Below are 57,671 nucleotides of genomic sequence, written 5' to 3'. Positions count from 1 at the left end.
GACCCGCGATTCGCTGACCCCCAGGACCTCACCGATTTCCTTGAGATTCAACTCTTCGTCGTAGTACAGCGCCAACACCAGTCGCTCACGCTCCGGCAAATTGGCAATCGCGTCCGCCAGCGCCGCCTGGAAGCGTTCATCTTCCAGATCGCGTGACGGCTCGAGATGAGCACTGGCGCCATCCTCATGCAGCCCTTCGTGTTCGCCGTCCTGCAACAGATCGTCGAAACTGAATAACCGGCTGCCCAGGGTGTCGTTCAAAATCCCGTAATAATCATCGAGACTCAATTGGAGTTCGGCCGCAACTTCGTGATCTTTAGCGTCACGGCCGGTTTTAGCTTCAATCGAGCGAATCGCGTCGCTGACCATGCGGGTATTGCGGTGAACCGAACGTGGCGCCCAGTCCCCCTTGCGCACTTCATCGAGCATCGCGCCGCGGATTCGAATGCCCGCGTACGTCTCGAAACTCGCGCCTTTGCTGGCGTCGTATTTGGTTGATACTTCAAGCAGGCCGATCATCCCGGCCTGGATCAGGTCTTCGACCTGGACACTGGCCGGCAAACGCGCCAGCAGGTGGTAGGCAATGCGTTTGACCAGTGGCGCGTAACGCTCGATCAGCTCGTACTGCGCGTCACGTGCCGATTTCTTGTAGAGGTTGTAGCCACTGGCTGTCATAGGACGGGTCCTGCGGTCTGTTGCACGAGGCGCTCGACGAAAAACTCCAGATGCCCACGCGGGTTGGCCGGCAGCGGCCAGGTATCGACCTTCTGCGCAATGGCCTTGAACGCCAGGGCGCACTTGGAACGCGGGAAGGCTTCGTAGACGGCACGCTGCTTCTGCACAGCCTTGCGCACGCTTTCGTCGTAAGGCACCGCGCCGACGTATTGCAAGGCGACGTCGAGGAAACGATCCGTGACCTTGGTCAACTTGGCGAACAGGTTGCGGCCTTCCTGCGGGCTCTGCGCCATGTTGGCCAGGACGCGGAAACGATTCATGCCGTAGTCGCGGTTAAGCAGTTTGATCAGCGCGTAGGCGTCAGTGATCGAGGTCGGCTCGTCGCACACCACCAGCAATACTTCTTGGGCGGCGCGCACGAAACTGACTACCGAGTCACCAATGCCCGCAGCGGTGTCGATCACCAATACGTCGAGATTGTCGCCGATGTCGCTGAAAGCCTGGATCAGGCCGGCATGCTGGGCCGGGCTCAGATGAACCATGCTCTGGGTGCCGGACGCAGCCGGAACGATGCGAATACCGCCGGGCCCTTGCAACAGCACGTCGCGCAGTTCACAGCGGCCTTCGATCACGTCGGCCAGGGTACGTTTGGGTGTCAGCCCCAGCAGGACGTCGACGTTCGCCAGCCCCAGATCGGCATCCAGCAGCATGACGCGCCGGCCGAGCTCTGCTAGAGCCAGGGACAAGTTCACTGACACGTTAGTCTTCCCGACGCCACCTTTGCCGCCGGTCACCGCGATCACCTGTACGGGATGCATGCTGCCCATGTTATTTCTTTACCTTGTCTTACTTAGACGGAGGCCACATTACTGGCTGCGCGTTCACCAACTGAACAATGCATGGCAGACCATCGATGTAGGTACAAAAACCGTTCATTAACACCTCAGCCGACCCGCTTGGTCGGACTGTGGTAAAGGTCAGCGAACATGTCAGCCATGGCTTCTTCGCTGGGTTCTTCCTGCATTTGCACGCTAACGGCGCGACTGACCAACTGATGACGACGCGGCAGATGCAAATCATCCGGGATCCGCGGGCCATCGGTCAGGTAAGCCACCGGCAGTTCATGACTGATAGCCAGGCTCAACACCTCGCCCAAGCTTGCCGTTTCATCCAGTTTAGTCAGGATGCAGCCGGCAAGGCCGCAACGTTTGTAACTGTGATAAGCGGCGGTTAGAACCTGTTTCTGGCTAGTGGTTGCCAAGACCAGATAATTTTTTGATTTGATGCCCCGTCCGGCCAGGCTTTCCAGTTGCATGCGCAGAGCCGGATCGCTGGCCTGCAGGCCGGCGGTATCGATCAGCACCACGCGTTTGCGCAGCAAAGGCTCCATTGCCTGCACCAGCGATTGGCCCGGGTCGACGTGGGTGACCGACACATTGAGGATGCGGCCCAGCGTCTTGAGCTGTTCCTGAGCTCCGATGCGGTAGCTGTCCATGCTCACCAGCGCGATGTTCTGCGCGCCGTACTTGAGCACATAACGGGCCGCGAGTTTGGCCAGCGTGGTGGTCTTGCCCATGCCGGCCGGGCCGACCATCGCAATCACACCGCCCTCTTCTAGCGGCTCGACTTCCGGGGTAGCGATCATCCGCGCCAGGTGCGCGAGCAACATGCGCCAGGCCTGACGGGGTTCTTCAATATCGGTAATCAATGCCAGCAGATCGCGCGACAACGGGCCGGACAGACCGATGCGTTGCAGGCGACGCCAGAGGTTGGCCTGGGCCGGACGGCTGCCTTGCAGCTGATTCCAGGCCAGCGACCCCAGTTGCACTTCCATCAGTTCACGTAGGCTGTTGAGCTCGAAACGCATCGAGTCGAATGCACGCGGGTCAACGCCACCGGAGGCTGGCGCAGGGGCCGGCGCTGCACGACGAGGTTCGGCGTAGGTCGGCTCGATCAGTGGCTCGGCGGCAGTCAACGGCAGGCCGGCGAACAATTGGCGATTGGTGGTCTTGTCGCTCTCGCCATCGCTACGCAGGCTCAGTTCGGCCTGGGCGGTGACGATCCGCGACTGGGTCTTGCGCAGCTCGTCCTCGAGTTCCATGTTCGGAACACGCGGGGCCAGCGCCGACAATTTGTAATCCAGGGCAGCCGTCAGCTCGACACCGCCGGCGATCCGGCGGTTGCCAATGATGGCGGCATCAGCGCCCAGCTCATCACGAACCAGTTTCATGGCCTGACGCATATCGGCGGCGAAAAAACGCTTAACTTGCATAAACCACTACCTCAGCCGTTGGGCCCTACTGTCGCAACGATGGTCACTTGCTTGTTGTCAGGGATTTCCTGGTAAGCCAACACATGCAAACCCGGGACTGCCAGTCGGCCGAATCGCGAGAGCATCGCGCGAACCGGACCGGCCACCAGCAGAATCACCGGTTGACCTTGCATTTCCTGACGCTGCGCCGCTTCGATCAACGAGCGTTGCAGTTTCTCTGCCATGCTTGGCTCCAACAGAACACCCTCTTCCGAGCCTTGTCCTGCCTTCTGAAGACTATTGAGCAATATTTGTTCCAACCTTGGTTCCAAGGTGATCACAGGCAGCTCCGACTCAGTGCCTACAATGCTTTGCACGATTGCGCGGGATACGCCGACGCGCACCGCGGCCACCAAAGCGGCAGTATCTTGACTCTTGGCGGCGTTGTTCGCGATGGCTTCGGCAATGCTGCGAATGTCCCGGACCGGCACCTGTTCGGCCAACAACGCCTGTAGGACTTTGAGCAGTTGCGACAGCGAAACCACCCCCGGCACCAGCTCTTCGGCCAGTTTCGGTGAGCTTTTGGCCAGCAATTGCATAAGTTGCTGGACTTCTTCGTGGCCAATCAGCTCGCTGGAGTGCTTGTACAAAATCTGGTTCAAGTGAGTCGCTACGACCGTACTGGCATCGACCACGGTGTAGCCGAGGGATTGCGCCTGGGCACGCTGGCTGATTTCAATCCAGACCGCCTCCAGACCAAAAGCCGGATCTTTGGCGGTGATACCGTTGAGCGTACCGTAGACCTGCCCCGGGTTGATCGCCAGTTCGCGATCCGGATAAATCTCGGCCTCGGCCAGGATTACGCCCATCAGGGTCAGGCGGTAGGCGCTTGGCGCCAGGTCGAGGTTGTCACGGATATGCACTGTCGGCATCAAGAAGCCCAGGTCCTGGGAGAGCTTTTTACGCACACCCTTGATCCGCGCCAGCAACTGACCACCCTGGTTGCGATCCACCAGCGGGATCAGGCGGTAGCCGACTTCCAGACCGATCATGTCGATCGGCGTCACGTCATCCCACCCAAGCTCCTTGGTTTCCTGGGCGCGGGCCGGCGATGGCAGCAATTCCTGCTGACGCTTGACCTCTTGCAGGGCATGGACCTTGACCGCGTTCTGCTTCTTCCAGAACAGGTAAGCGCCACCGGCCGCCACAGCTGCCATGCTCAGAAAGGAGAAGTGCGGCATGCCCGGCACCAGGCCCATCACCGCCATCAAGCCAGCGGCCACTGCCAAGGCTTTCGGCGAAGCGAACATCTGACGATTAATCTGCTTGCCCATGTCTTCCGAACCGGAAGCACGGGTCACCATGATCGCAGCGGCAGTCGACAACAGCAGTGATGGCAATTGCGCCACCAAACCGTCACCGATGGTCAACAAGGCGTACACCCGACCGGCATCGCCAAAGGTCATGCCGTGCTGGAAGATACCGACCGCCATGCCGCCGATCAGGTTGATGAACAGAATCAGCAGGCCGGCGATGGCGTCACCGCGCACGAACTTGCTGGCACCGTCCATCGAACCGTAGAACTCGGCTTCCTGAGCCACTTCCATCCGGCGCAGTTTCGCCTGGTTCTGATCGATGAGGCCGGCGTTCAAGTCAGCGTCGATGGCCATCTGTTTGCCGGGCATCGCATCGAGGGTGAAACGCGCGCTGACCTCGGAAATCCGCCCGGCGCCCTTGGTCACTACGACGAAGTTGATGATCATCAGAATCGCGAAGACCACGATACCAACCACGTAGTTACCGCCGATCACCACTTCACCGAAGGCCTGGATCACCTTACCGGCGGCGGCGTGGCCGTCCTGCCCGTGGAGCATCACCACCCGTGTCGAGGCCACGTTCAGCGCCAATCGCAGCAACGTCGCCACCAGCAAAATGGTCGGGAACACCGCAAAATCCAATGGCCGCAAGGCGTATACGCAGACCAGCAGCACGACGATGGACAAGGCAATGTTGAACGTGAAAAACACGTCCAGCAGGAACGGCGGAATCGGCAACATCATCATGGCCAGCATGACCAGCAGCAACAGCGGCACACCCAGATTGCCCCGACTGAGGTCGGCAACGTTTGTGCGAGCAGTGTTGAATAACTGAGAGCGATCCACCGGTTTTCCCCGTTCCTTTAAAGCAAATCTTTGACGCCCGGAACGGGCGCAGGGCGGGTACTGCAAGAAGCCTTCCAACTTTGCAGAGCGGGGGAATAGAGGGCTGTTCCGGGGATTTGTATCGTCTGTACCGACGCCTTCGCGGGCAAGCGCAAGCCTCGCTCCTACAGTCCCGTGTCGCTCGCGACATATGCGAATGACACGGGACTGTAGGAGCGAGGCTTGCCCGCGAAGAGGCCAGCATTACCAACACGCCAATCAGGAATCGCGGCGCAGATCCGGCGGAATCGGCAAATCATTCTGGAGCGGATCCGGGCGCTTGCCCTTGCCGGCACGGTACTGGCGGATTTGATAGACATAGGCCAATACCTGGGCAACCGCCAGATACAGCCCGCCGGGAATTTCCTGCTCCAGTTCCGTGGAGTAGTAGATTGAACGCGCCAGCGCCGGCGATTCGAGCAGCAGCACATTGTTGGCCACGGCGATTTCGCGAATCTTCAAAGCGAGGAAGTCGCTGCCCTTGGCCAACAGCACCGGCGCATTGCCTTTGTCTGGATCGTACTTGAGGGCTACGGCGTAATGAGTCGGGTTGGTGATGACCACGTCGGCCTCGGGAATGGCCGCCATCATCCGCCGCTGCGACATCTCGCGCTGCAACTGGCGAATGCGCTGTTTGACCTCTGGCTTACCTTCCTGATCCTTGTGCTCGTCGCGCACTTCCTGCTTGGTCATCTTCAGTTTTTTCAGGCTTTCCCAAATCTGCACCGGCACATCCACCGCCGCGATGATGATCAGCCCGCACGCCATCCACAAGGTGCTCCAGCCAACCAGTTGCAGGCTGTGAATGATCGCCATGTCCAAGGGTTCGTGAGCGATGCGCAGCAGATCGTCGATATCCGCCGACAAGACCGCCAACGCTACAAACAACACGATGAAAAACTTCGCCAGGGCCTTGAGCAATTCCACCAGCGCCTTGGCCGAGAACATCCGTTTCAACCCCGCCCCCGGATTCATGCGACTGAACTTGGGGGCCATGGAGCCGGCCGCGAATAGCCAGCCCCCCAGGGAAATCGGACCTATCAGCGCAGCCAGCAGCATGGTGATCATCACCGGCTGAATCGCCAACAGGGCGATCTGCCCCGAGTGCAGCAGGTACGTGCCCATGGAGCGCTGATCCAGAATCACTTCCCGCGAGAGCGAGAAGTTCATGCGCATCAGCTCCATCATGTCCTGCGCCAACGCACCACCGAAAATCAGCAGCGCACCGGCGCCAGCGAGCATGACCGCCAAGGTATTGAGCTCCTTGGAGCGCGCAATCTCGCCCTTCTCACGGGAGTCCTTTTTACGTTTCTCCGTGGGGTCTTCTGTTTTGTCCTGACCGCTTTCGCTCTCAGCCATGACTCAGCGCGCCCGTGCCAGTTCGCGTAACAACTGCAAAGCCTCGGAGGCCAGCGGTTGATACTGATTGAGAATGTCCGCCAGACCGACCCAGACGATGAACAGCCCAAGCACCAGGGTCAGCGGGAAGCCGATCGAGAAGATGTTCAACTGCGGCGCCGCCCGAGTCATCACGCCAAACGCAATGTTGACCACCAGCAACGCCGTGATCGCTGGCAAAACCAGCAACAGTGCCGCACCGAGTACCCAGCCGAGTTTGCCGGCCAATTCCCAGAAATGATGGACCATCAACCCGCCACCGACCGGCAGCGTGGTGAAGCTTTCGGTGAGGACTTCGAACACCACCAAGTGGCCATTCATCGACAGGAACAGCAGGGTCACCAGCATGGTGAAAAACTGCCCGATCACCGCCACCGACACACCGTTCGTAGGGTCGACCATCGAGGCGAAGCCCATGCCCATCTGGATCGCGACAATTTGCCCGGCGACCACAAAAGCCTGGAAGAACAGCTGCAAGGAAAAACCCAACACCGCGCCAATGATGATTTGCTCGGCGATCAGCAGCAGTGCGCTCAGGTCGAGTGCATTGACCGGCGGCATCGGCGGCAGGCCGGGGGCAATCACGAGGGTGATCGCCAGAGCGAAGTACAGACGCACACGCATGGGCACCAGGGTCGTGCCGAAAATCGGCATCACCATCAACAACGAGCCGATGCGAAACAGCGGCAACAGGAACGTCGCCACCCAGGTGCTGATCTGGGTATCGGTCAGCTGCAGCAGCGACATGGTTTAGCCGATGACCTGAGGAATGCTGTGGTACAGCTGGAGAATGTATTCCATGAAAGTCTGCACAAGCCACGGGCCAGCAACGATCAGCGTCACCAGCATCACCAGCAGTCGCGGCAGGAAGCTCAGAGTCTGTTCGTTGATCTGGGTGGCGGCCTGGAACATCGCCACCAACAACCCCACCAGCAAGCTCGGAATCACCAGCACGGCAACCATCATGGTGGTCAGCCACAGCGCTTCGCGAAAGATGTCTACGGCAACTTCCGGCGTCATGGTGAAACGCCGCCGAAGCTGCTCGCCAAGGTACCGATGATCAACGCCCAACCATCCACCAGCACGAACAGCATGATCTTGAACGGCAGGGAAATGATCAGTGGCGAGAGCATCATCATACCCATCGCCATCAGCACACTGGCCACGACCAGGTCGATGATCAGGAACGGAATGAAGATCATGAAGCCGATCTGGAACGCGGTTTTCAGCTCGGAAGTGACGAACGCCGGCACTAGAATCGTCAGCGGCGCCTGATCAGGTGTAGCGATGTCGGTGCGCTTGGACAGGCGCATAAACAACTCCAGATCGCTGCTGCGCGTCTGGGCCAGCATGAAGTCCTTGATCGGCACCTGAGCCTTGGTCACGGCATCCTGAGCGGTGAGTTTCTCCGCCAGATAGGGCTGCAAGGCATCCTGATTCACCCGATCGAACACTGGCGCCATGATGAACATAGTCAGGAACAGCGCCATGCCGGTGAGGATCTGGTTCGACGGTGTCTGCTGCAAGCCCAGGGCCTGACGCAGGATCGAGAACACGATTATGATCCGGGTGAAACTGGTCATCAGCATGACGAACGCCGGGATGAAACTCAGCGCAGTCATGATCAGCAGGATTTGCAGGCTGACCGAGTATTCCTGAGCGCCTTCGGCGTTAGTGCCCAAAGTGATTGCCGGGATCGACAACGGATCGGCGGCAAACGCCAGCGGTGCGGCCAGCATCAGGGCCAGGGTCAAGACGATGCGTAACGCACCCATTACTTCTTATCCTTATGATCCTTGCCGAGCATCCTCAACAGATGCTGAGCAAACTCCGGGGTCGCCTTTTCAGGCCCGCTCGGCACTTGCACCGGCTCCTTGAGCACGTGCAACGCGGTGATGGTGCCGGGGCTCAGGCCGAGCAGAATCTGTTCGTTGCCGACCTGCACCAGCATCAAACGGTCACGGGGACCCAGGGCACGCGAACCGATCAGCTCGATCACCTGCCCCTTGCCGGCCGGCCCAGCCTGTTGGACCCGGCGCAGCAGCCAAGCGAGGAAGAAGATCAACCCCAGCACCAGCACCAAGCCGAATACCAATTGCGTCAATTGCCCAGCCACACCGCTGCTGACGGCCGGCGTAGCAGCCGCTGTCGCAGCCGTCGTTACCGGTTCGGCAGCCAACACGCTGAACGGCAAGGCCAGCGCCAACCCAAGCACAAAACCCAGAACCTTTTTCACTCAGCGCAGCTTCTTGATGCGTTCGCTTGGGCTGATCACGTCGGTCAGGCGAATGCCGAACTTTTCATTGACCACCACCACTTCACCGTGGGCGATGAGCGTGCCGTTGACCAGCACGTCCAGCGGCTCGCCGGCCAGACGATCGAGCTCGATCACCGAACCCTGGTTGAGTTGCAGCAGGTTGCGGATGTTGATATCGGTGCTGCCGACTTCCATGGAAATCGACACCGGGATATCGAGGATCACGTCCAGGTTCGGACCGTCCAGCGTCACCGGATCGTTGTTCCTCGGCACGCTGCCGAACTCTTCCATTGGCAAGCGGTTGGACGACGAACCGCTGGCGTCGGCGGCCAGCAAGGCATCGATATCGTCCTGCCCGGCGTCACCGGTTTCTTCCAGGGCCGCAGCCCACTCATCGGCCAGTGCCTGGTCGTCCTGGGCGTTCATATCGTCGTTCATCATTTGTCCTCGGCGGGCACCTGCTCAATCAAGAGCAGTCAATTAAAGGGGGGAGTTGGAGCGCCGGTCAGCGGCGCTCGATCGGCTCGATCACCTGCAACGCGAGGTTGCCTTTGTGCGAGCCCATCTTGACCTTGAAGGCCGGTACGCCATTGGCGCGCATGATCATTTCTTCCGGCATCTCGACCGGAATAATGTCCCCGGGCTGCATGTGCAAGATGTCGCGAAGACGCAGCTGGCGGCGGGCCACGGTGGCACCGATCGGCACGTCGACGTCCAGTACGTCCTGGCGCAAGGCGTTGATCCAGCGCTCGTCCTGATCGTCGAGGTCCGACTGGAAGCCGGCGTCGAGCATTTCGCGCACCGGCTCGATCATCGAGTACGGCATGGTCACGTGCAGGTCGCCGCCACCGCCATCGAGCTCGATGTGGAACGTCGACACCACAACGGCCTCGCTCGGGCCGACGATGTTGGCCATGGCCGGGTTCACTTCCGAGTTGATGTACTCGAAGTTCACTTCCATGATCGCCTGCCAGGCTTCCTTCAAATCGACGAAGGCCTGTTCCAGCACCATGCGCACCACACGCAGTTCGGTGGGGGTGAATTCACGCCCTTCGATCTTCGCGTGACGGCCGTCGCCGCCAAAGAAGTTGTCCACCAGTTTGAACACCAGCTTGGCGTCGAGGATGAACAACGCGGTGCCGCGCAGCGGTTTGATCTTGACCAGGTTGAGACTGGTCGGCACGTACAGCGAGTGCACGTATTCGCCGAACTTCATCACCTGCACGCCACCGACGGCAACGTCCGCCGAGCGGCGCAACATGTTGAACATGCTGATGCGGGTGTAGCGGGCAAAACGCTCGTTGATCATTTCCAGGGTCGGCATGCGTCCACGGACGATGCGATCCTGGCTGGTCAGGTCGTAGCTTTTGACACTGCCGGGTTCGGCAGCGTTATCGGTCTGTACCAGACCATCGTCGACGCCATGCAACAGCGCATCGATCTCATCCTGGGACAGCAGGTCCTGCACGGCCATGTCGTGTTCCTACTGCAGTACGAAATTAGTGAAAAGCAACTGTTCGATCACCACTTTACCCAGCTCTTTCTGCGCCACTTCCTGGACGCTGGCCGTGGCTTTCTGACGCAACATTTCCTGGCCGACAGGCGTCGCCAGCGTGGTGAAATCCTGACCGGAAAACAGCATGACCAGGTTATTGCGGATCACCGGCATGTGGACTTTGAGCGCGTCCAGATCGGCCTGATTGCGGCCCTGCAGGGTGATACTCACCTGCATGTAGCGCTGGCGGCCGTTCTGGTTGTAGTTGGCCACGAAGGCCGGCGCCATGGGCTCGAAGATCGCCGGCTGCTTGCCGACCACAGCGGTTTCAGCCGCGGGGGCAGGTTTGCTCTGGGCGCTGTGCATGAAGAACCAGGTCGCCCCCACGGACAAGCCGATCGCCAGCAACAGGGCCACGACGATTACAATGATCAGCTTGATTTTGCCTTTGGTTGCGGGGTCTTTCACTGGTGCTGCGTCGCTCTTAGCCATGCCAATAATCCGTCACTATTCGGGTTTTCACAGTCGCACGGCAAGGCAAGAGCAAGTGTTATGCCAGAAGTATCCGAGGGAGAGGGGTCAGGTAACTACAGCAATCTGCAGAACGCCATAAACCACTGTGGGAGCGGGCTTGCCCGCGATGAAGGCCTGACAGTCAATATATTCATCGACTGTTATGCCGCCATCGCGGGCAAGCCCGCTCCCACAGGTTTTATGTGAGTTCGATCAGGCGTAGTAGTCGACGGCGCTGGTGCCTATCACGCTGGTGGTGTTGGCGGCTACTTCAGCGACCGTAGCAGGAAGTTCTTCATCACCAGAGTCGAGGCGACCGCCATTGGCATTGGTACGTCCACCCTGCCGCTGTTGAGCCTGTTCCTGACCCTGCCCCTGCCAGCCACGGGACTGATCGGAAACGTTGACGTCCACCTGACCCATGCCCTGCTGCGCGAACATATCGCGCAGGCGATGCATTTGCCCGTCGAGCGCTTCGCGAACGCTGGGGTGGGCGCTCATGAAGGTCACCTGGGTCTGCTGATCCGGCACCATGCTCACCCGAATATCGAGGCGTCCGAGCTCGGCAGGTTGCAACTGGATGTCGGCCGCCTTGAGGTTGGCGCTGGACAGGTACATGACCCGATTGACCACCTCTTCGGTCCAACCGCTCTGATGCATGGCGATTGGCTGGTTCACCGGCAATGCATTGGCAGTCTTGGGCGTTGCCGCCTGGGTCAGTGCCGCCAGACGGTTGGCGAAATCATCGACGCGAGTATCGCTACTGGCGGACGAGAGATCCTTGAGGCCGCCATCGATCAACCCACTGAAGGCCTTCTCGCCACCCTGACTGGTGCTGTCCTGATCAGCTTGTACATCCAGCATGCTCGCCATGCCCGCAGCAAAGTTTTGTGCCGAAGTCGGCTCGCCGTCGACTTGAGCCGAGGTCGGTGCGGCTTTTGGCTGGGCCTGGCTGGCGGCCGAAACGTGCCCGCCCTGCTCCATGGCCATGCGCACGGCTGGCAGGGCATCGAGAGGGTCGGCTTCGGGGTCGAAATCCGGATCAGCGACCGCTACAACTTGCGCGGCAGCCGCAGTAACGGAGGCCGCGGCAGGGACTTCAACGGATGACTGCACAGCGGCCACCACCGGTGGAGTTTCCGGCGCGGGAACCTGTACAACCGGCGCGACGACCTGCATCAAGACTGGATCGAGGCTCGGGTCCACCGGTGCGGCATCGACGACCGGTATTTCGGCAACCACGGACGCATCGTCCGCGACAGCCTTGTCATCCGTTTGCGCCGGTTTATCGGCGGGCAAGGATTTGCCGCTATCGGCAACCGTCGGTTCCGGGGCGGCAGACTTGTCGTTGACCAGATCTTTTTTGCTGGCGCTGTCCGGCGCTTTGTCGCGTGCGGGTTTAGCCGAGCCGTCCGTCATGGCGGAGGGTTTGTTCTGGGCCTGATTAGCATAGACCTGAGCGAAGCTGGAGGCCTTGTCCCCGGGCTCAGCTGTCAGCGCCGGTGTATTGGCGGATGCGGCTTGAGCCTTGGCCGTGGTGGTGGCCTGAAGAAGCGTGTTTGGGGTAACGGGCATAAAACGGTCTCCGCTGCACTGGGATCGTAGGTACAGTTGAGTAAGTTGTTAGCAAGGGTCGAGCCAGCTTTGTTCGCTGACCGCTAAAAGCGCCGGGCGGCAGTTTTATTCAGCAAGGGAGCGCTGGCGCTCAGCTTCGTAGAGGGGCCGGACAATGGCGAATTCGCCGTCAATTTCTCCGACCAGCGCTTCAATGCCCTCAAGGCTTTTTTGCTTGGCTCGCTGCTCCAGCTCATGGCACAGCTCGGCCAGGCGGGTAGCGCCCATATTGCTGCTGCTGCCTTTGAAGCTGTGCGCAGCGGCGCCCAACTGATCGGCATCGCCAGTTTGCCGCAGCAGACTCAAACGCTCTTCGGAATCGGCGAGAAAGGTATCGAGTAATTCTGGATACCCGTCTTCCATAACTTCCTGCAACGCGCTCAGCACGTCACGGTCCAGATGTGTGTCAGCCACTTGTTCGCTCCTTGATCAAGAATGTTGGGATTGAGCCAGAGCCTCCCAGAAGAACTCCACGTGAGCACTTCGACCATTATCGGTCCAGCGCGCATGATGGCTCAACTGACGGATCAAACTGACGCCACGTCCCGACAGACGGACACCATCGGCAGGACGCTCCATCACCCGCGCCACATCGAATCCCCTGCCGCTGTCTTCGACCCGAATCGCCAAACAACCGCCCTCGCCTTTTGGCGTCACCTGCAAATGCACCCGCACATAACCGTCGCGCAATTCGTCCAGGCGCGCATTGCGCTGCTGATAATAACGCGCAAAACCCGAAGCATCGCGCTTCAGACTCGAATCCAGCCCCAACACGCCATGCTCCAGGGCGTTGGAATAAAGCTCTGCCAACACACTGTAGAGCGCGCCACTCTGAGCCCGCAGGCCATGCACCTCAAGCAGCAACTGTAACAAGTACGGCAGCGGATTGAAGCGTTTAAGCGTGGCGGCACGGAACTCGAAACTCACCGACCAGTCCAGCGGGCTGGACTGGCCGCTGTCAGAGTACACTGGCGCTGGCGGACTCAATTGCGCAGCCTCCAGCAGACTGACCTCGACCATGCTCACGTCATCGCGGGCCTCCCCGCGAAAGTCCCGCAGCGCCTGTTCGATCTCTTCGAACAGCGCATCAGGCTGACGATTGGCTGCAAACACCTGCTCCAATCGCTCTACGCCAAACAATTGTTCATTGGCATCGCAGGTATCGATCACCCCGTCAGACAGCAGAAACACCCGATCCCCGACGGCCATCGGGAACACCTCAGTGCGATCATCGAAGGTTTGCGGGCTCAGCACGCCCAGCGGCAAGTGCCGCGCCGTCAGCACTGTACGTTCGCCGCTGGCAATGCTGTGCAGGTAACCGTCCGGCATCCCGCCGTTCCAGACCTCCACCGATCCTCGCTGAAAACTCAGGCACAGCAGGGTCGCACAGCAGAACATGTCCACTGGCAGGATACGTTTGAGCTTGGCGTTCATCTCGCGCAGGGTTTCGGACAAACCGTAGCCCTTGGCCGTCATGCCGTAGAAGACTTCAGCCAGGGGCATCGCGCCGACGGCGGCAGGCAAACCATGGCCAGTGAAATCGCCCAACAGCACATTCATGTCGCCGGCCGGGGTGAATGCGGCCAATAACAAATCGCCATTGAACAGCGCATAGGGCGATTGCAGGTAACGGATGTTCGGCGCGTTCAGGCAACCGGAATGGGCGACCTTGTCGAACACGGCTTTGGCTACCCGTTGCTCGTTGAGCAGGTAATCGTGGTGCCTGGCGATCAGGTCGCGCTGCTCCAGCACCGTGGCTTGCAAACGTCGCAAACGGTCCATGGCCTTTATCTTGGCGGCGAGGATCACCTGGTTGTAAGGCTTTGCCAGAAAATCGTCGCCCCCGGCCTCCAGACAGCGGGCCAGGGCTTCGCTTTCGGTCAGCGACGTCAAAAAGATGATCGGCACCAGGGTTTCACCGGCCAGCGCCTTGATCTGCCGCGCAGCCTCGAAACCGTCCATCACCGGCATCATGGCGTCCATCAGCACCAGGTGTGGTCGCTGCGAACGGAACGCTTCGACCGCCTCGGCGCCGTTGGCGGCCGTCAGCACTTCATGGCCCTGGCGCCGGACGATAGTCGACAGCAGCAAGCGATCGGCCGCGCTGTCTTCAGCGATCAGTATCGTCAGCGGTTCGAGCGATTGCATGACGATCAACTGATGTCGAACAACTTGTCGAAGTTGGAAATGGCGAGGATTTTCTTCACATCGGAGCTGCTGTTCACGACGCGAATATCGGAATTGTCGCCACCGGCGTGATCACGCAGCAAGAGCAGCATGCCCAGCGCAGAGCTATCGAGATACGTGGCTTTCTTCAGGTCCACCACAATGGACTCGGGTTTATTGTTGAGTCGCTCGTAGGACTCGCGAAACTCCTGATGCCGACCGAAATCGAATCGCCCCTCGATCGAAATCGTCAGCTTTTTCCCATCCTGAGATACTTCTGTAACGACTGACATTTCACGGCTTCCTTGTCATTGGCGAACGTACGTGTAGAAGGTTTAGCACCTGATGGGGGCTGGAGCAAGGCTGAAAAATTTGTACGGTTTGTGAAACCGCCTTCGCTTGTAGGAGCGAGGCTTGCCCGCGAAGAACGATAACGCGGGCCACCTGACTCAATACGGATCCTGACGCGGCAACCGCTGGGACAGCTCGTCCAGCAGCTTCTGCTCGCGCTTGTCTTCCAGTTGCCGCGCCTCATCCTTGTAGCGCTGAACCAGTTTGCGCAAGCCTTCGACCCGGGCAAACGCCTGCTGCCAGGCTTCACGAGACTTGTTCAGGTTGTTTTGATGCCAGTTCAGACTCTGGCGCTGCTGGTCGATGGCCGTGCCCAATTGCGCGAGAAAGCCCTGATAGCCCAGCAGCCACTGGCCCGACACGCCGCTGCTGCCGCGCACGATCCACTGCTCCTGGTATTCCAGACGAAAATTTTCCAGGTCGGCGAGTTTGCTTTCCGCCAGACGGACCTGACCCTGGAAGTGCCCCAAGCGCTGGACGGCGGTTTTCTCGGCCTTTTCAGCCATTTCCACCACGGGTGCCAGACGTGCCGCGCGGCTCTGAGCCATGGCCGGTTAGCCGCCCGGCGCTGGCGCGAAGACCGAAGCGAGATGGTTTTCGCTGGCGCCCATGCTGATGTTGTCGTTCAAGCCCTGGCGCAGGTACATCGTCATGGCCGGTTGCAGATGGATCGCGGCGTCAGTTTCCCGGTCACCGCCGGGCACATAGGCGCCGACGCTGATCAGATCGCGGCTCTGCTGATAGCGCGACCAGTATTGCTTGAACATCTGCGCATGATTCATGTGCTTGATGCCGACCACCGACGGCATCACCCGACTGATGGACGCTTCGATATCGATGGCCGGGTAATGCCCCTCCTCGGCCAGACGCCGGGACAGCACGATGTGCCCATCGAGCACACCCCGCGCCGCGTCGGCGATCGGGTCTTGCTGATCGTCGCCTTCGGACAATACGGTGTAAAACGCCGTGATCGAACCGCCGCCCTTTTCAGCGTTACCGGCCCGTTCCACCAGTTTCGGCAGCTTGGCGAACACCGATGGCGGATAGCCCTTGGTCGCTGGCGGCTCGCCAATAGCCAGGGCGATTTCCCGCTGGGCCTGGGCGAAACGGGTCAGAGAATCCATGAGCAACAGGACATTCTTGCCCTTGTCGCGGAAATATTCGGCGATTCGCGTGCAGTACATGGCCGCGCGCAAACGCATCAGCGGCGCATCGTCCGCCGGCGACGCCACCACCACCGAACGCTTGAGCCCCTCTTCACCGAGGATGTGCTCGATGAATTCTTTAACTTCACGACCCCGCTCACCGATCAGCCCGACCACGATAATGTCGGCCTCGGTGAAGCGAGTCATCATGCCCAACAGCACACTCTTGCCCACGCCAGTACCGGCGAACAGCCCAAGCCGCTGGCCGCGACCGACCGTCAACAAACCGTTAATGCAACGAATGCCCACGTCCAGCGGCTGGCTGATCGGGTCACGCTTGAGCGGGTTGATGGTCGGGCCGTCCATCGGCACCCAGTCTTCGGCTTTCATGCCGCCCTTGCCGTCCAGCGCACGACCGGCGCCATCGAGCACCCGCCCGAGCATGCTCATGCCCATCGGCAAACGACCGGTATCAGCCAGGGGAACCACCCGGGCACCGGGGGCGATGCCGGCGACGCTGCCAACCGGCATCAGAAAAACTTTGCTGCCAGAGAAACCCATGACCTCGGCTTCGACCTGTACCGGGTGATAGCTGTCATCGTTGATGACCATGCAGCGGCTGCCCATGGCGGCGCGCAAGCCTTCGGCTTCGAGGGTCAGGCCGACCATGCGCAGCAGGCGACCTTCGAGGATCGGCGCGCCGGCAAGCTCCGTGGCCTCGGCGTAGCTACCGAGGCGTTTGGCGAAGCTGGTGCGATCAAGGCGCATCGGGATCGTCCAGTGCCGGCTCGATCGGGGCGACCACAGGCTTTTCGTCGATCGGCAGTTCCAGGCTCAGGTCCGGCGCGGCCGGGTGCAGCGCCTGATCGTGCAATTGATCGAACAGCTTGGCCATGACTTGGGTAATACGGGTTTCGATGGTGGCGTCGATGCGACTGTGTTCAGTCTCGACCCGACAGCCGCCCGGCAACAAGGACTCGTCCTCGACGATGCGCCAGGTTTCTTCATGGCGCTCGCGCAGGGCTTTGACCTGTTCGAAATCCTGCGGATTGATGTACAGCCGTACGTTGCCCACGCCCAGCGGCAAGAGCTTGAGCGCTTCACGCATGACGTGTTCGATCTGCGTCGAGTCGATGGCCAGTTCGCGCTGAATCACTTGCTTGGTGATGTGCCGCACAAGGTCGACCAGCGACTTTTCGATTTGCGTGTCCTGCTCGGCAATCGGCTCGAACAGGTTGGCCATCAGCTGTTCCAGGCCGGCGATCTTGGCCGTCAGAGCCACTTCGGCTTCTTGACGAACCTTAAGCGTGGTGCTGTGGAAACCTTCTTTTTCACCAACGGCGAAGCCTTCGTTGTAGGCCTCCTGGCGAATGCTTTCGAGCTCTTCGAGGGTCAGCGGCTGGACTTCTTCCAGCGGCACTTCTTCCATTTCCGGCAGTTCGGGCTCCGGCTCCGGCTCGGGTTCCGGCACAAACGGGTCGAAACTGGGCAGTGACCAGATGTCGAAACCACCGACGTCCTTGGCACGGATCAGGTCGGTATTGGACTCATCATGTTTGGACGACATAGTGACCTTAGATCATCTCTTCGCCGCCCTTCCCGCCGAGAACGATTTCTCCGGCTTCGGCCATACGGCGGGCAATGGTGAGGATTTCTTTCTGCGCGGTTTCCACGTCGCTGACGCGCACCGGGCCTTTGGCCTCGAGGTCGTCGCGCAACAGTTCGGCCGCCCGTTTGGACATGTTCTTGAAGATCTTTTCCTTGACGCCTTCGTCCGAACCCTTGAGGGCCAGCACCAGGACGTCCGAGGACACTTCGCGCAACAGCGCCTGAATGCCGCGGTCGTCGACATCGGACAGGTTGTTGAACACGAACATGAGGTCTTCGATCTGACCGGACAGGTCTTCGTCGACTTCGCGGATCGAATCCATCAACTGACCTTCGATCGAGCTGTCGAGGAAGTTCATGATGTCGGCGGCACGCTTGATGCCACCCAGGGTGGTGCGCGAGGCATTCGAGTTGCCGGAGAACTGCTTTTCGAGAATCTGGTTGAGTTCTTTCAGGGCCGCTGGCTGCACGGTGTTCAATGAAGACACGCGCAGGATGATGTCCAGCCGGACCTTGTGGTCGAAGTTGCCCAGTACTTCACCGGCCTGATCCGGGTCGAGATACGCCACCACGATCGCCTGGATCTGCGGGTGTTCGTAACGGATCACGTCGGCGACGGCGCGCGGCTCCATCCACTTCAGGCTGTCGAGGCCACTGGTGTTGCCGCCCAGCAGGATCCGGTCGATCAGGCCGTTGGCCTTGTCTTCGCCCAGGGCCTGGGTGAGCATTTTGCGCACGTAGTCATCGGAGCCGACACCCAGGCTGGTCTGGTCGCCGACGATGTCGACGAACTCACTCATCACCTGTTCGACCTGCTCGCGGTGCACGTTGCCCATCTGGGCCATCGCCACACCCACACGCTGGACCTCTTTGGGCCCCATGTGGCGCAGCACTTGCGCAGCATCGGTGGAACCGAGGGACAGCAGCAGAATCGCGGCTTTGTCGACCTTGGTCAGTTTGGCGGCAACGGCTCGGTTATCACTCATCTGCGTTAATCCACTCTTTCACGACCTGGGCCACGCGACCCGGATCTTCTGCCACCAGACTCTTGATTGCGTTCAACTGTGCGTCATAGCCCTCGCTCGGGCTCGGCAGCAGGATGCTGGTCGGGCCGCCGAGGCTGACGCGGTCGTTGGCCAGTTCGCCGTCCAGGCCGCCCATGCCACCGAGTTCGACGTCGCTGCCCAGGCCTGCGAGTTGCTTGTCTTTGCCGCCACCGGTGATGTTGTTGAGCACCGGACGCAGCACACCGAACACCAGCACCAAGATGAACAACACACCCAGCACTTGCTTGACGATGTCCCAGAACCACGGCTGGGAGTAGAACGGAATCTCGGCGATCGCTTCACCGCGCTCGGCGGAGAACGGCATGTTGATCACACTGACGCTGTCGCCACGGCTGGCGTCGAAACCGACCGCATCCTGTACCAGGCGAGTGAAGCGCGCCAATTCATCGGCGCTCCACGGCGCACGAGTCGTTTCGCCGTTGGCCGCGTTGACCTTGACCTGGTCATCCACCACCACCGACACCGACAGGCGATTCAAACGGCCCTGCTGTTGTTTGGTGTGGCTGATGGAACGGTCGAGTTCGAAGTTTTTGGTGGATTGTTGACGCTTGTCCGCCGGGTACGGCGCCAGCATTGGCTGGCCGGTGGCCGGGTCCATGATTTGCTGACCGTTGGCATCGAGCAACGGCTGGCCTGGCTGCACCATGCCGGCCGACGCGGTGGCGCCACCGGTGGTTTGCGGCGCCGAGGCTGGCGATGGCGGCTGGTTGCTCAGGGCACCCGGCACACCTTGCGGGCCATTGCTGGCGGTGCGTTGTTCGTTGACCGATTGCTCACTGCGCAACGCCGGCTGATCCGGGTTGAACTGCTCGGAAGTCGACTCGACGGCACTGAAATCCACATCAGCCGAGACTTCGGCTTTATAGCGATCGTTGCCCAACACCGGTTGCAGAATGTTGTGCACACGCTGGGTTAGCATGCTTTCCATGCGACGGCTGTAATCGAATTGCTTGCCGGCCATGGTCAGTTCGGAGTTTTCCGCCTGATCCGACAGCAGGTTGCCCTTCTGATCGACCACGGTGATCTGCGATTTGCTTAGCTCGGGAACGCTGGTCGCCACCAGATTGATGATGGCGACGACCTGACCCGGCTCCAGCGAGCGACCGGAATACAGCTCAACCAGAACCGAAGCGCTGGGCTTGCGTTCATCACGCACGAACACCGAACTTTTCGGAATCGCCAAGTGCACACGGGCACCCTTGACGTTGTTCAGGCTGGAAATGGTCCGGGCCAGTTCGCCTTCCAGGCCGCGACGATAGCGGGTCGCTTCCATGAACTGGCTGGTACCCAGCCCCTGCTCCTTGTCGAGGATCTCGAAACCGATGTTGCCGTCGCTGGGAGTGACACCAGCGCCCGCGAGCTTGAGCCGCGCACGAGACAGGTCATCGGCCTTGACCAGCAAGGCACCTGAGTTCGGTTCAACGGTATAGGGAATGTCGGCTGCGGCCAGGGTTTCCATGACCTGCTTGGCGTCCAGACCGGCAAGGCTGCCGTACAGAGGCCGGTAGTCTGGCTGCTGGGACCACAACACCACGGCAAAGCCAATCGCCACGCTCGCAGCCAGGCCGACCAACAGGCCCACCTGACGCAACATGGTCATCTCGGAGAGGTTTTCCAGGAAGGACAACCCGAACAGCGGCGGTTTGCCGTCTACTGGTGTGGCCTTGGCCGGAACATTATCGGCGATTGCTTCTGCCATGACTCAATCTCGTCCTTAAACCGGCATCTGCATGATGTCTTGGTAAGCCTGAACCAGCTTGTTACGCACTTGGGTCAGTGCCTGAAAAGACACGCTGGCCTTCTGTGAGGAAATCATCACGTCCGTCAGGTCGACGCCGCTTTTACCGATCTCGAAGGCACTGGCCAACTGACTGGACGCCTGCTGGGTGTCGTTCACTTTATTGACGGCCTGACCGAGCATGTCGGAAAAGCTGCTGCCACCCAATTCAGGGACTGCGGCAGTCGATTTCGGCGCAGACATCGCATCCATTTGCATGGAGCGCATGTCCAGCATCAACCGATTGAATTCAATACCTTGGCTCATGGTTTCTCTCTTTGACGAAGCTACGTCTTTGGCTACCCGCAATTTTTTGACACTCACTCGGCGGGTAGTGAGGTGTTAGCAACAAGGGTGCCAGCTCTGTGACCGCTCTAAACAAAAGCTCTCCTGTGCTTTTTTTACGCCCCATCACGTGGCGAACAAGTGCGCTTCCACGTCCATCCCGGCGTCGCGCATTTGCGCCAGCTTGTAGCGCAAGGTGCGCGGGCTGATGCCCAGTCGCTCGGCAGCTTCTTTGCGACGGCCGCGCTCGGAGCGCAAGGTGTCGATGATCATCTGGAATTCACGGCGCCGCAGGTCATCGCCGAGGGCACCCGCTGATTCGGCTTCGACTTCTACTGCGCCCACAGGCATCGACACCAATGCCGGCAACGGTGCACACGCCACAGGCCCGGCCAGGCAGAAATCCCGGGGCTGGATCAAACCGCCCTGCTGCAGAATCAAGGCACGCTGGATCGCGTTATCCAGCTCACGCACGTTGCCTGGCCACGGGTAACCGATCAGGCATGCTTGCGCCTCGGGCGAGAGCTTCGCCGCGGCATGTTTCATTTTATTGACGTGTTTGGCCAGCAGTCGCTCGGCCAGCGGCAGGATGTCGGCGGTGCGCTCGCGCAACGGACGCCAGGCCAGCGGGAACACCGACAGGCGATAGTAAAGGTCTTCGCGAAAACGCCCCGCCGCCACTTCACCGGCCAAGTCACGGTTGGTGGTGGCGACCACTCGGATATCCAGCGTGATCGGCTTGCGTGCACCGACTCGCTCAACTTCGCGCTCCTGCAATACGCGCAGTAATTTGGCTTGAAGACCAAGGGGCATTTCGGAGATTTCATCGAGCAGGATCGTGCCGCCATCGGCCTGTTCGAACTTGCCGGCCTGGGCCGCGATGGCGCCGGTGAACGAACCCTTTTCGTGACCGAACAAGGTGGCTTCAAGCATGTTGTCCGGGATCGCTGCGCAGTTGATCGCAATGAATGGCTGACTGGCGCGATGAGAATGCTGATGGATGTAACGCGCCAGCACTTCCTTGCCGGTCCCGGACTCACCGGAGATCAACACCGTGGAGTCACTGCGCGCCACTCGCGCGGCCAATTCCAGCAATTGCGCACTGGCCGGCTCGAATGCCACAGGCCCCTCGCTCTCGGTCGCACCGAGATTGCCGAGTGCGTGACGCGCTACCAGATCGAGCAAGGCTTTAGGCTCGAACGGCTTGACCAGATAATCCGCCGCGCCCTGACGCATGGCGTCGACCGCGCGCTCGACAGCGCCGTGAGCGGTCATCAGCAACACTGGCAACTGCGGCTGACGAGCCCGCAGCAATCCCAGCAGCTGATGACCGTCCATGCCCGGCATGTTGACGTCGCTGAGTACCAGGTTAAATGCCTCGGCGCCGACCGCAACCAGCGCCTCTTCCGCCGAACCGACGGCCCTGTAATCGTGCCCTGCAAGTAATAGCGTATCGGCCAATGCTTCGCGTAGCGCGCGGTCATCCTCGACCAGTAAAACCTTGATGGCCATGTCCTTCACTTCGCTCCCTGAGCGCTGGGTTGTTCAGCAGAAAAAAGCGGCAAGATCACTTGCGCACACGTGCCGCGACCCGGCCGCGAGCGCAACTGCAATTCTCCCTGATGGGCGCGGGCCACTGCCTTGACCACGGTCAGGCCCAGGCCGGTGCCGGTGGTTTTGGTGGTGAAAAACGGCTCACCCAAACGCGCCAGCACCTTCGTGTCGATACCACTGCCGCTGTCGCTGACGCAGAGGCGCAGGTTGTTGCCGCGGGTATACAGGTGAACTTTCAAACGGACATCGCCGGCGCTGGCCTGAATGGCGTTCTCGATCAGATTGAGAATCGCCCCGACCAAGGTGTCGCGATTGCACAACAACTCACCGACATGACTGTCGCACTGCCAGCGAATCGGCAAGTCCTGAACGTGGGTCAGCGCTGCCGCTTGCAGCGATTGCATCAGCCACTTGGGGGTCACGCGATCAGTCAACGGCAGCTCGCCGCGAGCGAACACCAGCATGTCGCGAACCTGGTGTTCCAACTCATGCAGACGCTCTTTCAGGCGCCCGGCAAAACGTTGCTGGGTCTCGACCGGCAACGCCTGCTCAGTCAAATGACTGGCATAGAGCAAGGCTGCAGACAACGGCGTGCGAATCTGATGAGCCAACGACGCGACCATGCGACCGAGAGACGACAGGCGCTCATGACGAGCCAGTTGATCTTGCAGATGGCGGGTTTCAGTCAGGTCGTTGAGCAGCACCAATTGACCGGGCTCGGCATCCAGCGAGCGCGTGGCGATCGATAGACGTCGACCATCCTTGAGGGAGATTTCGTGACCGTCGTCTTCGCGCGGAGCAAAGCATCGGGCAATCACATGACGCCACAGCTCGCCTTCAAGGGGCAGGCCGAGCAGTTCACTGGCAGCGGGATTGGCTTCGCGCACGATGCCTTGGGCGTCGATCACGATGACGCCGCCAGGCAACAGATCGAGGAGATTTTGCAGACGGTTGGCCAGGCGTTCTTTTTCCGCCAGCTCCTGCATGCGCTGAGCACTGACCACCGCCAGCTCGCCCTTGAGCTCGGTGACCCGGGCTTCGAGCATGCTGTAGGAATCGGTCAATTGGCTCGACATCTGGCTGAACAGCGCAAACGCCTGCTCAAGGCCAAGCCGGCTTGCCTGCTCTACGGACGACGGTTGCCCCGAAGCATCTGGGACAGGAGACATCTGGGCGGCTGGGGGCATCGTGCTCTCTCGCGTGGTTGACCGTCAGTTAAACGGAACGTTGCGAGGGATGTAGCAATACCCGTGCCTAAAAAAAACCGCCTATAAATGAAGGAGTTGAAAAACAGGCGTCAATCATCCGCCTGTTCATCACCGTCACGACGACTCATGCCGTACTTGCGCATCTTTTCCACCAGCGTGGTGCGACGAATCCGCAGCCGTTCAGCCGCCCGCGCCACGATGCCATTGGCATCATCCAGCGCCTGCTGAATCAGCCCTTGTTCCAGACCACCGAGGTAGTCCTTCAGGTCCAGGCCTTCCGGCGGCAGCAGCGCATTGGCGGTGAAGTCCGGGGTATGACCGTTGATGGCCACCCGCTCTTCAAGATCGCTGCGCAGGCTGTCGACCAGTTGCTCGTCTTCGTCATCGACGTAGCGGAATTTCTTCGGCAACTCGACCACGCCGATCACCCCGTACGGGTGCATGATCGCCATGCGCTCCACCAGGTTGGCCAGCTCACGAACGTTGCCCGGCCAGCCGTGACGGCACAGCGACATGATCGCCGCCGAGTTGAAACGGATCGAACCGCGCTTCTCGTGCTCCATGCGCGAGATCAACTCGTTCATCAGCAGCGGAATGTCTTCGACGCGTTCGCGCAATGGCGCCATCTCGATCGGGAACACATTCAAGCGATAGTAGAGGTCTTCGCGGAAGGTGCCGATCTCGATCATGCTTTCGAGATTCTTGTGGGTCGCTGCAATGATCCGCACATCGACGCTTTGGGTCTTGTTGCTGCCCACGCGCTCAAAAGTGCGCTCCTGCAACACACGCAACAGCTTGACCTGCATCGGCAGCGGCATGTCGCCGATTTCGTCGAGGAACAGGGTACCGCCGTTGGCCAGCTCGAAACGCCCGGCGCGACTGGTGATCGCTCCGGTGAAGGCACCCTTCTCGTGGCCGAACAATTCGCTTTCCAGCAACTCGGCCGGGATAGCGCCGCAGTTGACCGGCACGAACGGCGCGTCACGACGCTTGGAGTGGTAGTGCAGGTTACGCGCGACCACTTCCTTGCCGGTCCCGGACTCACCGAGGATCAGCACGCTGGCATCGGTATCGGCGACTTGCTGCATCATCTGCCGGACGTGTTGAATCGCCCGGCTGGTGCCGACGAGACTGCGGAAAAGATTGGGTTCACGGTGACGACCGCGCTCACGCGCCTGGTCATACATTTCGCGATAGACCTGGGCCCGGTGCAACGAGTCGAGCAATTTGCTGTAGCTGGGTGGCATTTCGAGAGTCGAAAGCACCCGGCGACGCTGGTCTTCCGGCAAGTCAATGGAAGAATTATCGCCCATTAACAAAACCGGAAGGAACTCATCCCAGGTTGAGAGTGTCTTTAACAGGCCCAAAAGTGCACCAGGAGCATTTACCGTCCCGATGAGGACACAGATTACTTCACGACTTGATGACAAAGAGCCGACCGCCTGCTGCCAGTCATGGCTGCCACAGGGTAAATTTTCTTCGCCAAGAAAATTTAAAATCACCGCCAAGTCGCGGCGGCGGACGCTATCGTCATCAATCAGCAGAATTTTGGTTTCACGCCACATGCAATAGCAACTTCCCTAGTCAACTCAATGCCCAAAATGAGGGGCAAGCTAGACGCTTGCAGACACGTTATGCCTGTAGACGCCTGAAATCTGGAACCAGCCACTAGTTAAGTCAAAAAACCGTGCACAGTCAAATTTATGGCGCACTATGTTTGGATTAACTGAGGGTTAACTAACCAAACAGATGGTAAACCTTTGCCGCGTTCTGCGCTTGGTGGATCTGCGACATCTCGTCGACTATCGCTTGCCTCTCCCCCGTCGCCGCCTCCAGAAGCTGTTTATACACCCCCAGCAACTCCTCAAGGTTGTCACGCAACGCGGCCTCGTCCACCGAAGCTTCACTCAAAACGTCTTCCATGCAGGAACGGCAAGCCAGGTCCAATTCACCAATGGCTTCCCAGTTGCGCTCGGCCAATGCACCGACGAGGGCATCGCGGGTTTGTTCGATTCGCTGCAAGACAAGACTCATGGTGATCTCCTTAAAACTGCGGACCCGGTGCGGCAATGGCATCCCAACCGTCTTTGACCGTGCGAAGCAGGTCGGCGACTTCGTCGAGAATTTTTGGATCGGTCTTGAGATTGGCTTCAGCCAGACGCTTCATCATGTAGGTGTAGAGGTTATCGAGCTCAGTCACCGAGTCAGCCTGGTTTTCCAGATCCAGACCTTCACGCAGGCCACCGATAATGCCGATGGCCTTGCCGATCAGAACGCCTCTGTTGGCGACATCCTTGCGCTCCATGGCCCCTTTGGCCTGAGCGATGCGATCCAGACCGCCCTCCATAAGCATTTGCACCAGACGATGAGGACTGGCCTCGGAAGTCTGGGCTTGCGCACCAATCTTCTGATACTGCCGAAGGGCTAACATCGGGTTCATGCTGTACCTCATCCAAACTCTGTGATTCGTATAGCCAGTGTATCGACATGGCGTCAAAAATCTTTAGACCAAACCAAAAAAAGCCCGACAAGCGGAATCCGCTGTCGGGCTTTTGGCGTTTATGCGTTAAGAGGCGTTTTTCTGCGCGTTCATTGCCTCAAACATCGAGGTGATGTTGCTGGCAGTTGCCTTGAGTTTGCCGACCAGAGAGTCCATGTCGTTGTACTTCTTGGTCAACACCGCCGTCAGCGTCTCGATACGGCGATCCAGGGCTGCCTGCTGGTTGGCTAGATTCGACTTGGCCTTGGCCAGGCTGGTCGAACGCGCGTCGAGAATACCCTCGCTACCCGTGACCGTGTAAGGGGTAAGGGCATCGCTCATGCGCGTCAACAAGCCCTTGGCGGCATCGCCAGTCGCCGTCGGATCACCCAGGAATAGCTTCTGAACCTCACCACCGAGCTTTTGGGTATCCATCGCGGTCGTGAACTTGGTGCTATCGAAATCCAGCGCACCGGTTTTCTGATTGGTGGTAATGCCCAGTTGCGACAGAACAGTGAGCTTGTCACCTGCACCGGTCGTGACCAACGGCTGACGAATGGACGCCAGAATGCCGCGCGCCAACGGATCACCGGTCAGTGCAGCAGGAATGGTCGGTTTGCCATCATCGTCCAGGGAAGGCTTGGTCAGCGCATTAACACTGGTTACAACCTGGTTATAAGCGTCAACGAATGCTTGAATGGATTTTTTCAGGCCATCACTGTTCGGGCCGACTGTCACCGTCGTGGTTACATCACCACCAGCGACCAGATTCAGGGTCAAGCCGGAAATGGCCGCGTCAACCTTGTTGCTTTTGCTGGTCAGCGCAAGCCCGTCCACGGTGAACTTGGCATCCACCGCGAATTCACCGATGGCACCCGCCGAAGCAGCTGTCGGTGTTGCACCCATCTGTTGGCCGGCATTGATCTCCAGACCAGCAATACCGCTAAGGGTGATATCGGAACCGGCACCGGTCACCGTGGAACCCAACACCAGGCGCGAGCCAAACGAGTCGGTCACGATGTTGGCACTGAAGCCGTTGGCGCCCTGCTGGGTGTTTATCGCATCCCGAACCGACTGCAATGTCGCGCCCGCCGGAATGGTTACAGAACTGGAAACGCCGTTTTGCGTGATATTGAGCGTGCCGCTAGCAATGGCACTGCTGGTACCGCCGGCAAAGGCTGCGGTAGCCACTTTGGAGGAGGTCGCAAGGTTAGTGACCTTGACCACGTAAGTGCCGTTGACGGCCGTGTTGCTGGCCACAGCGGTCAATACTTTCGCGTCAGCGGAGGTGGCGTTGTAGCCCAGGAATTGTGGAGTTTGCGTATTGCCCAGATTCTTGATTGCAGTCTGGAAGTTCGCCAGGACACTTTTGAGGGAACCAATACCGGAAATCTGCGCGGTGTTGGTGGTCGTCTGACGGTCGATCTGGTTCTGCTTGGCTGCCTTGTCAGCATTGACCAAGGCTTTGACAATAGCACCGGTATCAAGGCCAGAGCCTAAACCCGTGCCCGGTAGAATTGGACTTGCCATGTATATCTCCCTTCAGTGTGTCGCCGGCCTTTTGACCACTACAACGTCCAAAAGAACATAGCAACAATATTCATGCCAGCTGTCAGACTTTCGCGCTGAACAACAGGCTGCTTGCATCATTCAAACTATTGGCCAGTTTCAGGACTTCTTCATTGGGGATTTGGCGAACCACCTCACCCGAGTCACTGGCAATCACCTTGACGACAACTTTGCCTGACGGCTCGTCGATCGAGAACTCCAGATTACGCTTGACCGACTGAACGAACTTTTCAATTTCCTGAACGGCCATCTTGAGTTTGTCCTGCTCGGATACCGCGTCGTTCTTTTGTTCATCCTTGACCGGCGCCACCACAAGGGCATCGGCTCGAGGCTTCTCCACCGGCTTGTCAGCAACAGTCGTCGCTGGCTTCGCAGCTGGATAAGACAAGTTCAGCTTCACGCTCATATCCATGTCCATCACCTCTTAAACTGAAAAAGCGAGAGAGCGCATGCGCACTCTCCCGCCAAAACTCACCCAGCTATTACTGAAGCAGTTTCAGTACAGCGGATGGCAGTTGGTTGGCCTGAGCCAGAACTGCGGTGGAAGCTTGTTGCAGAGTTTGTTGCTTGGTCAGCTGTGCAGTTTCAGCAGCGAAGTCGGTATCTTGTACGCGGCTCAGTGCAGCACTGGCGTTTTCGTTGATGTTCTGCAGGTTGGAAATGGTAGTCGAGAAACGGTTCTGAGCAGCACCCAGGTCAGCGCGAGTGGCGTTGATGTTTGCCAGAGCAGCGTCGATAGCCGAGATAGAGGCATCAACGTTGGTGTGGTTAACGGTGTTGTCAGTACCGGAAATGGCAGTACCGGTCATGCCCAGGGCGCTGGCGTCGAAGCTGGTCGACAGGGTCAGAGTGATCTGGTTGTCGGCAGTTGTGTTCGAACCTACCTGGAACTCCATCGCACCAGCAGTACCGTCGATCAGCGCTTTGCCGTTCAGGTTGGTCGACTGAGCGATACGGGTCAGTTCAGCGATCGACTGTTGGTATTCTTTGTCCAGAGCGGTACGGTCAGCAGTGCCGTTGGAGTCGTTACGCGATTGCAGTGCGATTTCACGCATACGCTGCAGAATGTTGCTCGACTCTTGCAGAGCGCCTTCAGCGGTCTGAGCAATCGAAACACCGTCGTTGGCGTTTTTGATAGCCATGGTCTGACCACGGATTTGCGAAGTCATACGAGTAGCGATCTGCAGACCGGCGGCGTCGTCTTTGGCGCTGTTGATTTTCAGGCCGGAGGAAAGACGGGTCATCGAAGTCGACAAAGCGTCGGAAGCACGGTTCAGGTTCTTCTGAACATTCAGAGAGGTAGTGTTGGTGTTTACTGTTAAAGCCATGACGAATTCCTCGTTGGTTGGGTACTGCGGCTTCCGGCCCTGGCAACCGCCCGGTATGGCCTAGAGAACCTTCGTAATAGTTATCGTCGCCAACGCAGGTTGCTTGAGGGGATTTTTAAAATTTTTTGCCATCACCCTGCCACCCCCTGTAAAACCAAGGTTTAGCGACGATCCAACCACCAAAAAATGACGCCAGAGAACTGCCGCAACCCTTCCTTACAGTCCCGCTCCCGCCGTCTGCCACGGCATTACGCGGAATTGACAGCCATCAGCAAATCGATCAGTTCGTATTCAAGGTAGTCCGCCAGCGCCAACCAGTCCTGTCGTTCCTGGCTATTAAGCATGCCTGTCAGCAATGCCATCCACCGGACCGCGATCTGGCTGTCTGCCCCGCCGACCCGCAACTGCACCCGCTCCGCTACCTCAACCATGACCAGCGCAGCCTCGACATCCCTTCCCAAGCGAAACAACGCTGAACATTGCCGGGCCTGATCCACGAGGGGCAATTCGGTCATCGACTGAACTCCGGATGAAATGTCGTGCCGGCAATCATCGCCCCGGCTCGACTGCTGTTGTAGAAGGCTACTTGTGGCTGCGCAGCGATATAGCGCTCCAGCTCACACAGGTAGCTGCGAAAATTGAGCTGTGTCTTGACCCGCTGCCCGTTCCCGTCCAACACCCAATGGCGGGCCGCGTCCAATTGGGGGCCAAGGTCGCCATCATTCCAGCCAGCATGGGTCTTGTTGTTGGGGAACGCGAAGTCAGCCCCGAACAGCGTGATCTGACTGGCACCCATTTTCACCGCCAGGTCCACCGCCGGATGAATCACGCTGCCGCCTGCAAACAGCCCGGTCCGTGGGAGCTGTTCGCGCAGATCCCGAAAAACAGGGCTTGCCGAGTAGGCGACATAACGTTTGCCTTGCCAGGCCTGCAATACGGCAGGGTCCACCAGCGGCATGTAAACCAGCGTGGTATTTGCGCTGTTTTCGGGTGGCAGGTGACGCTGCGAGATACGCTGATCAATCGTCACGACCACATCCGGCATGATGCCGTGATCGATCAGCGGCCGGTAAGCAGTATCGACACAAACGAACAGTGGTCGCGGAGTCTGGCCGCGAATGGATCGCAAGGTCACGAAGTGCTGTTCCAGGCTCGGTCCGGTGGCGATGACGAACATCGGCTGGCCAGCATGTGTTGCGAACAATTGTGCGGCGTCGCTATCAATGCGGATCTGTTCGACACTTTCCAGTAGGCGCGCCGCAATTTCCGGATTGTCCGGATCGAACTCACGGTTGTTGAATGTCAGATGGGTTTCGCTGATCAAGCGGTCGCGGATCCTGGCGTTATAGTCGTCGGCCAGCACCAGTTCTGAAGGCAGGGCAAAGAACGGCAAACAGATTTCAGCCAAATCACCGGCGTAGTGCAGCTGGACACGCGAATCGCTGAGCCACGGCTGCTGATCGAGCAATTGCAAGACCAGCGCGAACACGGCGCCGTTGAGGATATGTACATGCAGCTGAATCAGCTCCGAACGCTGCAGCAGTTCCAGTTGCAGATCACCCAGCCCCGTGCCGTAAACGTGCAACACCGGACTGTCGACCGGCAGGCTTTCGGCCTGAAGTTGCGCTTCGCGAGTACGGTCATGGCGACTGGTCAACTGAATGCCGTTGATGCTCAGGGTCGAGCCGAGCCCTTCCACCAGATCGGCCTGCAAAGGGCCCGGATCTTCAGACAGCAGACGCTCAGCCACGGCCGGCCAGCGACGCTGGATGAGTTCGACGTTGGGTTGAAAAAACTCGCTCATGGCGCCTCGCTGTGATTCGGGCAAAAAAATAGCGCTCAAGGTTACACCTTGAACGCTTTTTTTGTGCCTGGCTTTCTTTGACTAAAGAGCCGAGGTTCAAGGACGATAGATGATCGCCGATCCCCAAGACAAACCAACACCGAAACCGCTGAGCGCCACACGCTTCCACTTGGAATCGATCACGTGTTTTTCCAGCAGCAACGGAATGCTCGACGACACAGTATTACCGGTCTCGACCATGTCCTTGATGAACTTCTCAGGCTCGCCCTCGAAACGCCGCGCCACCGCGTCGACAATCGCCGCGCTGCCCTGGTGAATGCAGAAGGCATCGATATCGTCAGCATTCAGGCCCGAGTCAGCGAGCAACTCATGCAAATGCGCCGGCACTTTGAGCAGCGCGAAGTTGAAGACCTGACGGCCGTTCATGAAGAACACCCCGTCGGAAACCTTCAGGTGCGGCGCGCCGGAACCGTCGGTACCAAACTTGGCCTTGCCCAACTGCCATGGCGCGTCTTCGCCCATCCAGGTGGCAGTAGCAGCATCGCCGAAGAGCATGGTGGTGTTGCGGTCTTCCGGGTCGACGATCTTGGAGTACGGATCGGCGGTCACCAGCAGGCCATTCTTCAGGCCCGCGGCTTCCATGAAACCCTTGATGGCGTAGATGCCGTAGACGTAACCGGAGCAGCCCAGGGAAATATCGAACGCAGCTACGGTCGTCGGCAGGCCCAGTTTGTCCTGAACGATGGCGGCGGTGTGTGGCAGACCTTCTTCGTCACCGTTCTGGGTAACGACGATCAGCACGTCGATGGCTTCGCGCTTCAATTCTGGATTGTTGGCGAACAGCGCGTTGACTGCTTCGACACACAGGTCCGAAGTTTCTTGTCCTGCATCTTTGCGCGGCAGGAAAGCCGAACCGATCTTGCCCAGGATGAATTCTTCATCCTTTTCGAATTTTGCACCTTGTGCGTAATTGTCCACGCCGGCTACAGGAACGTAGCTCGCAATGCTCTTTATGCCAATCATTACGGCTTCCCAATAATAAACAGCCCAATACCACCGCTCGCAAGGATTCGAGGGGCGCCGACAAACAACGAATAACGTCGCCCTCAAAGGGGTGACAGCGGGAAGAATAAAAGGCCATCACTGGGCTAAACACAGTCCAGGCGCCATCTCCCCTTTTTATACAATACAGTGAAGATGCGCGTTATGACTCGCAGGTCACGCTATTTTGCCGAATCAGCCCCACAAGGGGTTATTCGACCAGCGACCAGCCCAGCGGCGTTCCGCGCTTGATGGCCTGGCGGGCGCGGCGGCCCAGAAGGGTTTCAGCGTGTTTGGGGGCGAGCCCCAGGCCAGGCCGGATGGCCCGCAGATTGGCGACGGTGAAAGGTTCTCCGGCGGCCATGTCCTGAGTGACGTACAGCGAACGGCGGTATACCAGAGACTTGCGCTCGGCCTCGGTCACGCCGTAATGCACTTGGCCCATCGCCTGCCAGGCGCGTTCGGTTTCGATCACCAGGCTCGCGAGTTCAGCCGGTTCCAGGGAGAAACTGGCGTCCACGCCACCGGCGGCACGGTCGAGGGTGAAGTGTTTTTCCACCACCGTTGCCCCCAGCGTTACCGCGGCGACGGACACACCGACGCCCATCGAATGATCGGACAAACCGACTTCACAGCCAAATAACTCCCGTAGATGAGGAATTGTGCGCACATTACTGTTGGCTGGCGTCGCCGGGTACGTGCTGGTGCACTTGAGCAACACCAAGTCCTTGCAACCGGCCTCACGGGCCGCGCGCACGGTTTCGTCGAGTTCGGCGATGCTGGCCATGCCGGTGGAGATGATCAGCGGCTTGCCGGTGGCCGCGACCCGCCGGATCAATGGCAGATCGGTGTTCTCGAAACTGGCGATCTTGTAGGCCGGCACGTCCAGGGTTTCGAGGAAATCCACGGCGGTGTCATCGAACGGTGTGGAGAACGCCAGCATGCCCAGCGCTTTGGCCCTGGCGAAAATCGGCGCGTGCCATTCCCATGGCGTATGGGCCTTCTCGTACAGCGCGTACAGCGAAGAACCGGCCCACAGGCTGTTGGGGTCCTTGATGAAGAACTCGCCTTCGGACAGGTCCAGCGTCATGGTCTCGGCGGTATAGGTTTGCAGCTTCAAGGCGTGCGCGCCGGCCTTGGCCGCGGCTTCGACGATGTGCAGCGCCACGTCCAGCGACTGGTTATGGTTGCCGCTCATCTCGGCAATGATGAACGGCGGCGCATCGGCACCGATCAGGCGGTTACCGATCTTGAAACTGGTCATGGGTGATCCTTTAAATCGCGTGTGAACGCACAAGCACTCTGAGTGAAACCTGCCTCGCGGAAAACTTTCAGCGACGCCTGGTTGGCCGGCAGCACCTGAGCAGTGATCGCTTTCAGTCGCGGCCAATGAGCGGTGACGAAGGCTTCGCCCCGCGCCAGCAGCGCCCTGCCCCAGCCCAGGCCAAAACGGCCTTCGAGCAGATAAATCGAGACTTTGGCCCGGGCATCGTCGAGGTCATAACGCAGCACACCGACCGGGCCGTCATCCGTTTCGGCAATCAACAGCAACCGCCGCGGATTGCTCAGGCTCGCGGCCACCCACGCCTGATGCCGTTGCCAATCGATGATGTGTGTGTCCAGCGACCAGCGCCGAACCGCCTCGGCATTGCGCCCGTCGAACAACAACTGCGCGTCGTCCAGAGTGGCCTGACGAACCTGCAGTACCGTCCCCGCCAGCGCTGCCGCCACCCGCTGAGCTCCACGGCCATCGACCAACTGCCGCGAACGTTCGGCCAGACTCTGACGAATCCCCTGATTGCCCACGACAAAGCCGATGGTCTGGCGTAACTGCTCGACGCTGACCTGCTCGCGACTGCCCAGGAACACATGAGCCCCCGAGGTCGCCATCACTTCGCCGTTGGCCTGCTGATTATTCGAAACCGCAATGCAGATCGTCGGCAGCCCCATGGCCGCCCGTTCCCAACTGGTACCGCCACCGGCACCGATGAACAGGTCGGCTTCGGTCATCAACTGATAGAAATCGCTGACAAAACTGTGCAGGCGCCAGTTCGGGCGGTAGTCCACCAGACTCTGCATCTGTTCCAAGGCCGGATTGTCGGCACCCGCCACGAAATCGACTTCCAGCTCATGGAAGTCCGCCAGCGCCAACATCGCGTGGTGGGTCTGCATGGCCGCATCGAAACCGCCGAAGTTCACCAGCACTCGCCTGGCTCGAGGTTTGATCTCGATTGCCGGGCAACAGAACTCATCGCGCAGCAGGGCAAACCGTGGGCCCAGCAGGGTCTGGCAATCGGGCGTCAGCAGTGAGGCATAAGCCTCTGGCGTGCCCGACAGATTTTGATTGAGCAGCAGATCGACGCTGTATTGCCGAGTGGCCAAATCGTCCACCGCCGCGATTCGCGGAGCCCAGCGGCGGGCCGCGGTCTGCCAATGATGGTCGAGGCCATAGTGGTCGGCGATGATCCAGTCGAAAGCCGGATGACTTTCCAATACTTGCCCCAGCGCAGCGATGTCCGCTTGCCACGGCAGCATCGACTCGATGGCCTGCTGCGGGTCTTCATCGGGATAGCGCTCCGGCAGCGCGAAAGTCTCGAAACCCTCGGCACGCAGACTGTGCAGCCGATGCCCCGGCAACAGACGACAGGCGAAGGCAACGTGCGTGCCCTGCTTGCGCAACACCCTGGCCAGGGTCAGGCAACGGGCGATATGGCCACTGCCAATAGTTGGCGACGCATCAGCGCGGATCAGCACTCTCATTGCAGTTCACCACCGGCCTTCAAGGCGGCGTAGAGGTATTCGGCACGCGTCCAGTCTTCGAGGGTGTCGATGTCCTGCACCAGATGCCGTGGCAGGATCACCGGCAGGCTCGCCGGCGAGAACAGCACATCGCCACGCAACCAGGCCTCGCTGCGCCCCCAATAGAACTGGCCGGCATCTTGAAAAGCTTCGGGCAAGTCCTGGGAGCGGGTCTCGCGAAATTCCGGGTAGAGCGAAGTCAAGGCGCCCTGCTCGTCGAGGGTCAAGGCCCGTTGCACCGGGAAGCCGAAACTGCTGACCGAAAACGCGAAAGACTTGTCCGGATGCTGCACGAGCAACTCATGCCCCTGACGCAGATAACGCGCGTGCAACAACGGCGCCGTCGCGTAGATGCAGCAGGCATAGTCGAACGGCGGCAACTGATTCAAGGCATGCACGATCACCGCTGCGGTCCCGGTGAAATCGTCGGCAAGCGCCGCGGGGCGCATGAACGGCACCTGAGCGCCATGGGCCCGTGCGACCTCGGCGATCTCTTCATCGTCGGTGCTGACGATCACCTGGCCGAACAGGTTCGACGCCAGCGCCGTGCGAATCGAACGGACAATCATCGGCACACCGTCGAACGGCTTGAGGTTCTTGCGCGGGATGCGCTTGCTGCCACCGCGGGCCGGAATGATCGCAACACTGCTCAAGAGTCACTACTCCTCAAGGATCAGTCGTCGCACTTGCTCGACCACATAATCCTGTTGTTCATCGCTCAGCAGAGGAAACAGCGGCAGGCTGATGGCCTCGGCGTAATAACGTTCGGCCTGGGGGAAATCACCCTCGGCAAAACCCAGGTCGCGATAGTACGGCTGCAAGTGCAGCGGAATATAGTGCAAGTTCACACCTACCCCGGCCGCTCGCAAACCTTCGAACACCTGTCGATGGCTGAGGTTGATCCGCGCCGGCTGCAAGCGCACTACGTACAGATGCCACGCCGACTCGGCTTCAGGCTGCGCGCTGGGCAAAGTCAGCGGCAAGTACCCCAGCAACCGGTCATAACGCGCCGCCAGCTCACGCCGACGCTCGATGAAACCCTCGAGCTTGTTCAGCTGTGACAGACCGAGGGCTGCTTGCAGGTCGGTGATGCGGTAATTGAAGCCCAGTTCCACTTGCTGGTAGTACCAGAGACCGTGGCTGGGTTCGGTCATCTGCTCGGGGTCACGGGTCATGCCGTGGCTGCGCAGACGTTGCAAGCGTTCGGCCAGTTCCGGGCGATTGGTCAGCACCATGCCGCCTTCGGCGCTGGTGATGATCTTCACTGGATGGAAACTGAACACCGTCATTGCCGCGAATTCGCCGCATCCTACCGGGCGCCCGGCATAGGACGCACCGACCGCATGGGAGGCATCCTCGATCACAGTGAAACCATAGCGCTCGGCCAATTCGGCGATCATGCGCATATCGCAGCTCTGCCCGGAGAACGCCACCGCCACCAGCACTTTCGGGAGTTTGCCGTCGCGCTCGGCGATCTCAAGCTTCGACGCCAAGGTGTAGGCGTCGAGGTTCCAGGTCAGCGGATCGATGTCGACAAAATCGACCTCGGCGCCGCAGTAGCGACCGCAGTTGGCCGAGGCCAGAAAGGTGTTCGGCGTGGTCCACAAGCGATCGCCCGGCCCGAGGCCAGCGGCGAGACAGGCAATGTGCAGCGCCGCCGTGGCATTGCACACCGCCACCGCGAAATCGGCCTGGCAACGTTCGGCCATGGCCTGCTCGAAACGTTCGATGGTCGGCCCTTGCGTCAGCCAGTCGGACTGCAACACGGCAACCACCGCATCGATGTCGGCCTGATCGAGACTTTGCCGACCATACGGAATCATGCCGACAGCTCCGCGTGCAGGTCAGCGATCTGGCCGACCGAAAGGAAGTGCGGGTTGGTGTCGGAGCGGTACTCGAAATCTTCGCTCACCCGCCGGCCCTGCTCGCCCAGTTTGTCCACGGCAAAATCCACGTCGACGCTGGTGAAACGAATCGACGGCTGAATGGTGTAGTGATCATCGAATTCCAGGGTCATGCGCGCGTCGTCCAGCGGCACCATCAGTTCATGGAGTTTTTCCCCCGGACGAATGCCGACGTGTTTGTGCGGCAAATGTTCAGCCATGCCCTGCGCCAGATCGACGATGCGAATCGACGGGATCTTCGGCACAAACACTTCGCCGCCATGCATGCGAGCGAAACTGTCGAGCACAAAATTCACACCGTGATCAAGGGTGATCCAGAAACGCGTCATGCGCTCATCGGTGATCGGCAGCTCTTTGGCACCCTCGCTAATCAACTTGCTGAAGAACGGCACCACCGACCCCCGCGAACCGGCGACGTTGCCATAACGCACCACGGCAAAACGGGTCTGCTGTTCACCGGCAATGTTATTGGCGGCCACGAACAGTTTGTCCGACAGCAGCTTGGTCGCGCCGTACAGGTTGATCGGGCTGGCGGCTTTGTCGGTGGACAGCGCGACGACTTTTTTCACGCCATTGTCGATGGCCGCGGCAATGATGTTTTCCGCGCCATTGACGTTGGTGCGGATGCATTCGGTGGGGTTGTATTCCGCCGCCGGCACTTGTTTCAGGGCCGCGGCATGCACCACGTAATCGATGCCGCGCATGGCCTGGCGCAAACGCTCGGCATCGCGCACATCACCGATGAAGTAACGCATGCACGGCGCGTTGAACGTCTGCTGCATTTCGTACTGCTTGAGCTCATCGCGGGAAAACACCACCACCCGCTTGGGCTGGTATTGCTCCAGCAGCCGGCGGATGAAATTGCGCCCGAACGAGCCGGTGCCACCGGAGATGAAAATCGATTTACCGTTGAACATGCCTTGAGTCCTTTTACCTGTCAGCCAGGCTTATGCGAGCAACTGCGCCCAGTTCACGCTGGTCGGTTCGCTGAGAGTAAAGCCCTTGCCGGTCAAGGCCAGGTTCTGGTTGTAGGCCGGGTCTTGTTCGAAGCGTGACTGCCACTTGTCACGCAGAGCGGCCACCGCTTGCGGATCGTCAGGCAAAGTCCCCGGATGCGTTATTTGCACTTGCGGCGTCCAGACTGTCAGCAAACCTGCCTCGGCGACTTTCAGGCAAAAGTCGACATCGGCATACGCTTGCTCGAAATGCTCTTCATCCAGCCCGCCCAGGGCGTCGAACACTTCTTTGCGCACCATCAGACAAGCGTCGGAGACCGCCGAATAATTCTGCTCGACCAGCAGTCGATGCATATGACCCGGTGCGTCTCTTTTCTCGCCGATAAACGCAGAAGCCACGCCATCGTCCAGACCCAGAATCAAACCGGCGCCGGTCACGCTGCCCTCGCGATCAACCAGTTTGGCACCCACCACGCCCACTTCAGGACGCTGCGCCTGGTTGAGCAAGGCTTCGATCCAATTGGCATTGACCACCTCGGCGTCCTCCGCGAGCAGTATCAGATACTCACCTTGCGCCTGCGCAACGGCCTGGTTGAGCAGTGTCGACGGGGTCACGCGCTGCTCGTTCTTGATCAGGCGAATCCGCCCGCGGCCGTTTTGCTCCAGACTGTCGAGCCACGTCAGCAGATCGGCTGACTGACTGTGATTGTCGGCAATGATAATTTCGTTGTTCTGATAGCGCGTGCGCTGCAATACGCTCACCAGGCAGCGCTGCAATTGCTCCTGACTGCCTTCGCTGCGCACGATGATCGACACCTTCGGACGCGCGGCGTGGCGGTAGTCGATCCGCAAGCCACCAAATGCCTCAGCACTCACCTGAGCCTGATAGCCGCGGGTTGCCAAGTGGCGCACCAGGGCTTGACGTTGGTGCTCGTTCGGTGCCAGCTCCACCGCCGGCGTGATAAGCAATGGCTCGGCCAAATGCGCCAGCCCCGTCAGAGCGCCAGTTTCGATCAGGCGCAGCAGCAGGTCGAATTCCAGTGCATCGCTGAACTCGCGGGCATAACCACCGACATCCACCAGCACCTCGCGTCGGATCAGCCAATGCCGGGCGGTCAACGCTGGCAGGCTTTGCAGCAGGTCGAGGTTGAAGGCCGGGCGGAAAACTTCGGTCAGCGTGCCATTACTGCGGCGATGAATCTCATCCATCGCCACCGCACGGCAACCTTCGGCGTTCTGCAACTCAAGGCTGGCGCGCAGCAAGCCGGCAGCGGTGAATTCGTCACCGGCCTCGGCCAGCAGCAGCCAGTCCGAGTTCGAGCGCTGGGCAATCTGGTTCAGTCTATCAACGTAGTCACTTGCGCTGACCTTTACAAAATGCACGGTATTTTGTTCGGTGGTGATATCAGGCAAATCACCGGTGGTGAAGACCACCACCTTGAAGGCCCGGAAAGCGCTTTCCATCAGACTGTCGAAGGTGACCTGCAACTTGTCCATGTCGGCTTCAAGGTCCAGCAACAGAATACCGAACTGAGCTCCACCTTCGTTGGCCGCCAGGTGCTGATTGATTCTCCGTACCGCCGTCTCGTTCGGCTGGCGTGCCTGCAACCAGTTCAACAGCCGGCCGGAGTGCATACTGTCCAGCAACTGACAGCTGTCGTAGGTCGGTACGCTGTCCAGGCGTGCAATCCAGTCCGTCAATATTTTCGCATCGGTGCTCTCGCCCATATCCAGCAATTGCTGCACCAGTTTTTGCACGACCCGACGGTTGAAGGCGCCCAACTGCACGGCATGCAACAAACGGTTCTGGATGGTCTCGGGCGTGTCATTGGAATAGATGCGCTGCAACGTGTGCTGCTGAAGTAACGCCCCCTCCATTTCTTCCAGTTGCAAACGTCCGGCAGGCATCGCATGGAGCAGGAATTCGCACTCGGTCAGTTGATCAAAAAACGCCTGGTTGTAGAACGGCATCTCGACATACTGCTGAGGCCCGAATGCGCGTTTCGGGCCGATGGTAGGGTCTTTCCAGTAGGACTCGAAGATCGGCTCGATCGTCAAGGCATTGCGCGCGGCCAGGCTGTCGGCCAGCGACTGGAAACTTTGCAGGGCGAACTCTGCTGTCTGCGCCTGGTTCAGGCCATTGATGCCGGTCGGCAGCGTGGCGAGGAAACCGGCAAATCGCTCACGCTCAGCGACGGAACGGGCGTCTTTGAAACTCAGGACGTGAATGATTTCGGAATTGTGATCCGAATGGCCATAGTTGACCTCCCGCACCACATAAGGCATTGGCAAAATCCGGGCCTTGGCCCGCGCGAGCATGTAATACACATGGCCGATTTCCTGCCACTCGAAAATCGTGCCCTGCGGCAAGGACGCGTACCAGTCCTGCAACAGCGAAGTGCGGTGCACCGCATAGAACGGCGGAATGTACTGACTCATGTAGTCGAGCACACGATCCTGAGCGCGCTCGGCGTTGTAATCCTCTTTCACCTTCTTGTCGCGACGGTAGTACAGCACATAATTGGAGTGCGTCAGGTACATCAGGCAGTAGCCGTGGCACATACCGTAATCGGGGTTGGCCTCGAGGAAGTTCACCGAGTCGGTCAATGCATCGTGCAGCAGGAAGTCATCGTCGGAAGCCAACACCATGTACGGTGTGGTGACCTGGCTGGCGCCATATGCGAGCTTTTGCTGAAACCCCGTATAGGTGAACTGCGGCAAATGGCGGTAGTCGACCGACGGAAAGTCGGTTGCGATGCGCTCCTCGCCCTGCACGGACGAATCCAGCACCAGTACCTTGGCGGAGTAACTGCTGTAGTACTGCAAGGCGCGTCGCAGAAACGCCCTGCGGTTGTGGGTGATGACCACCACCGTGAACAGCTCGTTCAGCGGTGTCACGTTGGTTTGAGTGCTGCTTTGAACCTGCATTTTCCTATCCCCACAACCGGCCGATCGCCAAGTACCTGAAACTGTTTTTTTATTAACGAACCCGACGCAGGTAGCCGTCCGGTGCCACAGTGATCAGCAGCTTGTTCTGCAACTGACGATCGATCTCGAAGTCACGGTTTTCTTCCAGATATTTCCACACAGCAGTTTTCGGGTTGTCACCCGGGCCCCATGGGCGGTCCGGGAAGAAGTCGGCCGGCATGTCTTCGACCACGGTGTCCATCACCACGCAGTAGCTGTCCACCGACACCAGCGGTGCATACAGACGCAGCTCTTCGAGCACGTGATCGTGGGTGTGGTTGGAGTCCAGCACCAGAATGACTTTCTTGCCTTCGGCAGCGGCGCGCACTTGTGCGGCGATCGCAGTGTCGATGCTCGAACCTTCGATCATCTTTATGCGCTTGCTCATCGGGTGGCTTTCGATGGCTTCACGGTTGTGCGGGCGAATGTCGAGGTCGATGCCCAGTACTTCGCCGTGGCCTTGCAGCTCCAGCAACGATGCGTAGTAGATGATCGAACCGCCGTGGGCGATGCCGCACTCGATGACCAGATCCGGCTTGACCTGCCAGATGATCTCTTGCATCGCCATCATGTCTTGGGGCAACTGGATGATCGGACGGCCCATCCACGAGAAGTGGTAGCTGTATTTGTGCTTCGCCGATTCGTTGAAGAAATCCTGGGCCAGGCCGGTGAGTTTCTGGTCGTCACCTTGCTGGGCGATCTGTTCCCGGCATTCGGCTTCGAAGGCTTTGTTGATGCTGTTGTCGGTCATTTTCAAAATCTCAATGGTCACTGGAACGAAGCGCTATCGACGACGTGATAGACGTAGCGTCCACCGGTCATCCGCTTGATTTCTTCGAGGTAATTGGAGTTCATCACAAACAGGTTGGCGCCTTCGGGCAGAGCGTCCATGGCCTCTTGGGGCGAGGACACCCGCGCGCCGCTCAGGGGCAGATATCGGCCCTGTTTGGCCGGGTTGATATCCACCACGCGATCCACCGCCACGCCCGCTCGTTGCAGGAACAGCGAATAAATCACGCCTTTGGACGAGGCGCCCCAGATCACCGAACCTTGCTCGGGCGCGGCCTGAATGATCTGCACGGCGCGGTCGAGGCTGGCGGTGAAACCTTCGGGCAGCGTCAGGCGCGGCACCGGCTGTTCCGGGGTCAGGCGCAACGTCGACAGGTCGGCGACGATGTACAGGTATTGGCCACCGAACAGGTGACCGGCCTCGTGCACGGTGCCGAACATCCGGCGCAGGTCATCGAGGCGGAAATAATTGACGTGCTCGTAGAACAGGTCGAACCAGGCGCGGTGCTCGAGAATCCAGTCGAAACACGGGACTTCGATGTAGATCTGTCCGCCCTGATTGGCTTCGGCGATGACCGCCAGGAAGCTCAACGGATCCTGAATATGCTCCAGCACATGGCGCAATACGATGGCATCCGCCGCCAGACCGAGCCCGCGGGTGAACGGTGCCTTGATCACATCGGCGTTGTTGCCTTCGTAAGCCGGGTCGATGCCGGTGATGGCGTAGCCCAGACCTTTTAGCAGCTCAAGAAAGTAGCCTTTGCCGCAGCCGACTTCGATCAGCTCCTGACCCTTGAAGTGGCGGGCAATGATCCCTTCGACATCGCTCAGGTGCTTCTGGAACTGGCCGGAATGCGCCTGTTCGTTCTGATAGTCGGCGTCGTAGCTGAGCTTGTCGGCGTCGAAGGCCTGATTGAAGATCAGCCCGCTCGTCTCATCTTGCACCAACACCATGTCGGCGCAGGCCGAAGCTTTCGCTGATTGCGCATCGGCAAAGGTACGATTCTGCAACACCGGCAGGTCGGCGACCCGATACAACTCATGCCTCATGCTCTGCTCCCAGTAGCTGTTGCAAGCGGTCCGCCACGCCCCAGAACGCCATCGGCTCGTGGGTCGGGTATGGATAGTGACCGAGGTTCAAACGGATCGATGCGCCACGTTCGCGCAACCGCTGCTCGACCAGCGCCCGGACCGAAATCGGCTGGCCGCTGGAGCAATTGATCACGCCATCGAATTCGCGCTGTTGCAGGATCGCCGCAAGGTAACCAGCGGCGGTGTCGATCGCCAGGTAATCGCGCAACTGTTCGCCGGCCGACATGTTGAAGCTGTCGTCACCGGCATCGATCGCCCGATCCAGCGCCGCCAGCAAACTGTTCGGGTTTTGCCCCTCGCCATGCAGGTAAAACAGACGCGCCCATTGCAGGGTGAACGGTTGAACACGCTGCAGATTTTCGAGGAACAGCCGCAGCGTGTTTTTTGCCAGCCCGTAAGGATTGCTCGGCTGCGGCGCGGTCTGCTCGCTGAGCGGCCCACTTTGCAGGCCGTATTCGAAACAGGTCCCGGTGACCAACACCTGCGACACGCCCGCCTCGACCGCGCCCTTGATGAACCGGTAATCGGCCGTCAAGTTATGCTCGAAATGGAACAGCGCCTGATAGTTCGGCAAGCCTGGCCATGCCAGATGCGCCAAGGCATCGATGCCATCGGTCAGCGCGGCGATATCAAGGTCGGCGGCGTGAATATCTGCCGCAACGAATTCCACTGCATTGATCCACGGCAAGTTCGCGGCGGTCTCGGCGTTGCGCGCCACGGCCCGAACCTGGCAGCCACGGGCGAGCAACACCTCGACCAGATTCCGGCCGACGAACCCGGTCGCCCCGGTGACCAAGACCTTCACAGTACGGTCAACTCAGGCACGGCGATGACGAATCGGCCGTCCCACTTGCGCACCTGGGCCAGTTGTTGACTGACTTCGTGCAGCAGGTTCCACGGCAGGACCAGGATGTAATCCGGCTTTTCCAGATCGATCTGTGCAGGCGAAACAATCGGAATGCGACTGCCCGGCAAGTACTTGCCCTGCTTGTGCGGATTGGCGTCGGCAACCCAGGCCAGCAGGTCCGGTTTGACCCCGGCGTAGTTGAGCAAGGTGTTGCCCTTGGCCGCGGCGCCATAGCCGACTACGCGCTTGCCATCGGCCTTGGCCTGCAGCAGGAAACGCAGCAGTTCGTGCTTGATACGTTCGGCGGCCGGCGCGAGGGTCGCGTAGTACTCGGCGGTTTTCACTCCAGCGGCGAACTCGGCTTGCAGTTGCTGAGCAACCGCTGGCTGCACTTCGCGACGAATGCCATCGACACGCTGGACGAATACCCGCAGTGATCCGCCATGAGTCGACAACTGGCTGACGTCAAACACTTCCAGGCCATTGCGCGCACACAAGGTCTGCACCGCGGTCAGCGACAGATAGGAATAGTGCTCGTGATACAGCGTGTCGAACTGCTGGCCAGCCATCAGCGTCAGCAGTTGCGGAAACTCGAACGTCGCCACACCCGTCGGCTTGAGCAACGCTGCAAAACCGCCGAGGAAATCATTGATGTCCGGCACGTGGGCCAACACGTTGTTGGCGGCCATCAGGTCAGCGCCCCAGCCTTCGCTGTTCAGCTGCGCAGCGGTATCACGACCGAAGAACAGTTCGCGAATCTCCAGGCCTTTTTCCCGAGCCGCTTGCGCGGTGCTGCGGGTCGGTTCAACACCCAGGCATGGGATGCCGCGCCCGGCCACGTACTGCAACAGGTAACCGTCATTGGCCGCGATTTCCACCACACGGCTGTCGGCGGTCAGGTCGAAGCGCTCGACCATCTCGGCGACATAGCGCTCGGCATGGGCCAGCCAGGTGCTGGAGAACGAACTGAAGTAGGCGTACTCGGCGTCGAACAAGCTGTCGGCGCTGGTGTAATCCTCGGTCTGCACCAGCCAGCATTGCTGACACACTGCAACCTTCAGCGGCACCCAATGCTCGGCTTGTTCCAGTTGATCGGCGCGCACGTAGGCGTTGGATGGCGGCGAGGTGCCGAGATCGATCAGCGGCAGGCTCAGCGGTGCAGCGCACCCACGGCAGTTCATAGACGCACTCCAGCAAAGTGTTCATCGAGCAAGGGATGGCTGGAATCCCGCGCCGACAGATTATTGACAGGCAACGGCCAGGCGAGGGCCAGCCGTGGATCGTTCACGTTCAAACCGCCTTCGTGCGCAGGCGTGTAATCGGCGCTGTGCAGGTAGAGCAATTCAGTATCGTCGGTGAGAGTCTGGAAGCCGTGGGCGAACCCGGCCGGAATCAGCAGGCTACGGCCATCCCCGGCCTTCAAGTGCTCGGCGTGCCAGTGCAGAAAGGTCTCCGAATCCGGGCGCAAGTCCACCGCCACATCCCAGACTTCACCGCGCAGGCAAGTGATTAACTTGGCCTCCGGCGCGCTCGCGTTCTGATAATGCAGACCGCGCACACTCCCCCGCTCACGGGTGCAGGAATGGTTGATCTGGCGGATATGAAACGGCTGGCCGAAGGCGCTCAGGCTGCCTTCGCAGAACAGCCGCGCGAAGTGCCCGCGATCATCTTCAAAGCGTTTGTGCTGCACGCTGAACAGACCAGCCAGTGGCAAAGCTTTCAACAGAAATTCACTCACAGCGCGCCTCGGTACAGGTTCAACTGGCCCAGGGTAACTTCACGCATGTCATCGCCGTTCTGCCACGCCAGGTGCCAATCGAGGGTCTGGGTCAGGCACTGCTGCAACGACCAGCGCGGTTGCCAGGCCAACAGTTGACGAGCGCGACTGCTGTCCAGGCGCAACAGGCCGGCCTCATGCAAATCGCTCGGTTCGATGCGCAAGCCGCGTGCTTGCGGCCAGCGGCTGGCGAGCAGTTCGACCACTTCGCCGACGCTGCACATGTCCGCTTCGCTCGGGCCGAAGTTCCACGCGCCGGCAAACTCCGGGCCTTGCTCGTAGAGTCCGGCGGCCAGTTGCAGATACCCCGCCAACGGTTCCAGTGCGTGTTGCCACGGGCGCACAGCTTGCGGGTAGCGCAGGGTCACCGGCTCATCCGCCGACCAGGCCTTGAGTACATCAGGGATCAGCCGTTCAGGCGCGAAGTCCCCGCCGCCCAGCACGTTACCGGCGCGTGCGGTGGCCAGCGCCAGACCGTGTTCGGCGTACTTGTCCGCCGGGAAAAACGACGCGGCGTAAGACTGCGCCAGCAATTCGCAGCAAGCCTTGCTGCTGCTGTAAGGGTCGTGACCGCCGAGGGCTTCGTCTTCGCGGTATGGCCACAGCCATTCCTTGTTGGCATAGACTTTGTCGGTGGTCACCAGCACGCAGGCGCGCACGCCGCCGACCTGACGGATCGCTTCGAGCAGGTTGAGGGTGCCCATGACGTTGCTGGAATAGGTGCCGAGCGGATCGCGATAACCTTCGCGCACCAGCGGCTGAGCCGCCAGGTGCAGGACGATTTCCGGCTGGGTTTCAGCGATCAATTCCAACAAGGCACCGAGATCACGCAGGTCACCGCGCTGATCGTTGATGCCCTCGCGCACCCGGGCCAGCTCGAACAGGCTCGGTTTGGTCGACGGATCGAGCGAAAACCCGCTGACCTCGGCACCGAGGCTTTGCAACCACAACGTCAGCCAGCTGCCCTTGAAACCGGTATGGCCGGTGAGCAGAACCCGTTTGCCGCGCCAGAATTCCGGGCTCAGTCCCATTGCTTCCATGGGGCCTCCCCGCTCAGCCACAACGCTTCGAGGTGGTTCTTGTCACGCAGGGTGTCCATCGGATGCCAGAAACCGTCATGCTGGAAAGCCTGCAACTGATCATCTGTGGCCAACGCCGCCAGAGGTTCGGCTTCCCAAGAGGTTTGATCGTCCGCGATGTAGGGCAAGACCTTGGGCGACAATACGAAGAAGCCGCCGTTGATCCAGCCGCCATCGCCGCGGGGTTTTTCTGTGAAACCCAATACCTTGTCACCATCACGTTCCAGCGCGCCATAACGTCCCGGCGGCTGCACCGCCGTCACGGTAGCGAGCTTGCCGTGGGCCAGGTGAAAGTCCACAAGGGCACCGATATTGAGGTCCGAAACACCGTCGCCATAGGTAAAGCAGAACGCCTGCTCGCCATCCAGGTAACGGGCAGCGCGACGCAAGCGGCCTCCGGTCATGGTGTCATCGCCGGTATCGACCAGCGTGACGCGCCATGGTTCGCTGTAGTTCTGGTGAACGTCCATGCGGTTGTTGCACATGTCGAAAGTGACGTCAGAGGTGTGCAGGAAGTAGTTGGCGAAGAAGTCTTTGATCGCGTAGCCCTTGTAGCCCAGGCAAATCACGAAGTCATGAATCCCGTGAGCGGAGTACTGCTTCATGATGTGCCAGAGAATTGGCTTGCCGCCGATCTCGATCATCGGCTTGGGTTTGAGGTGCGACTCCTCGCTGATGCGCGTGCCCAGGCCACCCGCCAAAATAACTGCCTTCATCGTCTCCCCTCTTGTTCTTCACAGGGCTCAGCCAAGCTGTATCAAGCTCCTGCGGGCCTTCTGGCTAAAACCTTTTGCCGTGTATCGGGCGCCTGGGGAATGACCGCAAGTGCTCGTTTTATGGCGATATGAGGGGGGCTTGCAGGAAACGCGCCAGCTCCATGAGACCGGTATGGGACGGCTGAACGAGTACAAAGCAGATATGAAAAGGGGATGAACCCGGATCATGTGGATCAGGATTCATCCCCAAAGCAGCGGTGCCATGCCAGCAACTCTGTTGGGGTTGCTGGCATCAGATCCACAGCATCAACCAAACATGGCGAAGGCATCACCGCTGGTGGGCAAGTTCATGATTTGGCCGTCAGCGGTCTGGATATGTTCGAGCGTGTTGAAACCGGCATACCAGTCCTTGAGCTTCACACCGCTATCGGGCGTTTCTGCCCAGCTATCGCCCGAGCCGCGGAGATAGGCGTCATTGCCGACACGCGTGACATTCAATTGGGCGATATTATCGATCAAGGTCAATACAAGCGTGTCGTTCAGGCTCGTGCCATTGTCCTGAATGGTCACCAATCCCTTGGTGTTGACCACGTACATGTCGTCACCCTCGCCGCCATTGGCGAAACCTCCAGAGCTCTGGGCGCTGCCGCCTGACTCACTGATGAGGTTCAGAATCAGCCGGTCGTTGTCGGCGCCACCGAACAATGAATAGTTGAAGCCGGTGCCGGTCAATACATCGTTGCCCTCCCCACCATCGGCAGCGCCGCCGACAACAGAGATTTTATCGTTGCCTGCCTCGCCAAAAGCCCGTGATCCCAAGTCGTCGGCGGCGCTGACTATGACATCGTCGCCATCACCGCCATACAACGTATCTGCCTGCAAACCGGTGGCAACCCCGTCAAGAGTGAAGGGCCCGATCTTCGACACCAGCCCCCCATTGATATAATCGGCGCCGTCGCCACCATAAATGACATCGCTGCCCTGACCGCCTTCCAGGTAATTATCGGCCGCGTCGCCTATCAAGGTGTCATTGAAATGGCTGCCCATCACGCGCTCGATGCTGGTCAGAACGTCGTCTTGCGCATCACCGCCAAGGTTAATACCCGTCTGGAGGTTGACCTCGACCGCTTCAGCACTGGTGAGGTACCAGGCACTGTCCTGTCCATCCCGGCCATCGATCAGATCGCTGCCTGCGCCACCGACGAACACATCATCGGAATCAGATCCCGACAGGATGTCGCGAAATGCGCTGCCCTCGAACAGCTCGATCCCGGTGAAACTGGAGGCTGAAGGCCCCCAAGGATTGACCTCGCCCTTCAAATCGAGCTCCACACCCATGATCCAGTCCTTATAGCTGACCAGATCCTGACCTCCAGCGCCGTCCAGCGGGATCATCCCTGCATGACCAACACTGTAAAAAATGTCGTTGAAGTCGCTCCCGCGTATCATTTCAACATTCTCGTAGTAATCGCGCTCGGCGATTCCCGAGTGCTCCCCCGTCACCCAATTGAGGGTGACCGCGACGCGGCTGTCGCCGTAACTGACCACATCCACACCGTCACCGCCGTTGAAGTAGTCCCAGCCAGCACCACCAAACAACAAGTCATTGCCCGCGCCGCCAAAGATCATGTTGTCACTGTCATTGCCAAAACCCGTGAAGTCGCCTGTGCCGGTATAGGTCATGCGCTCGATGAACGGGTCCATCGTCATCACCGACCAGCTGGTATAGAGCTCATCGGTACCGCCATTCTCTTGCTCGATAATCTTCACCCCAGGGGCAGAGATAATGTAGATATCGTCGCCTCCGTTGCCTTCGAAGTTGATACCGCCAATGGCACTGCTGAAGGTATCGGCCTGGCCTGTACCAATGATCTGTTCCACATTCGTCAGGGTGTCGCCCTCGGCATCACCCCCCTTGAGGACACTGCTCCCCTCGCGGATATCAATGTTGACGGGTTCAAAAGAACCGGAGTAGTCCACAATATCGAAACCGTCCCCGCCATCAAAGGCGATCACCGCTTCGTTACTGCTGAAACGGTCGCCAACGTTCGAGCCGCGGATGCCTTCGATGTCGGCGTAAGTATCACCCTCGGCGAAGCCTGTGTTCCTGCCATCCTTAAGGTCGATAAAAACGCCCTCTGGACTGTCGGCATAGCTGACGGTGTCCACCCCATCGCCACCGATCAGTTGATCAGCGCCAGCGCCGCCCAGCAGCACATCGTTACCCGCACCGCCGATCAGTTGATCATCACCCTCGCCACCCAGTAACAGGTCGTTCCCCGATCCTCCGGCAACGATGTTCCATCCCGCATTGCCGTGACCGGTGAAATCATCCGTACCGATATAAGTCAGTTTTTCAATGTTTTGGGCCAGGCTCATGGACTGTGCGGTGGTGCGCACTTCATCGATCTCGCCACCTTCAGGCTCGATAATTTGCACATCGCTATTGCTGAGGATATAGACATCGCTGCCGTAGCCCCCTTCCAGGGTGATGCCGGCAGAGTTGCTGATGAACGTATCATCCCCGCCGGAACCAATGATCTTTTCCACATTGATCAGCGTGTCGCCCTCGGCATAGCCACCGAAACCGATACCGACACCGTTATGAAGTTCGATGCGCACGGGTGCGTCGGAGATGGAGTAATCCACCGTATCGATCCCATCCCCCCCATCGATCATGTCCGCCCCTGGCCCGCCGATCAGGACATCATCCGCTCCGAAACCATACATTTCGTCACCGCCACCCTGACCATAGCCACCCAGCATATCGACATCATTTGTTCCGTTGATCACTGCCATTGCTTACCGCCTTCCTTGTCACGTTGTTGAACGAATAAGTTGCTATAGCCACTGCGACGGAGGAGCCCACTTGATAACGGGCACCATCTAACCACGCGATGGAATGCGAAAACGACAGAGGAACAGCCAGGAGGGCGACACGCGGCGAATGCTCGGCGTGCAAGTAACATCCATCCATGGACTGACCGCGAACCGCTACACGGAAAAATCGGTACTGCAATTGCCAGAAAGGCCCGGCATCGCAGCCAGACCTTTCAAAAACGGGATCGTATGCTCAGCCGGGAATCCATCCCTCGAACCACAGCTGCAGGTTATCGCCACGCAGCATGTAGTCGCGCAGCACCGCTTCACGCAATTCGTCGCCCATGCGATAGCTGGCCTCGGGGTCGGACAGGTGCATGCGGATTGCCTCGAGCCATTCCTCGGTGCTGTTGCTCACGACCTTGGTGCAGGGCAGATAGCCGCGATAGGCTTCAGTGTCGGTGCAAATCACCGGGTAACCGCAGGCGCCATATTCCAGCAATCGCAAGTTGCTCTTGCAGTCGTTGAAGATGTGGAACTCCAGCGGTGCCAAGGCCAGGTCAAGGTTCAGGCTGGCCAGTTTGGCCGGATAGGCTTCCAGGCCGACGCTGGGATGAAACTCATGGACAAACGGACGCAAAGCCTGCGGGCACATGCCGAAGAACACCCATTCGACTTCGTTGGCCAGCAGGCGCACCACGTCCGCAATGATGGCCAGATCTCCATCATGGCTAGTCCCGCCGCCCCAACCCACGCGAGGCTTGCGAGAGGTGCGGCGCTGACTGGTGAGCCCGACCCAGAGGTGCGGCGCGAGCATGTTCGGGACGACCCGGATATCGTGATGCATGTCACGCAATGCATCGGCCAAAGGCTGGGTCGAGACCACGACGCGATCACACAACCCTACGCCACGGCGCACTATTTTATCGACACCGACCTCGGCCTTGCGCAGGTGCGCGTTCTTTTTCGGGACATCAATCACATAATCGTCAAGTTCGTAGATCCGGAAAGCGCGAGAGCAGTTTTTGATTCGCTCGACCTCATTGACCGCGCCCTGGCTATAGCGCCCCTGCAATACGATCACGTCGGGAGAACGCCGCTCGAGCTCAATATCCGTCGGCGCTTGATAAGTCAGGTGCCCGACCACACGGCCGGCCGCCTCCAACTCAAGGAACGGCTGAGTGACCCGGTAATGACCCACGGCAGTCGTATTGATTGGAATCGCCAGCACATTGGGTAAAAGCTGACGCGAGAACGGGTTCCAACCTTCCTTGAGTCCCGGCTCCAGACTGAAGTTACTGGTGCCCAGACTCAGATTGGGGTTGTAGGCCGGATCCCTGGCCACCACTGGCAACCATCGCCGGTAAAAACTTTTTTGCTCGGCTTGCAACACCTTGGGAGCGGGATTGAAGGCAGAGGACGGAACCACTCGCATCAACTCGGCGTAGGGAGTCCACACCACCAGGTATCCGCTTTGCTTCACACGCAAGCAAAAGTCAGCACCATTGAGTGCTTGTGACAGATCTTTCTCGTCCAGGCCGTGCAGATCATTGAATACCTTCTTGCGCACAAACAGACAATCGATGCCCACGGCACTGAAATTCTGCACCGTCTGCTGGCGCTGCATGTAACCCGATGTGTTGAGCGGCTCACCACGATTGGGAACACCAATGGCACCCCGCAACCCCAGCACCAGGGCCGTCCCCTCGATACGCCCTTGCGGGCTCAGCAGCCGACCGCCGACTACGCCGACTTCCGGACGCTGAGCATGATTGAGCAACTCGTCGAGCCAATCAGGATTGACAACAACACTGTAGGGGCTGAGAAACAACAGATAGTCGCCGCGGGCGTGGCCGGCAGCGAAGTTCTGCACTGCAGCCAGATTGTCGCCATGATCGCAGCGCAACACCCGAAGCTTGTCACTGCCCACTTGGTCCATCGCCGACAGCCAGTTGCAGGCATCCACAACCGTGCTGGCGTTATCGACAATGAGGATTTCATATCGCGTGCAAGCGGTTTTCTCCAACACACTTTCGACGCAACGCTCCAGAGAGCCGAGTTCATTGCGGGTGGCAATGATGATCGAAACCATGGCCGGCTGATCGTGCAGATAATCCACACGGTTGATCAGCGGCTGACTGCCGGCGCGGATTCGGTGTGGTACGCCGAGCCGCTCCAGATGCGCGGCCAGCAAACGTGGGTTCTGTTCAATAACCTGCGGCTGCGAGAGCCACTGGGACAGACGCAATGCGGACTCCACAAGGACTTCGGCAATATGCCCGATTACATGCGGCCCGTTACTCTCCACCAGGCGCCAGACCAGATCCTGCACACCCAGCTCGCCAAAACCGCCTGCCATGCCGCCCAGTTCGATAATCCGTTGCCGCTGCAGGGCCAGCACCCGGCCAACATAGGGATAGCTGCGCATCAGATCCAGATTGAAATCCGGTTTAAACACCGGCTCGATCGATACCTCATCGCGCAATCCGCCCTCGTCACTGTAAAGGCAGCGCACGTCAGGCATTTCAACCATGCGCTCTGCCAGCAATAGCAAAGCCAGATCATTCAAGCGATCGCCCGCCCGAACCAGATAGATCCAGTCTGCGTTGTCCAGCTGGGTCAGCAAGCGATTGAACTGGGCAACCGGATCATCATCCAGTCGCACATGACGCACGCCGTCGCACGACGCGTGCTGCGAATCGGACAGTACCACCACTTGCTCGGCGGCATAGGTTTGCTGACGAATACTCTTGAGCGTCTCCTCCAGCGCCGGAACATCGCCTTCGCTGTCGAGAACAATCGGCACGATGCGCGGGCGCCAGCTCCAACTCTGCAAACGAGTCTCGAGCAGACGCTGCTGAGCCGGGTTCAAATGACGGCAGGACAGCCATTCCCGGTACATATCGGTAAAGCTGTCGCAGTCGTCGCCCACCCGGGTGCGCACCACCGTTTGAATGAAGCCCAGTTGCCGGCCAAGACCCGTTTCTTCCCAGGCATAAGCTTGCCCCACAATCGCATCGGCCAATGCCACATAACGTACCCAGCCCGGTGCAGGCGCCGGCTCGCCACTGCGCAAGGCTAGCATTTGCTTGAGCCAATCGAGCTCTGTCATTACCGCAGCCTTGACTGGCGCCTGATTGCTCAGCCGCGCCGTATGCAAACGCTCGAGGCTCGACACCTGACTCACCACTACCAGATTGCCACGCCGTAGCAGACAGGCAAACAAGGCGAAGTCCAGACGAGCGATAAAACCTTCGCCAATCTGGGTCAGGGCCGGCAAATACTCCAGCGCATGCCGGGTTCGCAACAATGCCCCGCTAAGGCCACTAAGAAAGTTGATCAGGGTGCTTTCCAGAATGCCCAGCAGATCCTCGCCCTTGAACAAGGTGACACCCGTGGAAAAGCAGCAATTTTCCAGGCGGTCGGAAAGCAGGATGTAATCACCGTCGTAAAATTGTCGCTGGCCGATCACCAGGTTGACGTCTTCGTGGTCGATGAAGCCAATGATCTGCTGAGTGATGCATTCAGGGAGTAGCTGGTCGTCGTCGCACAGCAACTTCAGATAGTCGCCGCTGGCCTCTTGCGCACAGGCCATGAGATTGGCCTGAAAACCCAGGCGCTGCGGATTACGCACATGGCGCAAGCGAATCGAGACAGGCACCTCACAAGCATTGATGATCTCGCGGATCTCGTCACCGCCACTGTCATCGCAGACGATCACTTCAAGATTGGCGTAGGTCTGACTCAGCGCGCTTTGCAGCGCCGTCTGGAAGAACTGCGGGTTGAAGGCGGGAATGGCGATGGTGACAAGAGGTGTTGGTTTCACGGCGGGAGAACTCGCGAGCGGCGGGAGCTTACTTCAACGAAGTGAACTCCCCGAACCGCTGAATAAAGACGGTTTGCACTCGGCAGTCGCAAGCCTTCGCGAGATCATCGCGAAGGCCCTGACTCAGACTTTGTTGAACAGCCCCAACTGAGCGATCTTGCTGAACGCCAGCTGCGAAGCTTGCAGCATGGTTTGTTGCAGAGTCAGGCGGGTCATCACTTCAGCCGGATCGGAATCGCGAATGGCCGATTGGGTCTGGGTGTTGGCGAGTGCCAGGCTCTGGTTGATATCGGTCTGGGTCACCAATGACGCACCGCGACCGCCTACAGAACTGATACTGGAGGCAAGTTGATCCATACCGCTGGACAGGTTGCCGATACCGGCAGTGACCGCAGCGTTCATTTTCTGAATGGCAATCGGATCATTGTTGGTTGGCGTCGACAGGGCTGTTTTCAGCTGGTTGACGGTGTCCAGAATGTTCTGGGTCTGATGCGTGTTGACCGCCACAGAGAACTGATCGCCTGCACCCGGCGTACCGGCCAAGGTGAACGAGACACCCGATGCTGTCGCGGTCGTACCGGCCATGGTACCGGTGGACACCGGTTTACTGTTGGCGGTCACTGGCGCGGCATAAAGTTCGAAGTTCGTGCCACTGGTGAACTTGAGAATCGCCCCGCCGCCCGGGAAACTGGCGTGGTAGTTGGCGCTGTTGGTCACAGTAGCGTCAGTTACCAATGCAGTCGACGGGTTGCCCGGACTGCGCGATGTGTTGAAGCTGTCCGGCTTGGCTGCCAGAGTGAAGCTGTGCCCGGCGATAACCGTGTCAGGGGTGGTATCACCCGTCTTGAGGTTGATATTGAGTTTCAGGTCAAGACCACGGAAGCTCACGGTTTGAGTGGCTGCGTTACTGGAAGAGAACACACCGCTCTGACTGGCTTCAGCCGTCACGTCGTTACCCAGCGCATCGGTGATTTGCAACTGTGTGCTACTCAGGAACGACACGGTGTAAGGCTCGCCGCTGCGGAACTTGGCGTTGTAGGTGACATCGGAGCCTACCTGACCGTTGGACAACACCACACGACCGTCATCGACCGCAGGCGCGGTGAGCGTGGTCTGAGTTCGGGTGGTGTTGATCGCCTGCTGAAACACCTCCCAACCGGTGCTGTTGGTGGCCATCGACTGGGTATCGCCGATCGGCAGATCCAGTGTGACCTGATCACCGTTGTAGGTGTAGCTGCCATCGGTATTGCGGGTGAACGGCACGACATCGCCCTTGGATCCGGCAAAGATGTACTTGCCGTTTTCATCCTTGGTGTTCATCAGGCTGAGCAGTTGCTCTTCAATCTGCCCCAGTTCGGAAGCATTGGCCTGGCGGTCGGCATCGGTATAGCCGGCGTTGCCAGCGCCCAACGCCAGCTCTTTGGCGCGTTGCAGCACGTTGCCGATGCTGGTCATCACCGCTTCAGTCTGCCCGAGCGTGCCCTTGATGGTGGTCATGTTGGCCGAGAACTGGTCGAGCATCGAAGCCTGTTGCCCCAATTGCAGCAAGCGCGCAGCCCCGACCGGATCATCGGCCGCGGTGTTGACGCGAACCAGGCTGCTGGCCTCTTCGCTGCTCTTGACCACGTTGGAAAAATTCTTCTGATAGTTGGCAGCAGAGGACTCGTAAAACTGGGCGGTAGAAATGCGCATGGGCTACGACTCCTTAAAGACTGTTGATCAGTGTGCTGAAGATTTCCTGCGCAGCCTTGATGATCTGCGAAGACGCGGTGTAGTACTGCTGATACTTGACCAGGTTGCCGGTTTCCTCATCGAGGTCGACACCCGACAGCGAATCGCGGGCGCCTTTGGCATTGGCCAGAATCGCTTCGGTGGCAGCGCTGTCGAGCTTGCCCTGGGCCGCCTTGGCGCCCACACCCGAAACCAGTTTGCCGTAGGCGTCGTTCAGGGAAATACCGTTGCTGGCGGAACCGGTGTCCACAGTCTGCTTGGTCTGCAGGCCGGCCAGTACGGTGCCGTTACGGTTGTCCAGAGAACCTGGCTGGCTGAGCGTCACGTTGATCGCCGTCGAGGTACCTGGCGAACCCGCGATGGTCATGTCGAACTTGGCAGTGCGCTGCACCACGGGTGGTCCCGGATCATTGATCGCGGCGCCGTTGGCGTCGACCAGTGGAATGGTCAGGCTCAGTGTATTGCTCTGGCCCGGCACAATGGTTCCGCTGCTGAGCGGGTTACCCTGGGCATCGAGCATTTGGTAAGTCTGAGTCGTACCACCGGCCGCGCCGAACACGATTTTGACCGGAGTCGAAGTCTTCAGCCCGTTCTGGATCGCCGTGGTGGTCGCCGAATCGTAAACATCGAACTTCGTGGTCAAGGTCGGTTGACCGCTGGCCGGAATCGTCAATGTGCCGCTGCCACCGGGCGCAATGGCTGCACCCAACGGTGCCGCGATGGCCAGACGCTTGGAGTCCGTCATCTCGGTCTTGATGTTGGTCGCCGCGTTGCGGGTCGGAGTGATCTTGAACGTGTCGCCGGCGGCTGCGGTGCCACCGGTGAGCTGCATGGAGAAACCATCGATCACTGGCGGCGGCGTGGTCAGCGTGCTGAACGCGCCCATGGCGGTGCCTTCAGGCAGACGCTGCACGGTGTAGTTGGTGGCACTGGTGAACGTGACCTTGTAATCGTTGATGGTCAGCTTGCCGCTGTCCTCGATGGTCACATCGAAGTTGCCCGAGCCGGCGCTGTTGCCAACCGTGGCGATACTGCGCTGGGCCATTTGCGCGGCGCTGTTGATGCTGTTGAACAGGTTCGAACCAAAGTCACCGTTCTTGTCGATGCCCTGGGCCTGGATGGTGTTCATCTGATCGGCAACGACCAGCGCTACGCGACCCAGCTCGTTCATCGCCGGGTCCAGCACGGTGCTGCGGTAGCGCAGCAAGCCGCCCATCTCGCCACCGGTCATCACCGAGGTGATGTCGATGGTGCTCGAACCGCGATTGAGCTGAATGGCCGAACGCGACGGATCGGCTTTGCTCGGCACCACTTCCAGCTTGCTGGCGGTACTGCCCATGACCAGCGGCTGACCGCTGCCCAGGTAAATATCGAGATTACCGTCACGCTCCATCACTTGCGCACCGGTGAAGGTGGACAATTGGCGTACCGTCTCATTACGTGCGTCGAGCAGGTCGTTGGGCTGGCCACCGGCTTTGGAAACTTCGGAAATCTTCTGGTTCAGCTGGGCCACGGTGGTGGCCAGTTTGTTGATCTGATCGGCCATGTCCGCCAGGTTGCCATTGACGTTGGCGTTCTGCTGCGTCAACTGGCTGGAGATCGAGTTGAACCGGTTGCTCAGGGCTTGTGCATCGCTGAGCAGCAGTTGGCGGGAAGCGTCGTCGCCCGGTTTGGCATTGACGTTCTGTACCGAGGCGAAGAACTTGGTCAGGGCGCCATTGAGGCCGGTGCCGCTGTCCGAGAGCAACTTATCGAGCGGGCTGATCTGCCCGGCGTAGGCAGCCGAGTCGCTATTGAGCGACGTGGTGGTCTGCAGCTGCGCATCGAGGTAGCTGTTGTACACCCGACGCACATCGGCCAGAGTCGTACCGCTGCCGATGTAGACATTGCCGAACTGATTCGAGGCCTTGGTGCCCTGCACGGTTTGCTGGCGTGAGTACCCGGAGGTGTCGGCGTTGGCAATGTTATTGCCGGTAGTCATCAGCGCGGTTTGGCTAGCGGATAAACCCGACATCCCGATATTGAGCAAACTCATGGTTCAAACCTTATACCTTGTGCCTATAAAGGCGTGGTGGAAGCGCCCGCCGCAGCGTAGTTTTGGTAACTCGTCATCTGCTTGGCTATCTGCGAAATCTTGCTTGCGTAATCCGGGTCGGTTGCATACCCGGCTTTTTGCAACTCGCGTACAAACTGTTCTGGGTTATCGGCCGACTTCAGCACATCTTGATAGCGATTATTGCTTTGCAGCAGCGTCACAAGGTCATGGAAGCTGTCTTTGTAAGAGCCGTAGGAACGGAACTCGGCCGTCTCCTTGACCATCTCGCCATTTCTGAATTCGCTGGTGATCGCCCGCGCCGAATCGCCCTTCCAGTTACTGCTGGCCTTGATGCCGAACAGGTTGTGGCTGCTGCTGCCATCCTGGGCGCGCATGACCGATTTGCCCCAACCGGTTTCCAGGGCAGCCTGGGCCACCAGGTAGCGCGGATCGACACCGATACGGTCGGCAGCTTCTTTGGCCATCGGCAGCATGGTGTTGACGAATTCGTCGGCGGAACTGAAGGCTTTCTTCGGCGGTGCCAAGG

Annotated in this window: 52 protein-coding genes (2 of these 52 cut by a window edge); 1 reads left to right on the top strand and 51 read right to left on the bottom strand. The window is 59.4% G+C overall.

What is annotated here, in order from left to right; genetic code table 11:
* The 12 genes from fliA to fliL all read right to left on the bottom strand — a co-directional run.
* Positions 1 to 675, bottom strand: partial view of an RNA polymerase sigma factor FliA gene (fliA, locus tag NHU87_RS12845; RefSeq protein ID WP_007894214.1) — the 5' portion only. 66 nt of this gene lie to the left of the window's left edge; the window shows 675 of its 741 coding nt (coding positions 1–675); the start codon lies at positions 673 to 675; its stop codon lies beyond the left edge, outside the window.
* On the bottom strand, positions 672 to 1,502 hold the full coding sequence (gene fleN, locus NHU87_RS12840) for a flagellar synthesis regulator FleN (protein ID WP_003222917.1): 831 nt from the start codon (positions 1,500 to 1,502) through the stop codon (positions 672 to 674). Before fleN ends, fliA begins: the two co-directional genes overlap by 4 nt.
* A gap of 116 nt (positions 1,503 to 1,618) precedes the next feature.
* Entirely contained in the window at positions 1,619 to 2,947 is a 1,329-nt protein-coding gene (flhF, locus tag NHU87_RS12835; RefSeq protein WP_253548832.1) for a flagellar biosynthesis protein FlhF, read from the bottom strand.
* An 11-nt stretch (positions 2,948 to 2,958) separates the two neighbouring features.
* On the bottom strand, positions 2,959 to 5,088 hold the full coding sequence (flhA, locus tag NHU87_RS12830) for a flagellar biosynthesis protein FlhA (protein ID WP_253548830.1): 2,130 nt from the start codon (positions 5,086 to 5,088) through the stop codon (positions 2,959 to 2,961).
* A 258-nt stretch (positions 5,089 to 5,346) separates the two neighbouring features.
* Entirely contained in the window at positions 5,347 to 6,486 is a 1,140-nt protein-coding gene (flhB, locus tag NHU87_RS12825; RefSeq protein WP_253548828.1) for a flagellar biosynthesis protein FlhB, read from the bottom strand.
* A 3-nt stretch (positions 6,487 to 6,489) separates the two neighbouring features.
* Positions 6,490 to 7,272 (bottom strand): flagellar biosynthetic protein FliR, encoded by a 783-nt coding sequence (gene fliR / locus NHU87_RS12820; RefSeq protein WP_253548826.1) that lies wholly within the window; start codon positions 7,270 to 7,272, stop codon positions 6,490 to 6,492.
* Between the two features lie 3 nt (positions 7,273 to 7,275).
* Positions 7,276 to 7,545 (bottom strand): flagellar biosynthesis protein FliQ, encoded by a 270-nt coding sequence (gene fliQ / locus NHU87_RS12815; protein ID WP_007938648.1) that lies wholly within the window; start codon positions 7,543 to 7,545, stop codon positions 7,276 to 7,278.
* Positions 7,542 to 8,300 carry a flagellar type III secretion system pore protein FliP gene (fliP, locus tag NHU87_RS12810; protein WP_253548824.1) on the bottom strand — a complete coding sequence of 253 codons (759 nt, stop codon included), beginning with the start codon at positions 8,298 to 8,300 and terminating at the stop codon, positions 7,542 to 7,544. The genes fliQ and fliP overlap by 4 nt, the downstream gene beginning before the upstream one ends.
* A complete protein-coding gene (gene fliO / locus NHU87_RS12805; protein WP_253548821.1) occupies positions 8,300 to 8,761 on the bottom strand; it encodes a flagellar biosynthetic protein FliO in 462 nt (153 codons plus the stop codon). The genes fliP and fliO overlap by 1 nt, the downstream gene beginning before the upstream one ends.
* Complete coding sequence (gene fliN / locus NHU87_RS12800; RefSeq protein ID WP_095634473.1) at positions 8,762 to 9,220, bottom strand: flagellar motor switch protein FliN; 459 nt, start codon at positions 9,218 to 9,220, stop codon at positions 8,762 to 8,764.
* Between the two features lie 67 nt (positions 9,221 to 9,287).
* The gene (gene fliM, locus NHU87_RS12795; protein ID WP_008072629.1) at positions 9,288 to 10,256 is read right to left on the bottom strand and encodes a flagellar motor switch protein FliM; all 969 of its coding nucleotides are present in this window, start codon (positions 10,254 to 10,256) and stop codon (positions 9,288 to 9,290) included.
* A gap of 9 nt (positions 10,257 to 10,265) precedes the next feature.
* Positions 10,266 to 10,769 carry a flagellar basal body-associated protein FliL gene (gene fliL, locus NHU87_RS12790; protein WP_253548820.1) on the bottom strand — a complete coding sequence of 168 codons (504 nt, stop codon included), beginning with the start codon at positions 10,767 to 10,769 and terminating at the stop codon, positions 10,266 to 10,268.
* Positions 10,770 to 10,829: 60 nt separating this feature from the next.
* Between fliL and NHU87_RS12785 the strand changes: the two genes are divergently transcribed.
* A complete protein-coding gene (locus tag NHU87_RS12785) occupies positions 10,830 to 10,997 on the top strand; it encodes a hypothetical protein (RefSeq protein ID WP_253548818.1) in 168 nt (55 codons plus the stop codon).
* A 6-nt stretch (positions 10,998 to 11,003) separates the two neighbouring features.
* On the opposite strand, the gene NHU87_RS12780 is transcribed toward NHU87_RS12785, so the two are convergent.
* The 39 genes from NHU87_RS12780 to flgJ all read right to left on the bottom strand — a co-directional run.
* A complete protein-coding gene (locus NHU87_RS12780) occupies positions 11,004 to 12,365 on the bottom strand; it encodes a flagellar hook-length control protein FliK (protein WP_253548816.1) in 1,362 nt (453 codons plus the stop codon).
* Positions 12,366 to 12,470: 105 nt separating this feature from the next.
* A complete protein-coding gene (locus NHU87_RS12775) occupies positions 12,471 to 12,818 on the bottom strand; it encodes an Hpt domain-containing protein (protein WP_253548814.1) in 348 nt (115 codons plus the stop codon).
* A gap of 15 nt (positions 12,819 to 12,833) precedes the next feature.
* Positions 12,834 to 14,552: a fused response regulator/phosphatase gene (locus NHU87_RS12770; protein WP_253548812.1), complete on the bottom strand. Its 1,719-nt coding sequence runs from the start codon at positions 14,550 to 14,552 to the stop codon at positions 12,834 to 12,836.
* A gap of 5 nt (positions 14,553 to 14,557) precedes the next feature.
* Positions 14,558 to 14,863, bottom strand: coding sequence for an STAS domain-containing protein (locus NHU87_RS12765; RefSeq protein WP_253548810.1), 306 nt, complete (start codon positions 14,861 to 14,863; stop codon positions 14,558 to 14,560).
* A gap of 156 nt (positions 14,864 to 15,019) precedes the next feature.
* Positions 15,020 to 15,469 carry a flagellar export protein FliJ gene (gene fliJ, locus NHU87_RS12760; RefSeq protein WP_253548808.1) on the bottom strand — a complete coding sequence of 150 codons (450 nt, stop codon included), beginning with the start codon at positions 15,467 to 15,469 and terminating at the stop codon, positions 15,020 to 15,022.
* Positions 15,470 to 15,475: 6 nt separating this feature from the next.
* Positions 15,476 to 16,834 carry a flagellar protein export ATPase FliI gene (fliI, locus tag NHU87_RS12755; protein ID WP_253548806.1) on the bottom strand — a complete coding sequence of 453 codons (1,359 nt, stop codon included), beginning with the start codon at positions 16,832 to 16,834 and terminating at the stop codon, positions 15,476 to 15,478.
* Complete coding sequence (fliH, locus tag NHU87_RS12750; protein ID WP_253548804.1) at positions 16,824 to 17,633, bottom strand: flagellar assembly protein FliH; 810 nt, start codon at positions 17,631 to 17,633, stop codon at positions 16,824 to 16,826. The genes fliI and fliH overlap by 11 nt, the downstream gene beginning before the upstream one ends.
* 7 nt (positions 17,634 to 17,640) lie before the next feature.
* Positions 17,641 to 18,660 carry a flagellar motor switch protein FliG gene (gene fliG / locus NHU87_RS12745; protein WP_007894195.1) on the bottom strand — a complete coding sequence of 340 codons (1,020 nt, stop codon included), beginning with the start codon at positions 18,658 to 18,660 and terminating at the stop codon, positions 17,641 to 17,643.
* Positions 18,653 to 20,440, bottom strand: a complete 1,788-nt coding sequence (fliF, locus tag NHU87_RS12740) for a flagellar basal-body MS-ring/collar protein FliF (RefSeq protein ID WP_253548802.1) — start codon at positions 20,438 to 20,440, stop codon at positions 18,653 to 18,655. The genes fliG and fliF overlap by 8 nt, the downstream gene beginning before the upstream one ends.
* Positions 20,441 to 20,455: 15 nt before the next feature.
* Positions 20,456 to 20,785: a flagellar hook-basal body complex protein FliE gene (fliE, locus tag NHU87_RS12735; RefSeq protein WP_010456962.1), complete on the bottom strand. Its 330-nt coding sequence runs from the start codon at positions 20,783 to 20,785 to the stop codon at positions 20,456 to 20,458.
* A 144-nt stretch (positions 20,786 to 20,929) separates the two neighbouring features.
* Positions 20,930 to 22,315 (bottom strand): sigma-54-dependent transcriptional regulator, encoded by a 1,386-nt coding sequence (locus tag NHU87_RS12730; protein WP_253548800.1) that lies wholly within the window; start codon positions 22,313 to 22,315, stop codon positions 20,930 to 20,932.
* A gap of 5 nt (positions 22,316 to 22,320) precedes the next feature.
* A complete protein-coding gene (locus NHU87_RS12725) occupies positions 22,321 to 23,526 on the bottom strand; it encodes a sensor histidine kinase (RefSeq protein ID WP_253548798.1) in 1,206 nt (401 codons plus the stop codon).
* Positions 23,527 to 23,654: 128 nt separating this feature from the next.
* Positions 23,655 to 25,130, bottom strand: coding sequence for a sigma-54 dependent transcriptional regulator (locus NHU87_RS12720; protein WP_007894189.1), 1,476 nt, complete (start codon positions 25,128 to 25,130; stop codon positions 23,655 to 23,657).
* Between the two features lie 172 nt (positions 25,131 to 25,302).
* On the bottom strand, positions 25,303 to 25,599 hold the full coding sequence (locus NHU87_RS12715; protein ID WP_052966715.1) for a hypothetical protein: 297 nt from the start codon (positions 25,597 to 25,599) through the stop codon (positions 25,303 to 25,305).
* 10 nt (positions 25,600 to 25,609) lie between these two features.
* Complete coding sequence (fliS, locus tag NHU87_RS12710; protein ID WP_052966716.1) at positions 25,610 to 26,005, bottom strand: flagellar export chaperone FliS; 396 nt, start codon at positions 26,003 to 26,005, stop codon at positions 25,610 to 25,612.
* 126 nt (positions 26,006 to 26,131) lie between these two features.
* The gene (gene fliD / locus NHU87_RS12705; RefSeq protein ID WP_253548796.1) at positions 26,132 to 27,574 is read right to left on the bottom strand and encodes a flagellar filament capping protein FliD; all 1,443 of its coding nucleotides are present in this window, start codon (positions 27,572 to 27,574) and stop codon (positions 26,132 to 26,134) included.
* An 82-nt stretch (positions 27,575 to 27,656) separates the two neighbouring features.
* Positions 27,657 to 28,025, bottom strand: a complete 369-nt coding sequence (locus NHU87_RS12700) for a flagellar protein FlaG (RefSeq protein ID WP_253548794.1) — start codon at positions 28,023 to 28,025, stop codon at positions 27,657 to 27,659.
* 70 nt (positions 28,026 to 28,095) lie between these two features.
* Complete coding sequence (locus NHU87_RS12695; protein WP_253548792.1) at positions 28,096 to 28,941, bottom strand: flagellin domain-containing protein; 846 nt, start codon at positions 28,939 to 28,941, stop codon at positions 28,096 to 28,098.
* A gap of 248 nt (positions 28,942 to 29,189) precedes the next feature.
* Positions 29,190 to 29,456 (bottom strand): hypothetical protein, encoded by a 267-nt coding sequence (locus NHU87_RS12690; RefSeq protein ID WP_253548790.1) that lies wholly within the window; start codon positions 29,454 to 29,456, stop codon positions 29,190 to 29,192.
* Positions 29,453 to 30,745, bottom strand: a complete 1,293-nt coding sequence (locus tag NHU87_RS12685; protein WP_253548788.1) for a motility associated factor glycosyltransferase family protein — start codon at positions 30,743 to 30,745, stop codon at positions 29,453 to 29,455. Before NHU87_RS12685 ends, NHU87_RS12690 begins: the two co-directional genes overlap by 4 nt.
* A 96-nt stretch (positions 30,746 to 30,841) precedes the next feature.
* Positions 30,842 to 31,768: a ketoacyl-ACP synthase III gene (locus tag NHU87_RS12680; RefSeq protein WP_253548786.1), complete on the bottom strand. Its 927-nt coding sequence runs from the start codon at positions 31,766 to 31,768 to the stop codon at positions 30,842 to 30,844.
* Between the two features lie 229 nt (positions 31,769 to 31,997).
* Positions 31,998 to 33,050 carry a pseudaminic acid synthase gene (gene pseI / locus NHU87_RS12675; RefSeq protein ID WP_253548784.1) on the bottom strand — a complete coding sequence of 351 codons (1,053 nt, stop codon included), beginning with the start codon at positions 33,048 to 33,050 and terminating at the stop codon, positions 31,998 to 32,000.
* Positions 33,047 to 34,546, bottom strand: coding sequence for a UDP-2,4-diacetamido-2,4,6-trideoxy-beta-L-altropyranose hydrolase (gene pseG / locus NHU87_RS12670; RefSeq protein ID WP_253548782.1), 1,500 nt, complete (start codon positions 34,544 to 34,546; stop codon positions 33,047 to 33,049). The genes pseI and pseG overlap by 4 nt, the downstream gene beginning before the upstream one ends.
* A complete protein-coding gene (gene pseF, locus NHU87_RS12665) occupies positions 34,543 to 35,238 on the bottom strand; it encodes a pseudaminic acid cytidylyltransferase (protein ID WP_253548780.1) in 696 nt (231 codons plus the stop codon). The genes pseG and pseF overlap by 4 nt, the downstream gene beginning before the upstream one ends.
* A 6-nt stretch (positions 35,239 to 35,244) precedes the next feature.
* Positions 35,245 to 36,408 carry a UDP-4-amino-4,6-dideoxy-N-acetyl-beta-L-altrosamine transaminase gene (pseC, locus tag NHU87_RS12660; protein ID WP_253548772.1) on the bottom strand — a complete coding sequence of 388 codons (1,164 nt, stop codon included), beginning with the start codon at positions 36,406 to 36,408 and terminating at the stop codon, positions 35,245 to 35,247.
* Positions 36,405 to 37,406: a UDP-N-acetylglucosamine 4,6-dehydratase (inverting) gene (gene pseB, locus NHU87_RS12655; RefSeq protein WP_253548770.1), complete on the bottom strand. Its 1,002-nt coding sequence runs from the start codon at positions 37,404 to 37,406 to the stop codon at positions 36,405 to 36,407. Before pseB ends, pseC begins: the two co-directional genes overlap by 4 nt.
* Positions 37,407 to 37,436: 30 nt before the next feature.
* Entirely contained in the window at positions 37,437 to 40,373 is a 2,937-nt protein-coding gene (locus NHU87_RS12650) for a TIGR00180 family glycosyltransferase (protein ID WP_253548761.1), read from the bottom strand.
* A 52-nt stretch (positions 40,374 to 40,425) separates the two neighbouring features.
* Positions 40,426 to 41,163: a cephalosporin hydroxylase family protein gene (locus tag NHU87_RS12645; RefSeq protein ID WP_253548759.1), complete on the bottom strand. Its 738-nt coding sequence runs from the start codon at positions 41,161 to 41,163 to the stop codon at positions 40,426 to 40,428.
* A 17-nt stretch (positions 41,164 to 41,180) separates the two neighbouring features.
* Positions 41,181 to 42,251 (bottom strand): class I SAM-dependent methyltransferase, encoded by a 1,071-nt coding sequence (locus tag NHU87_RS12640; RefSeq protein WP_253548757.1) that lies wholly within the window; start codon positions 42,249 to 42,251, stop codon positions 41,181 to 41,183.
* A complete protein-coding gene (locus NHU87_RS12635) occupies positions 42,241 to 43,098 on the bottom strand; it encodes an NAD-dependent epimerase/dehydratase family protein (RefSeq protein ID WP_253548755.1) in 858 nt (285 codons plus the stop codon). Before NHU87_RS12635 ends, NHU87_RS12640 begins: the two co-directional genes overlap by 11 nt.
* Positions 43,095 to 44,321, bottom strand: coding sequence for a class I SAM-dependent methyltransferase (locus tag NHU87_RS12630; RefSeq protein WP_253548753.1), 1,227 nt, complete (start codon positions 44,319 to 44,321; stop codon positions 43,095 to 43,097). The genes NHU87_RS12635 and NHU87_RS12630 overlap by 4 nt, the downstream gene beginning before the upstream one ends.
* Positions 44,318 to 44,878: a dTDP-4-dehydrorhamnose 3,5-epimerase family protein gene (locus NHU87_RS12625; RefSeq protein ID WP_253548750.1), complete on the bottom strand. Its 561-nt coding sequence runs from the start codon at positions 44,876 to 44,878 to the stop codon at positions 44,318 to 44,320. Before NHU87_RS12625 ends, NHU87_RS12630 begins: the two co-directional genes overlap by 4 nt.
* Positions 44,875 to 45,957, bottom strand: a complete 1,083-nt coding sequence (gene rfbG / locus NHU87_RS12620) for a CDP-glucose 4,6-dehydratase (protein WP_253548748.1) — start codon at positions 45,955 to 45,957, stop codon at positions 44,875 to 44,877. Before rfbG ends, NHU87_RS12625 begins: the two co-directional genes overlap by 4 nt.
* Positions 45,939 to 46,712, bottom strand: coding sequence for a glucose-1-phosphate cytidylyltransferase (rfbF, locus tag NHU87_RS12615; RefSeq protein ID WP_253548746.1), 774 nt, complete (start codon positions 46,710 to 46,712; stop codon positions 45,939 to 45,941). Before rfbF ends, rfbG begins: the two co-directional genes overlap by 19 nt.
* 306 nt (positions 46,713 to 47,018) lie before the next feature.
* The gene (locus NHU87_RS12610) at positions 47,019 to 49,511 is read right to left on the bottom strand and encodes a calcium-binding protein (protein ID WP_253548744.1); all 2,493 of its coding nucleotides are present in this window, start codon (positions 49,509 to 49,511) and stop codon (positions 47,019 to 47,021) included.
* Between the two features lie 274 nt (positions 49,512 to 49,785).
* The gene (locus tag NHU87_RS12605; RefSeq protein ID WP_253548742.1) at positions 49,786 to 53,358 is read right to left on the bottom strand and encodes a glycosyltransferase; all 3,573 of its coding nucleotides are present in this window, start codon (positions 53,356 to 53,358) and stop codon (positions 49,786 to 49,788) included.
* Between the two features lie 123 nt (positions 53,359 to 53,481).
* On the bottom strand, positions 53,482 to 55,050 hold the full coding sequence (locus NHU87_RS12600) for a flagellar hook-associated protein 3 (RefSeq protein ID WP_253548740.1): 1,569 nt from the start codon (positions 55,048 to 55,050) through the stop codon (positions 53,482 to 53,484).
* A 13-nt stretch (positions 55,051 to 55,063) separates the two neighbouring features.
* Entirely contained in the window at positions 55,064 to 57,124 is a 2,061-nt protein-coding gene (gene flgK / locus NHU87_RS12595) for a flagellar hook-associated protein FlgK (RefSeq protein WP_253548738.1), read from the bottom strand.
* Between the two features lie 23 nt (positions 57,125 to 57,147).
* Positions 57,148 to 57,671 carry the end of a flagellar assembly peptidoglycan hydrolase FlgJ gene (flgJ, locus tag NHU87_RS12590; RefSeq protein WP_253548729.1) on the bottom strand. Its footprint extends 775 nt past the window's final position, so only the last 524 of its 1,299 coding nucleotides appear in the window; its start codon lies beyond the right edge, outside the window; it ends in the stop codon at positions 57,148 to 57,150.

Origin of the sequence: Pseudomonas mandelii (assembly GCF_024138395.1) — a bacterium.
Classification (GTDB): Bacteria; Pseudomonadota; Gammaproteobacteria; order Pseudomonadales; family Pseudomonadaceae; genus Aquipseudomonas; species Aquipseudomonas mandelii_E.
Note: the sequence above shows the minus strand (reverse complement) of the source record. Positions and strands in the feature narration are given on the sequence as shown.

Bases quoted from the DNA above. Each gene is read 5' to 3' on its own strand.
- NHU87_RS12770 (WP_253548812.1), bottom strand. From the start codon at position 14,552: ATGCAATCGCTCGAACCGCTGACGATACTGATCGCTGAAGACAGCGCG.
- fliR (WP_253548826.1), bottom strand. From the start codon at position 7,272: ATGTCGCTGCTGCAGCTGACCGATACCCAGATCAGCACCTGGGTGGCG.
- fliL (WP_253548820.1), bottom strand. From the start codon at position 10,769: ATGGCTAAGAGCGACGCAGCACCAGTGAAAGACCCCGCAACCAAAGGC.
- fliS (WP_052966716.1), bottom strand. From the start codon at position 26,005: ATGAACCCGATGTTAGCCCTTCGGCAGTATCAGAAGATTGGTGCGCAA.
- fliN (WP_095634473.1), bottom strand. From the start codon at position 9,220: ATGAACGACGATATGAACGCCCAGGACGACCAGGCACTGGCCGATGAG.
- fliQ (WP_007938648.1), bottom strand. From the start codon at position 7,545: ATGACGCCGGAAGTTGCCGTAGACATCTTTCGCGAAGCGCTGTGGCTG.
- NHU87_RS12600 (WP_253548740.1), bottom strand. From the start codon at position 55,050: ATGCGCATTTCTACCGCCCAGTTTTACGAGTCCTCTGCTGCCAACTAT.
- fliM (WP_008072629.1), bottom strand. From the start codon at position 10,256: ATGGCCGTGCAGGACCTGCTGTCCCAGGATGAGATCGATGCGCTGTTG.
- NHU87_RS12700 (WP_253548794.1), bottom strand. From the start codon at position 28,025: ATGGATATGAGCGTGAAGCTGAACTTGTCTTATCCAGCTGCGAAGCCA.
- fliH (WP_253548804.1), bottom strand. From the start codon at position 17,633: ATGTCGTCCAAACATGATGAGTCCAATACCGACCTGATCCGTGCCAAG.
- NHU87_RS12730 (WP_253548800.1), bottom strand. From the start codon at position 22,315: ATGGCCATCAAGGTTTTACTGGTCGAGGATGACCGCGCGCTACGCGAA.
- rfbF (WP_253548746.1), bottom strand. From the start codon at position 46,712: ATGAAGGCAGTTATTTTGGCGGGTGGCCTGGGCACGCGCATCAGCGAG.
- pseB (WP_253548770.1), bottom strand. From the start codon at position 37,406: ATGTTCAACGGTAAATCGATTTTCATCTCCGGTGGCACCGGCTCGTTC.
- NHU87_RS12685 (WP_253548788.1), bottom strand. From the start codon at position 30,745: ATGAGCGAGTTTTTTCAACCCAACGTCGAACTCATCCAGCGTCGCTGG.
- NHU87_RS12630 (WP_253548753.1), bottom strand. From the start codon at position 44,321: ATGAACTGCCGTGGGTGCGCTGCACCGCTGAGCCTGCCGCTGATCGAT.
- pseI (WP_253548784.1), bottom strand. From the start codon at position 33,050: ATGACCAGTTTCAAGATCGGTAACCGCCTGATCGGTGCCGATGCGCCG.
- fliP (WP_253548824.1), bottom strand. From the start codon at position 8,300: ATGGGTGCGTTACGCATCGTCTTGACCCTGGCCCTGATGCTGGCCGCA.
- NHU87_RS12695 (WP_253548792.1), bottom strand. From the start codon at position 28,941: ATGGCTTTAACAGTAAACACCAACACTACCTCTCTGAATGTTCAGAAG.
- NHU87_RS12780 (WP_253548816.1), bottom strand. From the start codon at position 12,365: ATGCCCGTTACCCCAAACACGCTTCTTCAGGCCACCACCACGGCCAAG.
- fliJ (WP_253548808.1), bottom strand. From the start codon at position 15,469: ATGGCTCAGAGCCGCGCGGCACGTCTGGCACCCGTGGTGGAAATGGCT.
- pseG (WP_253548782.1), bottom strand. From the start codon at position 34,546: ATGAGAGTGCTGATCCGCGCTGATGCGTCGCCAACTATTGGCAGTGGC.
- NHU87_RS12715 (WP_052966715.1), bottom strand. From the start codon at position 25,599: ATGAGTCTTGTCTTGCAGCGAATCGAACAAACCCGCGATGCCCTCGTC.
- NHU87_RS12645 (WP_253548759.1), bottom strand. From the start codon at position 41,163: ATGACCGACAACAGCATCAACAAAGCCTTCGAAGCCGAATGCCGGGAA.
- fliE (WP_010456962.1), bottom strand. From the start codon at position 20,785: ATGAGCCAAGGTATTGAATTCAATCGGTTGATGCTGGACATGCGCTCC.
- NHU87_RS12640 (WP_253548757.1), bottom strand. From the start codon at position 42,251: ATGAGGCATGAGTTGTATCGGGTCGCCGACCTGCCGGTGTTGCAGAAT.
- NHU87_RS12785 (WP_253548818.1), top strand. From the start codon at position 10,830: ATGCCAGAAGTATCCGAGGGAGAGGGGTCAGGTAACTACAGCAATCTG.
- flhB (WP_253548828.1), bottom strand. From the start codon at position 6,486: ATGGCTGAGAGCGAAAGCGGTCAGGACAAAACAGAAGACCCCACGGAG.
- NHU87_RS12650 (WP_253548761.1), bottom strand. From the start codon at position 40,373: ATGCAGGTTCAAAGCAGCACTCAAACCAACGTGACACCGCTGAACGAG.
- NHU87_RS12720 (WP_007894189.1), bottom strand. From the start codon at position 25,130: ATGTGGCGTGAAACCAAAATTCTGCTGATTGATGACGATAGCGTCCGC.
- NHU87_RS12690 (WP_253548790.1), bottom strand. From the start codon at position 29,456: ATGACCGAATTGCCCCTCGTGGATCAGGCCCGGCAATGTTCAGCGTTG.
- pseC (WP_253548772.1), bottom strand. From the start codon at position 36,408: ATGATTCCGTATGGTCGGCAAAGTCTCGATCAGGCCGACATCGATGCG.
- NHU87_RS12725 (WP_253548798.1), bottom strand. From the start codon at position 23,526: ATGTCTCCTGTCCCAGATGCTTCGGGGCAACCGTCGTCCGTAGAGCAG.
- fliI (WP_253548806.1), bottom strand. From the start codon at position 16,834: ATGCGCCTTGATCGCACCAGCTTCGCCAAACGCCTCGGTAGCTACGCC.
- NHU87_RS12765 (WP_253548810.1), bottom strand. From the start codon at position 14,863: ATGTCAGTCGTTACAGAAGTATCTCAGGATGGGAAAAAGCTGACGATT.
- flhF (WP_253548832.1), bottom strand. From the start codon at position 2,947: ATGCAAGTTAAGCGTTTTTTCGCCGCCGATATGCGTCAGGCCATGAAA.
- fleN (WP_003222917.1), bottom strand. From the start codon at position 1,502: ATGGGCAGCATGCATCCCGTACAGGTGATCGCGGTGACCGGCGGCAAA.
- flgK (WP_253548738.1), bottom strand. From the start codon at position 57,124: ATGAGTTTGCTCAATATCGGGATGTCGGGTTTATCCGCTAGCCAAACC.
- fliD (WP_253548796.1), bottom strand. From the start codon at position 27,574: ATGGCAAGTCCAATTCTACCGGGCACGGGTTTAGGCTCTGGCCTTGAT.
- rfbG (WP_253548748.1), bottom strand. From the start codon at position 45,957: ATGGAAGCAATGGGACTGAGCCCGGAATTCTGGCGCGGCAAACGGGTT.
- NHU87_RS12610 (WP_253548744.1), bottom strand. From the start codon at position 49,511: ATGGCAGTGATCAACGGAACAAATGATGTCGATATGCTGGGTGGCTAT.
- fliG (WP_007894195.1), bottom strand. From the start codon at position 18,660: ATGAGTGATAACCGAGCCGTTGCCGCCAAACTGACCAAGGTCGACAAA.
- NHU87_RS12680 (WP_253548786.1), bottom strand. From the start codon at position 31,768: ATGATTGGCATAAAGAGCATTGCGAGCTACGTTCCTGTAGCCGGCGTG.
- fliF (WP_253548802.1), bottom strand. From the start codon at position 20,440: ATGGCAGAAGCAATCGCCGATAATGTTCCGGCCAAGGCCACACCAGTA.